Below are 45,940 nucleotides of genomic sequence, written 5' to 3'. Positions count from 1 at the left end.
ATTAAATCGAACTTTCAACTGCCTAATTTAAATAGTGGACTTTTTCAGTGCCCTCCCGTGTATGGTGGGTGTTTTTTGTGGTTGGGCAATTGCTTTAAATCGGGTGTAGGGGAGAACTGCTCGGGTGCGGGGAAACGCTCGGGTGCGAGGGGGAGTCGCTCGGGTATCGTGACGAATTGCTCAGGTTCAAGTGAAAACCGCTCGGGTATGCCGAAAAAGTGATCGTGTAACGCCCCAAATCGCTCGGGTATGCTAAAAAAGTGATCAGGTAGCACCTAAAACTGCTCGGGTAAGGAGAAAAAGTGATCAGGTAACGCCCCGAACCGCTCGGGTATGCCGAAAAAGTGATCGTGTAACGCCCCAAACCGCTCGGGTATACCGAAAAAGTGATCAGGTAACGCCCCGAATCGCTCGGGTAAGCCGAAAAAGTGATCGGGTAGCCCCTCGAACCGCTCGGGTATCATGAAGAATCGCGCAGGTCCGAGAAGAAACCCCCCTCAGCTCCAAGATCTACAAAAAACAACAGCTGATATGAGCGTATCAGCTGTTGTTTCGTAAGTGTAAGAGATTTAATTAAGGGTTCATCAAAAATATGATGAGGGGTGTCAATATTAGTACGTGTGGGGCACGTATATGACTATTACAGAATAGGCAAATGCTTATAGGTGGTTACATTTTTCACAAGTGTTGCTGTAGCATTCACTTTGTTCTTCAATTTTTTCACCGCATTCTGTGCATTGCTTTGCAGGTAGATTCTTGAAAAATTCAACTACGTTTTCTAACATTGTGGACTCCTCCTTTAAGTTCATCTGTACTATTACTGTTTTGATATTTTCTAGTGTATTATAACAGATGCTTTTCGTCAACACTAAATGCCTAATTTACGTTAAAATAAATATGGATATTTTGTGAAGGAGGAGACGTATTATGATATTCGTTGATAATAAAGGGATTCATGATCCACGCATTAATCTTGCCATTGAGGAGTATTTATTAAAAACGATGGATGTTGAGAAGGAGCCAGTGCTACTTTTTTACATTAATCAGCCTTCGATCATCATTGGTAAAAATCAAAATACTATCGAAGAGATTAATACAGATTATGTGGAGGATAATGGCATTATCGTTGTACGACGTCTTTCTGGTGGAGGCGCAGTGTATCATGATTTAGGGAACCTTAACTACAGTTTTATCACTAAAGACGATGGCGAAAGCTTTATGAATTATAAAAAGTTTACACAGCCTGTTGTTGAAGCACTTGCAAAAATGGGCGTTCATGCTGAGCTTTCAGGACGCAACGACATTTTAGCGGAAGGACGTAAAGTTTCTGGGAACGCACAGTTTTCGACAAAGGGTCGTATGTATAGCCACGGTACTTTAATGTTTGATACAGAAATTGATGCTGTTGTATCTGCTTTAAAGGTAAAGAAAGATAAAATTGAATCAAAGGGTATTAAATCAATTCGTTCGCGAGTGGCTAATATTTCTGAGTTCTTGAAGGAAAAGATGACGGTTGAAGAATTCCGCTTAGAAATTTTAAAATCGATTTTCGATGGTGAGGAAAATATTCGCTACTACGAGCTAACGGAAGAAGATTGGACAAATATACACAAGCTATCTGCTGAGCGTTATCAAACATGGGAGTGGAACTATGGCAAATCACCACGCTTCAATATTCAAAAAACGCATCGTTTCCCAACAGGAGGCATTGATATTCGCTTAGAAGTGAATCACGGAATTATTGAAGATGCGCATATTTTTGGTGATTTCTTTGGCGTGGGCGACATGGTAGATGTTGAACAACGATTAGTTGGGACAAACTATGATCGAACTGCAATCGCTGAGGCGTTAGCGGATATTGATATTCCAACATACTTTGGTGGAATTACGACAGAAGAGTTTCTACAATTAATTTATTAAGAGAATCTTGTGTTCAAAAGTAGAAGATTACTTTGTTAAAACGTGTGCTTTGAGTAAAGGTGATTGGAGTGGAGGCTAGGCGACTCCTTGGGGATCAGCGTCACAGATGAGACCCTGGAGCGAGCAGGCAGAGGAACGAAGGCTAAAAACATCACGTCCTGTGATAACGCCTTCGTGACCTACATCGTGTAGGCCCAAGCGGCTCATCGGACGCCCCAGGAAGCTCTGCTCTGTGCGAAAGCGAAGCGTCAGCAAATGTTTTATCTGTGCGAAAGCGAAGCGACAGCAACAACAAAGCGCCTAGCCGGAACGGAAATCACCCCTACGTTATGAGATGCCCCTTATTAAGGCAGAGGTATTTTGTAACAAATATCTTTAGCTAATGATTCGTGTTAACTTTTGCTACAAATGGTTCGCTGACAGTTATGTCAGTGGGCCTTTTTTGATACAATATAAGATAGAAAGGAGTGTTGGTATGGAGAAGCATCGAATATTTATTGTCGAAGATGATGTGAAGATTGCATCATTGCTCGCAGAAACGCTTAGAAAATATCAATACGAAGTTGAAACGATCCAAGAATTTGATCATCTTATTGATGAATTTACAGCATTTAATCCACATATGGTGTTGCTTGATATAAATTTACCTTCGTATGATGGCTATTATTGGTGTCGCCAACTACGTCAACATACAACTTGTCCTATTATTTTTATTTCGGCTCGATCTGGGGAAATGGATCAAATTTTCGCGCTTGAAAATGGGGGCGACGATTTTATTACGAAGCCATTTAATTATGAGATTGTACTGGCTAAAATCCGTAGTCACTTGCGTCGTACATATGGTGAATATGCAGCAAGACAAGAGGAACGGACAATTAAACAAGGACAGCTTATTCTTCATTTAGAAAGAATGGAGCTTCATAAAAATGATTTAGAGATTCCTCTTCAGAAAAAAGAATGTATCATTTTAGAACTATTAATGGGGAATGCGCCAAAAGTAGTGACGCGTGAGCAACTTTTAGAAGAGCTTTGGGACGATCAGGCATTTGTTGATGAAAATACATTGAACGTCAATATGACACGAGTACGTAAAAAGCTAGCGGATTATCATATTTCGTCATCAATTGAAACGGTACGCGGGGCAGGATATCGCTTTATATTAAGTGCAGGTGAGTTATAGTGGACTGGAAATTATTTTTACGTGATTACGCATCGTTCATCATTTTCCAGTTCTTTTTAGTCGGTTTCATCATGGTTCTATACTGGCTGGACGGCTTTCGAAATGTCGATACGGCTATTTATTCCTTCTGTATTAGTTTAGTGTTATTAGCCTCTTTTTTACTTATCCGCTATTTAATGCGCCAACGTTTTTTATTAAAAATATCGCACCTTCCTAAAAATATGGAGGATGTGTTACAAAAAAATGCTAAAACACCTGTGGCGATACAGTCCGAGAAATATATGCATGAACTATATCGACTATACCAGCATGAGCTGCATTCGTTATATGCAAGTCAAAAACGACATGATCAGTTTATGAATCAGTGGGTTCATCAAATGAAAACACCTATTTCCGTAATTGAGCTCTTATTACAGGATGAACGACCTCTTGATAAAAAGAATGTACAGGAGGAAATCGACCGCTTGCGTAGAGGCTTGGATATGGTGCTTGTAAATGCTCGATTAGAAAATTTTGAAGAGGATATGCAAGTAGAACAGGTTGCTTTAAAAACGATTGTTACTGCAACTGTTAATGAAAATAAACGTTTATTTATTACAAAGCGAGTTTTCCCGGAAATTCATATTGAGGATGACATAATTGTAGCGAGTGATTCAAAATGGCTTCGTTTTATTATCGGGCAATTCGTAACCAATGCGGTTAAATATACATTTGAAGCAAATAAAAAAATAGTGATTTCGGCCATTAAAAAGGATGACTGCGTACAGTTAGCCATTTGTGATGAAGGTATTGGAATTCCAGCTTCCGATCTATCCCGTGTCACTAAAGCCTTTTTTACTGGTGAGAATGGACGTAAAACCGGGGAATCCACAGGGATGGGCTTATATTTGGCTAAAGAAATCTGTGAAAAACTCGGTCATGAATTAAACATTACATCAGAGGTAGGAAAAGGAACTATTGTTACAGTGACATTTACGAAATAGGGGTGCAGAGATGGAAGAAGTACGCTTTGACGAGTGGGTTTTAAATATTGAAACTGAAAAAACAACGGCATTATACGAATCGCATAACGATGTTTGTGTGTGTTTATCCTGCCAAAATTTCCGTAAGGCTAGTCTTTTGCTTAATGGAGAAGTTATGCATTTTTCGAATAAGCTTGGGCTAGACTTACATAAACCAACTTTACTTAACGCTTTTCCTGTAGAAGGTGAACAAGTGATGTACAGTGGGCATTATACGATTTGTGGAGAAATAATCGAAGGTGAAATCGATGCCTGGGATGTAATTGTTGGAGAGCATTGCTTTAGTCTAGTGGAAGAGGATGGCAATGAGTCAGCCGTATTATTAACAGAGCCACATTTTCAAATTGGCTTTGAGGTAGTTTTGCAATGGCTTTTACCAGAATCCATGGAATTAATGAAGAAATAAGGTGAACAAGGTATGCCTATTTTACAAATAAAAGACGTGACGAAGGTCTATGAAGGCAAAGTAACTCATCGTGCCCTCAATCAACTAAGCTTTGATGTGGAGGAAGGTGAGTTTTTAGCAGTCATGGGTCCATCAGGAAGTGGAAAAACAACATTATTGAATATCATTTCTACGATTGATGAACCAACTAGTGGAGAAATCATTTTAGATGGCATGAATCCTCATATGCTGAATGCGACTGAGCTTGCCTATTTTAGAAGAAGACAACTTGGTTTCGTTTTTCAGGATTTTAATCTTTTGCATATGCTGACAGTGGAAGAGAATATTGTGCTGCCACTAACATTAGATCAACAGCCATTAGAAGTAATGGAAGAGCGTCTTGCAAGTATCGTGGAAAAACTTGATTTAACTTCTTTTTTGCATAAACGCCCAAATGAAATATCAGGTGGACAGGCACAAAGAACGGCAATTGGTCGAGCGCTTATTCATAATCCAAGTCTCATTTTAGCAGATGAGCCGACCGGCAATTTGGATTCGAATTCTTCGCGTGATGTACTTGAACTTTTAACGAAAATTAATCAAGATAAGCAAACGACGATTGTGATGGTAACACATGATCCAATTGCAGCTAGCTACTGTGATCGCGTGTTATTTATTAAAGATGGAGAATTTTTCAATGAAATTTACAAAGATGACCGTCGTCAAATGTTTTTCCAACGAATATTAAATGTTTTGAGCTTACTAGGAGGAGGACAAGTAGGTGACCTTTCGACAATTCGCTTACCGTAATGTCGTACGGAACAGCCGTATATACGGTGCCTTTTTCATGGCAAGCTTTTTTTCTGTGGCTGTGTTTTTTATCTATTCAATGCTCATGTTTCATCCGGATATTGAACGAGGGATTTTAGGAGAGACATCGTTAATTGGGATGGTCGGTGCGGAAATCGTACTCGTTCTTTTTACATTATTCTTTTTATATTATTCGATGAGTGCCTTTTTAGAGGCTAGATCACATGAGTTTGCGATTTTATTACATCTAGGAATGGAAAGACGCCAGATGAATAAGCTTGTCTTTTTGGAGACAATGATTATTGGATCGGGCTCTATTATTGTTGGAATTATATTTGGTTTCTCATTCTCGAAATTCTTTTTCATGATTGTCCGAGAAATTTTACATTTAGATAAATTGCCCATGTATGTTTCGTGGGAGCCATTTTTACTAACAATCGGTGTCTTTACAAGTGCTTTTGTAGTTATTTCCTTTATCAGTGTGTATTTTACACGTGAAAGAAAATTACGCGACCTTATTAAGGGAAGTGATTATTTAAATAGTGATTCAACTTATTCGAAAATCCGTGCAGTATATGGCATTGCCCTCATTTTATCAACATACGTACTAGCATTTATCGTGTCGAATACATCATTAATTGGATTAACATTATTAATCCCCCTGTCAGCAACCTTTGGAACATATTATTTTTTCAGTGATTCTGTACCTTGCTTTTTAGATAAAGCTCGGGGTAAACGAGAATATCATTGGCAACGCTATCGTCTCCTTTCGTTAGCTGAGCAAACACATATTATGAAGGATAATGTGAAAATGTTTTTTGTTGTAACGATGGTGTCAACAATGGCATTTTTATCGGTCGGTGTTTTAGCAACGATGTCTTCGTATACAACACAGTATGACCGTTTAAATCCTCTAGGGCTCGTTTATAAGGGAGATGTCGACAATCCGTATGAACGAAATCATATCGACTCTTTACGTATTCAATTAGAGGAGAAAGGTCTGTCCTACCATTTATCTCGCTTTGTTGTTGTAAAGCAAACGTCTTCTTTTACTCATAATGAGGTTGAAGTCTTTAGAGAATCGGATATGAATGTATTGCTGTCGTCCTTTAGTTATCCATTACTTGACTTGTCTGCCGGAGAAGCAGTGTTTATACCCTATTCAGAAGAATCCTTGAAAAAACTAAAAAATAAAGTTGTGCATACTGTGTTGGAGGAAAATTCTATTCCGTTAACTATTGATAGCGTATATCCTAAAATAGTATTCCCAGGCTCTATTGTTAGTGTCAATTCAATTGTGATAAGCGACGAGGATTTTGCAAGACTCATCAAGCCGCTTGCCAATAAAAATGTTTTGCAGCCAACCTATCATTTATTTACATTCTATATTCCTCAGTGGATGGAATCGAAAGATATCGGCCAGGACATAGACGAGTTAGCAGCATCTCAAGATATTAATAAGAAGGGTAAATTTAGCCCATTTTACTTTGAAAATGCAGGATTAAATTATTCTTATGTAATAGCTACTTACTCATTATTTACATTAGTTGGTGTCTTAGTAGCATCGGTATTTTTATTAGCAGCAGGTAGCTTCGTTTACTTTAAATTGCATGCCTCTCTTGAAAGAGAAAAGCGTAAATTCGATGTCTTAAAGCGAATGGGCTTAACAGATACGGAGCTCAAAAAGCTTGTGAATCGTCATTTATTCCCACAATTTTTCTTGCCGTGGGGTGTTGCAATGATGCATAGTGCTTTTGCTTTTCTTATGGTTCAAGGCATCTTAAAGGATATTGCTAATATTTCCATTGTAAAAGAAGTTTTCTTTGCTTTTGGTTTTTTTGTTTTAATACAAATAGTCTATTTTTACTTGATTCGTTGGCGATACATCTCGCATATTCGTTCGTGATAAAAACGCGCGAAAGAGAAAAAAATGAGTTATTTGACGTAATTTCTGACATGAAATAAAAAGTTTCGTTGTCTTTTAGATATATTTCTTATATAATATTACTGAATAACGATTCATTTTATCTTCGTTCAGTAGAAGACTCTCACCTCTTAGTTGGTGAGATGAATGCGGATGGGGGTTCCTTTTCGGAGGGTGTCCGAACAACTACTGAATGAAGATAAAGCCTCCGGCGAATGTCACGGATTTTCAAAGGAATGAATTGTGCGAGCACAATTCAAAATCCGGACTCAATTACGCCAAGGCGAAATTGATACGATAAAGGGGATGGTGTAATTGAATTTAGTTTCAAGTGTTCGTCAACAAGCAGTAGAGCAGCCAGATAAAATTGCGTATCATTTTATGGGGAAAGATACGACATTCGGTGAGTTTGAGCACACTGTTGGTCGCTTTGCTAAGGGGTTACAAGAATTAGGGGTTGAAAAAGGGGACCATGTGGCGTTTTTACTCGGCAATACACCACATTATTTAATTGCGTTATATGCAACAATGCGTATAGGGGCAACGGCAATTCCGATTAATCCAATTTATACGCCGGATGAAATTTCGTATATTTTGCATAATGGTGATGTAAAAGCTGTTATTGCACTTGATGCACTTCTTCCGTTAGTAGAAATGGGTGTACAAGCTTTTCCACAAATAAAAACATTTGTTGTTTGTGAAACAACAGCAGATGTTGCTGAAAAAGTAGCTACTTTATCCGAAGAGGCACAGGCAAAAACTCATTTATTTTTACAAGTTATAGCTAGTGCATCGGAATCTTTACAACCAATAGAAGTAGCAGACGATGATAATGCAATTATTTTATATACTTCAGGTACAACAGGTACTCCGAAGGGCGCAATGCTGACACATGGAAATGTCTATTCAAATGCACGAGATGTTGCGGATTATCTAGGCTATAAATCAGATGATCGTATTATTGCTACATTACCAGTTTTCCATGTATTTGCGTTAACTGTTGTCGTCAACGCACCTTTATTGAGTGGAGCAACAGTTTTACTTGTACCACGTTTTAGTCCAACTGAAGTTTTTAAAATAACGAAGGAACAAAAAGCAACAGTCTTTGCTGGTGTACCAACTATGTATAACTTCCTGTATCAATTACCAGAAGGCAACCCTGAAGATTTCTCAACAATACGCCTAGCGATTTCAGGTGGTGCGTCTTTACCGGTAGCACTATTACATAATTTCGAGAAGAAATTTAATGTGCGTGTTTCGGAAGGCTATGGCTTATCAGAAGCTTCACCGGTAACATGCTTTAATCCATTGGATCGTGATCGTAAAGCAGGTTCTATCGGTACATCCATTTCCAATGTTAAAAATAAGGTAGTGGATACTAACGGTCAAGAAGTGCCTGTTGGTGAAGTAGGAGAACTAATTGTTCAAGGACCTAACGTTATGAAGGGCTATTATAAATTGCCTGAAGAAACAGCGATGGTTTTACGCGATGGCTGGCTATATACAGGTGACTTAGCTAAAGTTGACGAAGAAGGGTATATTTTCATCGTTGACCGTAAAAAAGATATGATTATTGTAGGGGGATATAATGTATATCCAAGAGAGGTTGAAGAAGTACTCTTTGCTCATAATAATATCGTTGAAGCGGCAGTTGTAGGCTACCCAGATCCTAATTTAGGTGAGGCTGTTCATGCATATGTTGTCTTAAAAGACGTAGCGGCAACTTCAACAGACGACCTTCTTGCATACTGTGCAAAACATATGGTGAAATACAAGGTCCCTAAAGTAATTGAAATTATAGATGAATTACCGAAAAATACGACAGGGAAAATTTTACGTCGTTCATTAAAAGATAACAAAGTAGAGGCTAGAACATAACAGCCCAAAACTATAAAAAGCGCGAGAAATCAATTTTAGAAACGTTGATTTCTCGCGCTTTTCTGATGTGAAATTTTTTAACTTCTTTTGGTAAGTGTCTTTTGTAACGAAAGTGAAACGGCAGTTACAGAAGTCTCAAACCTCTATTCCTTGGGGATTAGCGTCACAGATGAGACCCTTCAGCGAGCTACGGAGTGAAGCGGCTCATCGGACGCCCCCAGGAAGCTTTGCTCTGTGAGAAAGCGAAGCGTCAGCAACAAATGTTTTCTGTAGCGAAAGCGAAGCGTCAGCTCCAAAGCGCCCAGTTGGAACGGAAATCAACTAATATATCTATATGTTTTTTATAGTTATGTTGATGCTTTTTAATATACGCATGCAGTTGATCTTCACTTAATCCAAAAGATTGACGAATGTTATTTAATTCTTTTGCGGTCTGCTTCAATTCTTTTGTATCATTAGATTTTTTCGCTTTTTGGTAGCAACGTAATTGTTTAAAGGTAGTGTTTTGATTCTTGCATGAAAGTATATTGTTTTACTGCATAAGACAAAGTCGTATTATAGAGTGTACGGGCAATTTCAAAACGTTTTAATAGGATATCCTTTTGCCATGTATCTATAAGTAACTTGAGTTCTATAATAAAACAATCTTTCTTCCATTTCGTCATTACCCGTCACTCCTTTATTTTAGGAATGAAGCTCAATTCTGTGATAAAATCAAACTTGTGAAAACTACATACTTTTTAAAGGCTTGTCATATAGTGAGGGAGTAGTAACACCACAGACGGTAAACAAGAGTGGAACCCTTTAGTGTCTAGCTACGTCAAAGCTTTTAGAAAATTTAATTGAAAGAGAGCATACAAAAAAATGATAGATATCATCAAGGAATTAATTAGTTTTATTATGCATATCGATGTGCATTTAGAAGAAATCATTCGTGATTTTGGTAATTGGAGTTATCTCATTTTATTTGCAATTGTTTTTGTTGAAACAGGTGTCGTAATTTTCCCGTTCCTTCCAGGTGATTCATTGCTTTTTGCAAGTGGTACATTTGCAGCAGCAATGGGTGCATTTGATATGTGGATCTTAATTCCAGTGTTTTTAGCAGCAGCAATTTTAGGGGATACGATGAACTATCATATTGGTCATAAAGTAGGGACATCTATTCCACCAAAGAGCTTCCTCGGTAGAGTTGTTAAAAAAGAACGTATGGAGGCTGCAGAAAAATTCTTTAATAAGCACGGTGGAAAAACAATTGTCATCGCGCGCTTTATGCCATTCATCCGTACATTCATACCATTTATTGCCGGAGCAAGTAAAATGAAGTATAGCTACTTCATCATGTATAACGTTGTAGGTGCAGTGTTATGGGTATGTAGCTGTACATTCCTAGGTTATTTCTTTGGTAATATTCCGATTATTAAAGATAACTTCTCAACGGTTCTTATCTTAATTATCTTTCTTTCAGTTGTACCAGCGGTTATTGGTGCTATTAAATCAAAAGCAAGTGGAAAATAAAAAGGACAGTCCAAATGTGATAAAAAATCACTTTGGACTGTCTTTATTTTTTTACTACCTTATAAATAGTACAAGACCTTGGGAATCTTCAAGAACCGTGCTACGTGGTATGTCGATAATTAAAACATTTGAATAGGAAAAGTTCATTGCGTAAGGTTCTTGTCTAGCTCATGATTAAGTCACAGATGAGACCCTGGAGCAAGCCAAGCGAGTGAAGCGGCTCATTGGACACCCACAGGAAGCTTTGTGCGAAAGCGAAGCGTCAGCTACAAAGCGCCCAATCGGAACAGAAATCAACCACACATTATGGTGATAATCCATTTTCTTGTAAAGGATGTTAGTTAATGCAAGGAGACTTTTAGACAATTACTTGAATGATAAGCAGATAGTAATTAAAAATGCTATAATATAAAATACTAGAAAATGGAGAAATGGGGGGCAGCGAAATGGAAGTATTTATTGGCAGACAGCCTATTTTTAATCTTCATGAACAAGTCGTTGCATATGAATTATTATATCGTAGCAAAAATGCGAATGCTTTTCCGATGGTCGATTCAGATGCTGCAACAATTGACGTAATAGTAAACTCATTTCTTTCAATTGGCATTGAAGAGGTAACAAAAGGTAAGCCTAGTTTTGTTAATTTTACAGAAAACTTGCTGATGAGTTCGATAAACGAGTCCTTAAATCCATCGCAAGTTGTTATTGAGATTTTAGAGGACGTTCCTCTTACACCTCAGTTAGTAGAGAGAGTCATTGAGTTGAAATCATTTGGGTTTAAAATCGCATTAGATGATTTTATTTTGGATGATGAGGTAAAAGTTTATGATGAGTTATTTGCTTATATCGATTATATAAAAGTTGATTTTTTATTGTCCCCATTACTGGAGCGAATGGAAATTGAAAATAAAGTGAAAGAAAATTTCCCTCACATAAAATTGCTCGCTGAAAAGGTCGAGACACGTAATCAATTTGAAGTTGCAAAGCATTCTGGCTATGAATTATTTCAAGGCTATTTTTTTGAACAGCCGCAAATAATTACAACAACCGATATACCAGCTAATACTATTCAATATTTATATATTATTACGCTATTAAAAGAAGAGGAACCTAATGTCCAGTTATTAACTGATAATATTGAACGTGATATTTCATTGACATATAAATTATTGCAAATGATTAATAATTCAGAGAAGCGTTATAAATCCAAGGTTCGTTCGATAAAACAAGCGATTGTATTACTCGGCGTTTCAGATTTACGAAAGTGGATTTATTTATTGGCGATGCGAGAAATTGATAAGAATGCTGATAATGATATTTTTAAAGAAGTCATGCGTACATCGTTATTTAGAGCAAAAGTTTGTGAGAAATTAGCCAAACTTTCCTATAAGAAGAACTTCTCTGAATATTTTTTAGTTGGAATGTTTTCACTGATAGATACTTTGCTGCAAAGACCGATGAATGTTATTTTACAGCAGCTACCTTTTTCAGAAGACATATCAGAAACGATTTTAGGTAATCAAACTGAAATGGCACCATATCTTGAATTCAGTATTGCGTTAAGCAAATTAGATTGGCCTACCTTAGAAAAATTAGCTTCTCAGCTCAACATCGATTTATCAAACATTGATCAGTTATACCATGAAGCTATGGAGTGGGCAGAAAAATCTTCTTTATAAAAACAAGAGCCAATCAACTAATCCACATGAATATCATCTATAACTTTCAATGATGAACTAGAGAATAGAAATAAGCTATCTAAAATTTGCTCTTTAAGGTAGCTTATTTTTTGTGTTTTTAAATTAATGGTCATAAGTGTAATACATAATGCAAATTATAAAAATACATGTTTCCTTCATCAAGTCGAAGTTCTCAATACATGAACTATTTGCTATAATCATTTCGTCTTGAAAAAATTCTGATAGTTGAAGTGGACGTGGAAGAAATGAATCTAACAAATGATGTAAGGGAAAGCGTTATAGAATATGTGTACGTCATTGTTGGTGCGGCGATTATTGCCATTGGCTTTAATGTATTTTTACTGCCAAATCAAGTGGCCTCTGGCGGTGTAAGCGGGATTAGTACAATTTTACACGGTTTATTTGGCTGGAATCCTGGTTATGTACAGTATGCATTTAATATTCCATTATTTATAGCAGGTGTATTATTTCTTGGAAAAAAGTTTGGAATAAAATCATTTGTTGGAACAGTGACATTACCGCTTATTGTTTTACTAACGAATAGTTGGGAGCCTTGGACTGATAATCCTTTACTTGGTGCACTTTTTGGGGGAATTGTTGTCGGTTTAGGAATAGGGCTTGTCTTTAAGGGGAATGCTTCTACTGGTGGCACTGATTTATTAGCGCAAATTATTACAAAGTATACCGGAATATCGCTTGGTACAAGTGTACTATTAATTGATGGGATTATCGCAATTAGTGCAGCAATTGTTTTTGACTTAGAGAAAGGTTTGTATGCCCTGATTGGACTTTATGTCACTACTAAAACCATCGATATTATTCAGCTAGGCTTTAGTCAATCAAAAATGGTTTATATAATTACGTTAAAGCAAGATGAGGTGCGTGATGCCATTTATGCTGAAATTAATCGTGGAGTAACAAAGTTGCCTGCAATCGGTGGCTATACAGGGGAAGCACGACCAGTACTTATGGTTGTTGTTTACCAAACAGAGTTCACAAAGCTGAAACAACTCATTAAAAGCGTTGACCCATCAGCGTTTGTCATTGTTTCTGATGCATATGAGGTGTTAGGGAAAGGTTTCAAACGTGCATAAATTTGGTATAATATTTTGGAAAGATTTTTATTAATTTAAGGAGGGGTACTAATGAAAAAAGTAATGTTAACATTAGTGTTCGGATCTGCAATCTTTTTAGCTGCTTGTGGCGGCGGAGAAAAAGCAACAAAAGAAAGTGCAAAAACAACTACTCCAGATGGAGAAGCAATCGCTATGAAATCTTGTATTACTTGCCACGGTGGTGAACTACAAGGTCAAGGGAATGCACCAGCAATTAAAGATGTAGGTTCTCGTTTATCAGAAAAAGAAATTTTAGATGTTATTAACAATGGTAAAGGTGCAATGCCTGCTGGTGTAGTTAAAGGTGCAGATGCAGAAGCAGTTGCCAAATGGTTAGCTACTCAAAAATAAAGCAATATAGAAACTAGCGGATTTGGAGAACCGCTAGTTTTTTATGTTTTGTGGAGTATTTTTCTGTCAGCGAATAGAGAGTAAATTCATTTCTTTTATACATAGACATGCTAAAATAAAGTGAAACTGCAATCAGTGGAGCTGATTGCTAGTTAAACCAATCGGGAGATCTACAGCGAATGGGGGCTACTAATATTGGTCGTAGTATTAACAAGAGACGTAATGGAGAAATTTAAGTTAGAACTATTAGCTGGTGAGGAAGGAATAGGAAGGACGATTGTCACTAGTGATATTTCAAGACCGGGGCTTGAGATGGCGGGGTATTTTACGCACTATCCTGCGAATCGAGTACAATTACTTGGGAAAACAGAACTTTCCTTTTTTGAAATGTTACCTGCTGATGTGAAACTGGAGCGTATGCGTTTACTGTGTTCGCAGGATACGCCTGCGATTATTATTTCTCGTGATTTAGAGGTACCTACGGAGCTTCTACAGGCGTCCAATGAAAAACATGTACCTGTCTTTAAAACACATATGACAACGACGAAGTTTTCGAGTAGGCTGACAAACTATTTAGAGGGTTGTTTTGCACCAATGACTGCTGCTCACGGAGTTTTAGTCGATGTGTACGGCATCGGTGTGCTAATTATCGGAAAAAGTGGTGTAGGGAAAAGTGAGACAGCACTTGAACTTGTTAAGAAGGGGCACCGCTTAGTGGCCGATGATTGTGTGGAAATTCGTCAAGAATCAGAGAATTTTTTAATTGGTAGTCCACCACCTCTTTTAGAACATTTATTAGAAATTAGAGGGATTGGCATTATCGATATTATGACGCTTTTTGGTGCGAGTGCGGTGCGACCATACAAACGTATTACGTTAATTATTGAACTAGAAATTTGGGACCCGGAAAAGGTATACGATCGCTTAGGTCTAGAAGAAGAGAAAATGAAAATCATCGATACAGAACTGACGAAATTAACGATTCCTGTAAGACCTGGGCGCAATGTGTCTGTTATTATTGAAGTAGCTGCCATGAATTACCGTTTGAAAAAGATGGGGGTTAATGCGGCTGAGGAGTTTTCAAGGCGACTTGATGAAGTAATTTCTTCAACAGATGAGTTAGATGATTAATGGTTATCTTCATTCACTAAATGTTTAGTGTAGCGACAGTTATAGGAGACTCTCACCTCTGAAGATAGTGAGAGGAATGAGGATGTGATTCTTAATTACGCCAAAGAAATTAGGATACAATAACCTAAGTAATAGAAGGATAATGAGAGGAGCATAAGATGGATTTATTACTATTAGAAATTGATCCGATTGCGTTTCATTTAGGACCTATCGAAGTTCGTTGGTATGGGTTGCTAATCGTATCGGGTATTATTTTAGCTTATTTTGTAGGACAAAGAGAGGCTATGAAACGAGGCTTACCGGAGGAGTTTCTTGCGGATTTATTACTTTGGGCTGTTCCTATATCCATAGTATGCGCACGTATTTACTATGTATCGATGCGTTGGGATTATTATGGTCAAAACCCAGAGAAGATTATTGAGATTTGGAATGGTGGTATCGCTATTCACGGAGCTCTTATTGGGGCATTTGTGACAGCTTACATATTCACTCGTAGAAGAAATATAAGCTTTTTACGAGTAGCGGATATTGCGGCACCAAGTATTTTAATTGGACAAATAATTGGTCGATGGGGAAATTTTATGAACCAAGAGGCTTATGGTGGTCCAGTATCACGTGAATTTTTAGAAAATCTAAGGCTGCCTGATTGGATTATTAATCAAATGTATATTGAAGAATTAGGAACGTATGTACATCCTACATTCTTATATGAATCCTTATGGAATTTCGTTGGGCTAATCATTTTATTAGTATTACGCAAAGTAAATTTAAATCGTGGGGAAATTTTCTTCGGCTATATAATTTGGTATTCAATTGGTCGTTTCTATATAGAGGGCATGCGTACAGATAGCCTATATTTAGTAGGAGATTTACGCTCAGCACAGGTTGTTTCAATAATTGGTATTGTTGTAGGTCTTGTGGCAATTATTTACAGACGTATAACAGTAAAGCCACCAGTAAAGTATTTGGATGATAAATAGGGGGGCAAGGGCATGGCTGTAAAGGCATTACTATTTGACTTTGATGGTACATTACTCAATACAAATGATTTAATCATTCAAACATTTATGCATGTTTTAAACGAGCGATTTCCCGGGCAATATTCGCCAAAAGATTGCCTAAAATTCCTTGGGCCGTCCTTGAAACAGACAATGAGTGACATTGCTCCTGGTGAAGAGGATGCAATGATTGCTAAATACCGCAAATATAATGAATTACATCACGATGAGCTTGTCACTCAATATCCTGATGTTGTATCAACTTTAGAGCAATTAAAGGCTATGGGTATCAAGTTAGCGATTGTGTCTACAAAGCGTAATGGGATGATTGACCGTGGTCTATCTGTGCTAGGTGCAAGTCATTTATTTGACATCCGTATTGGCACGGATGATGTGAAAAATGTAAAGCCTGACCCAGAACCAGTTTTGCTTGCCCTTGAACGCCTTGGTGTAAACAAGGAAGAGGCCATGATGATTGGCGACAATTCACACGATATTGAAGCAGGACACAACGCTGGAATTAGAGCGGCTGGTGTCGCATGGGCTTTTAAAGGTGAGGAATACTTACAGCAGTTCAAGCCAGAATATATGTTGCATCATATGACGGATTTACTTGAAATTGTGAAAGAGGGGTAAGTAAATGGCACGTAAAACAGAACGCTACCGTGTCGAAGGAGCAAATTCGCTTTGGAATATTTATGATACGGTGTCCTTTTGGAAGGTGATGAAGTGTTTCGTTGTCATTCAAATTGGACGCTTCACACCATTTTTACGTGTGAAAAACTGGTTGTATCGAACTTTTTTAAAGATGGAAATTGGAGAAAAAACTTCATTAGCTCTTATGGTTATGCCAGATACAATGTTTCCAGAACGAATTCACATCGGTGACAATACGGTTATAGGTTTCAGTACAACTATTTTGGCGCATGAGTATTTAATAGAGGAGTATCGTCTGGGAGATGTTTATATTGGCAATGAAGTAATGGTTGGTGCCAATTCAACGATACTACCAGGTGTTACGATAGGTGACGGTGCGATTGTTTCAGCTGCAACCCTTGTCCATAAGGATGTGCCAGCTGGCTGTCTTGCAGGCGGTAATCCTATGCAAATTATTTATACAGCTGAACAAATGGCGGAGCGTAAACGCAATGAAGTAGTGGAATGGAGCACGCCAAAAAAATAATAATATCTACACTGTGCATGCTTTACTGTGCACAGTTTTTTGCTGTTGAAAAACTATTGTAACAACGAAATTAAATTTATAAAGGTTCTTGATTGGAGTGGAAGGCTACTCGACTCCCGTGGGAAAGCGAGACAGGCGAGACCCTGCACGGAGCGGAAGCGGAGGAAGCGGCTCGACGCTCGCCCACTGGAAGCCTTGCTTTGCGCGAAAGCGAAGCGTCAGCGACAAAGCGAGTAGCCTGGAACGGAAATCACTCGCCAAAAAATTCATATAGATTTCCTTGACGATTTTATTTTCAACACCTTAAACTGTGCAAGCCACACTACGCACAATTTTTTGTCTAAAGATTTACTTGTTTAAGGAGAAATAAGCTTACACAGTTGAATAAAGTTTCAATTTTTTTATTTTTACGTATAATTAACAGAATAATCAGTAATGAAATTATTCGATAATTCATAAGGAGTTGCATTGACGGAAAGGAAGAAATAAGTTAGAATTCTTTCATAATCTAATTCTCTAATACTCTAGTGAATTAAAGTGAAACGTGAGGAAGTGTCAAAATGTCGTCGATTAAAATGTTTGAGAAACCACTTGGAATGCGCGATACATTTCCGCAAATATACGAAAAGGTAGAGGCCGTAAGAAATACTGGGCGAGACTTTTTATGCAGTAGGGGCTTTGCATTTATTAAGACACCTGCAGTAGAGTATTTTGATACAGTCGGTAAAGCATCAGCAATAGCCGATGCGCATTTATTTAAGTTAGTAGATAGCCAAGGAAACACGTTAGTACTACGACCTGATATGACAACACCGATTGCTCGTGTTGCAACATCAAAATTATTAAAAGAGATGATTCCATTACGCCTTGCTTATTTTGCTAGTGTCTTTCGTGCACAAGAGGCAGAAGGTGGACGACCAGCAGAATTTGATCAGATGGGGATCGAGTTAATTGGAGACAATTCTGTGTTTGCTGATGCTGAAGTTATTGTTACGGCAATGGAGTTATTACAGCAATTTGGATTAGCGAAATTTAAAGTTACTATCGGCCATGCAGGGATATTAAATTGCATTTTACAAGATTATACAGAAAGCCTTGAACAACAAAATATACTTCGAACACTTCTAGTGCAGCGCAATTATGTAGGGTTTGAAGAAGCAGTGGAATCATTTGATTTACCTAAAACGAAATCTGATGCATTACTACAATTTATTGAAGAAGCTATGAATGTGAAAGAAATCCAAGATATTGAAAAATATGTGCGGAAAAATGACGCATTAGAATATATGCAACAGCTCGCTAAACTACTTGAAGTAGCAGATTTAGCGGATTATGTGGCCTTTGATTTTACACTTTCTAGTCATATGAGCTATTACACAGGCATGTTATTTGAAGTGTTTGCAACAGGCAGTGGCTTTCCATTAGGTAATGGTGGGCGTTATGACGGATTGCTTGAGGTGTTTGGCTCAAAAGTAGGCGCAACAGGATTTAGTATTCGTGTTGATCGCTTACTAGAAACACTTCATGGGCAATCTGATAAACGACAAGAGGCTACAGTGGTGCTATTTGAGGAACAACAATTTGAAGCGGCTCTTGCAAAGGTACAGACGCTTCGAGCTGCTGGTAAACAGGCTACCTTACAGTTAAGAAATAGCCTAGTTGATGAAGAAGCTTTTTTAGCACACTTTACAGAAGTAGTTGTTGTGGGACAGGAGGACGTTAGCGGTGAATGAATTAACGATTGCTATGCCAAAGGGACGTATTTTTGATGAGGCATACCAAATGCTATTAGAAGCTGGCTTTAATTTACCAGAAGAAGTCGAAATGTCCCGTAAATTAATGCTTGAAATTCCAGAAGAGAAAATTCGTTTTATACTAGCAAAGCCAATGGATGTTCCTGTTTATGTAGAGCACGGTGTAGCGGATATTGGGATCGCTGGGAAGGATGTTTTGTTAGAACAGCAACGACAAGTACATGAATTACTTGATTTAAAAATAAGTGCATGTTATATCGCATCAGCAGGTTTACCTAATACTACGATGAATGAAATCGCCCCAAGAATCGCAACAAAATATCCTAATATTGCAATGAAATATTATAAGGGCATTGGGGAGCAAGTTGAAATTATTGAGTTAAATGGATCAATTGAATTGGCGCCTATGATTGGCTTAGCAGATCGCATTGTCGATATTGTATCAACAGGACGGACGCTGAAGGAAAATGGTTTAGTGGAATATGAATTTATTACGGATGTGTCATCGAGGTTAATTGCTAATCCAGTAAGCTATCGTATGAAGGGAGAACGCATTATCGACCTTGTGAAACGTTTAAAGAAATGTGTTAAATAAATCATGCTCACTGTAGGAATAGCCGCAGGTGGAAGCTCATAGTCATCGATCATACATGATACCTAGAATTAAAGGAGATTTTCCTATGAAAATAACAAAGCTAGCAAAAGGTATTTCCTTAAAACGACCACTTGAAGGTGGCAATGAAGAACAATTAAAGGTTGTACGTCAAGTATTGGCAGATGTTCGTGCACAAGGTGATACAGCCATACGTTTGTATACAGAAAAATGGGATGGTTTTGCCCCTGATCATTTACGTGTAACGAAGGAAGAGATAGAAGAGGGCGCAAATAGTATTGATCAACAGCTTTATGCTGATTTAACAGAAGCTGCCCAAAATATTCGCTTTTATCATGAGCAGCAGAAGCGTTCAGGTTATCGCTTAGAGCTAGGTGATGGGTCGTGGCTTGGGCAACGAATTACTGCTCTTGATGCAGTAGGACTTTATGTTCCTGGCGGTACAGCAGCGTACCCTTCGTCAGTCTTGATGAACGTTATTCCTGCACAAGTTGCTGGTGTTAAACGCATTGTTATGACATCTCCAGCAGGTCGCGATGGAAAATTACCTCCAGGTGTACTTGCTGTGGCGCATATTTTAGGGGTAGAGGAAATATATAAAATCGGTGGAGCACAGGCGATTGCGGCTCTTGCATATGGCACGGAAACAATTACACCTGTTGATAAAATTACAGGTCCAGGAAATATTTTTGTAGCATTAGCCAAACGTGAGGTATTTGGTGAGGTAGCGATTGATATGATTGCAGGTCCAAGTGAAATTGCAGTGTTAGCAGACGACACGGCATTTGCTGATGAAATCGCTGCGGATCTTTTATCACAGGCTGAGCATGATAAATTGGCTTGTGCCATTTTGGTGACAACTTCTGAGCATATGGCTAAAAAAGTGGCTGATGAAGTGGAGAAGCAATTAACTACTTTACCGCGTGAAGAGGTAGCACGAGCATCTATTGAAAACTTTGGTGCCATTTATGTGGCTGAAACGATGGCAGATGCCATTGATGCCATTAATTCGCTAGCACCTGAGCATTTAGAAATTGTCACAAAAAATGCTGAGGCTGTAGCTGAACAGGTAAGGCATGCAGGAGGTATTTTCATCGGTCGTTATAGCTCTGAACCAGTAGGTGATTATTTTGCGGGGACAAATCATGTACTGCCAACGAATAGCACTGCACGCTTTGCAAGTGGTTTAAACGTCGATGATTTTGTGAAAAAATCGAGCGTTGTCTTTTATAGTGAAAAAACTTGGGCAGAGAATGCACCGAAAATTGCACGTCTAGCACGTATGGAAGGCTTAGAGGGCCATGCTCGTGCAGTCGAATCACGCGGATGGGAAAAGGAGTAGCACAATGACTGAAAAGAAACGATATGCAAAAGTTGAACGGACAACAAATGAAACTCAAATTTCAGTAGCAATCGATTTAGATGGTGAAGGAAAGGCTGATATTAAAACGGGTGTTGGCTTTATGGACCACATGCTAGACTTATTTATCAAACATGGGCTTTTTGATGGGACGATACAAGCAAATGGTGATACTTATATAGACGATCATCATACAACTGAAGACCTTGGAATTGTATTAGGTCAAGCAATTCGTGAAGCACTCGGTGATAAAAAAGGAATCAAGCGCTACGGTACAGCATTTGTGCCAATGGATGATGCACTTGCACAAGTAGTTGTAGATTGCTCAAATCGTCCGCATTTAGAATATCGTGTACCACAGTTGAAGGAGAAAGTTGGAAGTTTCGATACGGAATTAGTACATGAATTTTTGTGGAAATTTGCACTTGAGGCTCGGATGAATGTTCATGTCATTGTACCGTATGGACATAATACACATCATATTATTGAAGCTATTTTTAAGGCGTTAGCACGTGCCATTGACGCAGCAGTAGAAATTGATCCACGTGTTAAAGGTGTACCGTCGACTAAGGGGCTGTTAACGTGAAAATAGGTGTTATTGATTATGGTATGGGGAATTTATTTAGTGTCGAACAGGCATTAAAACGACTTGGCTGTGAAGTTGTTGTCACGGCTGACGAAAAAGTGCTAGATGCAACAGATGCACTGTTGCTCCCTGGTGTTGGGGCATTTCCCGACGCCATCAAACGTTTAGCTGAAACGAATTTAGATCGATATTTGCACAAGGTGAAAGCTGAAAATCGACCACTTCTCGGAATTTGCTTAGGAATGCAATTATTATTTGAGCAAAGTGAAGAGGTGTCACCGACGAAAGGTTTGGGCTTTTTTAAAGGAAGCATTAAACGATTTAGTGGAGACAACGGTGAGCGGAAGTACCGAGTACCACATATGGGATGGAATGAGCTTGTCGTGACAAAGCGGCCTTCATGGTTGAAGGGTGAAGTAGCGGCAAAGCATGTGTATTTTGTCCACTCATTTTATGCAACAGATATAGACGAAACAGAGCTTGTCGCTTATGCGGATTATCATGGCATTAAAGTTCCAGGCATTGTTGTAAATGGTTCTATTACTGGAATGCAGTTTCACCCTGAAAAATCAGGTGAACTAGGTGTCTATTTATTAGAACAATGGTTGAAGGGGGTGGCTTCATGTTAACAAAGCGCATTATTCCATGTCTTGATGTGAAAGAGGGGCGTGTTGTAAAAGGTGTACAGTTTGTGTCATTACGTGATGCGGGTGACCCAGTAGAGCTTGCCAAGTTTTATGATGAACAAGGGGCAGATGAACTTGTGTTTCTAGACATTTCGGCATCACATGAAGGTCGTGAAACAATGGTTGATGTAGTGCGACAAACTGCAGCTACATTAGCCATTCCGTTTACAGTAGGTGGTGGAATTCGGACTTTAGATGATATGAAACGCATTTTACGTGCAGGTGCCGATAAAGTATCAGTGAATACTTCTGCTTTAGAACGACCAGAGCTTATTAAAGAAGGTTCGGACTTTTTTGGCGCACAGTGTATTGTTGTAGCCATCGATGCACGCTATAGTGAAGAAGATGCTACCTGGATGGTTTATACGCATGGAGGCCGAAACAAAACAACATGGCAAGCAACAGAGTGGGCCAAGGAAGCGGTTCGTTTAGGGGCTGGTGAAATTTTATTAACGAGTATGAATCAGGACGGAGAGAAATCAGGTTTTGATTTAGCATTAACAAAAGCCGTGAGAGAGGCTGTGACAGTTCCTGTTATTGCAAGCGGCGGTGCAGGGAATGCCGACCATTTTTACGAGGTATTAGCTGAAGATGTCGATGCAGATGCAGCACTTGCCGCATCCATCTTCCATTATAAAGAAACAAGCGTAGCGCAAGTAAAAGAATACTTACGTGAAAAAGGAGTGGCAGTAAGATGATTGACAACATTAAATTTGATGATAAAGGTCTTGTCACTGCAGTAGTACAAGATGCTAATACAAAAGAAGTATTAACTGTAGCATATATGAATAAAGAATCATTGGAGAAAACGCTTGAATCAGGAGAAACATGGTTCTTCTCACGTTCACGTCAAGAGCTTTGGCATAAAGGAGCAACAAGTGGTCATACACAAAAAGTTGTGTCTATAAAAGCGGACTGTGATGGTGACGCATTAGTCGTGGAAGTAATTCCTGCTGGCCCAGCTTGCCATAATGGTACAATTTCTTGCTTTACGGAGATCATTCAGCAAAATGCCAAGGTCGGCTCTGTTGAGATTATTTCTAGACTTGTAAATGTCATTGAAAAGCGTGAGCAAGAAATGCCAGAAGGAGCGTATACTACATATTTATTCGATAAAGGAATCGATAAAATTTGTAAAAAAGTCGGCGAAGAAGCAACAGAGGTTGTTATCGGTGCAAAAAATCGTGATGCTGAAGAAGTGAAATGGGAGGCTGCCGATTTAATATATCACCTACTAGTGTTACTACAAGAACAAAAAGTAAGTGTTTATGATGTGCTACATGTGTTGGAAAAACGTCACGAAGAGAAATAACGGCATATTGCTTATTGTATGGTATAATAGAAGTTACTGTGTAAAGGAACGTGTGATACGTTCCTTATTTCTTGTTTCGGAGGAAATATTTTGGAAAAGAAACGTCAAAAAGAAAATCAATCGAATATAGTGTCGTTCATTCCCACAGGCGACTATTATTATAAAAAATCCATTCAAGCAATGAATAGCGGACAAATGAATAAGGCGTATAAATATTTACAGCGAGCAGTTGATTTAAGTCCTGATGATCCAATGATTTTATTGCAATTAGCGATTATAGAGTTAGAGGGTCAACGTTTTGAGGAATCGTATGATCTTCTTCATCGTGCCTATCAGATAGATCCAGATAATCCAGAAATTATTTTTTACATGGCAGAGGTATCTGGATGCGTTGGTATTATGCATGATGCTAAACGCTTTGCAGAGCAATATTTACAAATAGAGCCAGAGGGTGCTTATGCAGTTGAAGCGGCTGAAATATTAGAGTTTGTTGCCTTTGAGCAAGATGATTTTGAGGAGCTTGAAGGTTCTGGTGAAGATTTATATCGGCAGGAACAGGCGAGGCGCTGTATGGAAAAGGGCGATTTCCCAGAAGCTATTACTATTCTAGAAGACTTAATTGAAGATAGACCAGATTTTTGGTCGGCCTATAACAACTTAGCTCTTGCCTATTTTTATGTTGGTGAAGCAGAACAGGCGAAGGCTCTTCTAAACAAGGTACTACGTGAAAATAAAGGGAATTTACATGCACTTTGTAATTTAACTGTGATTGCGTATTATGAAAAAAATGAAGAGGATTTAAAGGGTCTTTTAGAAGTACTTATGAAAATTCAGCCATACACATGGGAACATCGTTATAAGCTGGGTGCAACATTAGCTCTTGTTGGACAGTATGATTTAGCATTTAAATGGTTGCGTAGCATGCAAAAACGTGGCTATGCGGGAGATGCTGGCTTTTACTTCTGGTTATCCCACGCAGCGTATTTTTCTGAACATGAAGAGATTTCAAAGAGTGCATGGGAACAGCTACTTGAGCTAGATCCAGAAAAAGAAGGCTTTGAACCTTGGCGCCAAGAGGAAAATGTATATGCGCTTGATGCATTAGAGCATGATTGTGATTATATTGTGGAAAAGCTGGAGAGCGATTATACAAGTGAACGCATATTTGGTTTATTTTTACTAAGCTGCACCGCGCATAAACAGGAAATTATTGCGCATCCCAAATGGATAGACGTTGAGCAATTTAATGCGTATGAAAAGCTATTCCTCGCTTATGCTTTAGGACATCAATTTGATATGAAAAACAAAGTAGAGGCTAGCTTTATACGAGCAGTAAGTGTACCAGAAATTTTACTAGAACAGTATGGTAAACTAACGACATTAATTGCACCAATGTTCCAAATGTGGTTTGTGCTTTGTGAGCAAGCATTGATTAACAATTATCGTTTCACAAATCCAGCGGCTATTGCAGGAGCAAATGACTATTTATTCCGCTCTTCGCGTAATCTCAAGGTGACAAAAAAAGAGATAGCTCAGCAATACGGAGTATCCGTGTCAACATTATCGAAGTATATTGATGAAATTTTAATGTTTTTACCAAGTACGAATAATTAGACTGTGAGCAACATAGTTGAATAACTTTTTACTTTCACATACGATGAACATACTGTAGTTATTATTAATGGAGTCTTGGCTGCGTCCGAGGCATTATCTTCATTGCACATATGGAATGAAGATAAAAAAGTATTTGTTTAGGGGGAAGTATTTATGTCAGAAGAAAAAATTTATGATGTTGTAATAATTGGTGCAGGTCCGGCTGGTATGACTGCGGCTGTTTATACATCACGTGCCAACCTTTCAACTTTAATGATTGAACGTGGGATCCCTGGCGGACAAATGGCAAATACAGAAGAAGTAGAAAACTATCCTGGATTTGATACAATTTTAGGGCCTGAGCTATCGACAAAAATGTTCGACCATGCTAAAAAATTTGGTGCAGAATATGCGTATGGCGATGTAACTGAAATTATTGATGGTGAGGAATATAAAACAATAAAATCAGGTGCTAAAGAATATAAAACACGAGCAATTATTCTTTCTACAGGTGCGGAATATAAAAAAATGGGTGTGCCTGGCGAGAAAGAACTTGGAGGTCGTGGTGTCAGCTATTGTGCAGTATGTGATGGTGCATTCTTCAAGCAAAAAAATCTTGTTGTCGTAGGTGGCGGAGATTCTGCTGTTGAAGAAGGTGTTTACTTAACTCGCTTTGCTGATAAAGTAACAATCGTGCACCGTCGTGATAAATTACGTGCACAAAAAATTCTTCAAGATCGTGCCTTTGCTAACGAAAAAATTGATTTCATTTGGAATGCAACTGTTAAAGAAATTAATGAGGCAGATGGTAAAGTTGGAAGTGTAACATTACAATCAACTGTAGATGGTACAGAATCTGATTTTGCTGCTGATGGCGTATTTGTTTACATTGGTATGCTACCTTTAACTAAACCATTTGAGTCTTTAGGGATTTTAAATGAAGCTGGTTATATTGTGACAAATGAAAATATGGAAACAACGATACCAGGAATCTTCGCAGCAGGAGATGTACGTGAAAAATCACTACGTCAAATCGTTACAGCGACAGGTGACGGAAGTATTGCAGCACAAGCAGTACAACATTATGTGGAAGAATTATTAGAAAAAATTAATGCTTAAAGTGAATCAAGAGATTGGCTCATCACCAGAAGTTGTGGATGACATTTCGCCCAGTCGGAACGGAAATCCCCCACATTATGGGTATGATCCTCTTGATTTAATTTTAAGGAAAAAAATACAATTTTAATACGGTCTTAATATAGTTGTAACTTGAATGACATATAAAAGGTGTAATATATAAAGTGTAATTAGCAATCCCCCTTTTATTTTGTTGAGTAGGTTGTTTCCGCCTAAATAGGTGGAGCAACCTATTTTTGTTGTTAAAGAAACTATAAATTTTCAGGCGTGTTGATTAGGGAAAAATAGGTTTAATATTGTACGATAAATGGATTTTTTTGTTACTATTTTTCTGATATATTTCCATTTTAACTGATTGTAGCGTAGGGCTACTCGACTCCCGCGGGAAAGCGAGACAGACGAGACCCTGCACGGAGCGAATGTTTTCTGTGCGAAAGCGAAGCGACAGCAACGAAGCGGAGGAAGCGGCTCGGCGCTCGCCCGCAGGAAGCCTTGCTCTGCGCGAAAGCGAAGCGTCAGCGACAAAGCGAGTAGCCCGTAGCGGAAATCAGCCTCTTTGAATGTATAAAAATGGTTAATTAACACATCTGATAAATTTTTAATTATGGATAACCAGTCATTCTCGGGCTAAAGTGGTGGACCGTTTACTTTTATTTCGAGCTCTCCAGCGCTCGCTTAGCGCATTTGATCTGTGCATAAAATTTTTGATTTTTTATTGCGTTGTTTCATATGTTTAAGTAGTAGTTAAAAACATGGTTCCTGTAAGTATTAGTGAAGTTAAAATTGCAATGCTCCTAAAATTCTGAATTGAGGACAAACCTTGTTTGGTCTTGGTATAATAAAAGGTAGAATGCAAAAGTGATTAGAGGTGTGCCTATGCAAAGAATTGCAAATTTAATAGCCGTGAAAGACGGTCAAGTATTATTACTTCAGAAGCCAAGACGTGGCTGGTACGTAGCTCCTGGCGGTAAAATGGAGAGCGGTGAGTCAATTTATGAGGCTGCTGTACGTGAGTTTCAAGAAGAAACAAATGTCACACCATTAAATGCTCATTTAAAGGGTGTTTATACGATGATTATTAAAGAAAATAATGAGGTAGTTGACGAATGGATGCTTTATACATTTGTTGCAAAGGATATAGAAGGTGTACCGTTTGAAGAAACTAGAGAAGGCAAACTTGCATGGCACCCAGTAGAGGATTTGAAACATTTGCCAATGGCTGAAGGTGATCGAACAAATTTACAATTTGCTATCTCACAATCAGGCATTCAGTACGGTACGTTTGAATATACGACGGATTTTGAATTACTTCATGAGAAAATACAAATATCAATAGAACAATAAAGGAGCTGCATGATAGTGGTGGTTGAAGGCCAAAAAAATACACATGAATTGGTTATTATTACAGGGATGTCTGGAGCTGGGAAAACAGTAGCTATTCAAAGCTTTGAGGATTTAGGGTATTACTGTATTGATAATTTACCACCAGCGTTGCTCACGACATTTTTAACCTTACTCAGGGATTCGGGTAAAAATATTTCACGTATTGCAGCTGTCATGGATATGCGTGGTGGCGACTTTTTTGATTCTCTTATTGGAGCCCTCGACCATATACTTAAAGAAGGCGATACTGTTGCACGAATTTTATTTTTAGATGCAGATGATGCAACTTTAGTTAGACGCTATAAGGAAACAAGACGTGCACATCCATTAGCTGTAAATGGGTTACCGTTAGATGGTATTAAACAGGAACGAAAGCTCTTATCGGAAGTGAAGGGTCGAGCTAAATTTGTCTATAATACATCTAATATGAAGCCCAAAGAGCTACGCGAAAAAATCGTTAAAGAATTTGCCAGTGATGCTGATAATACTTTCTCAGTCAATATCATGTCTTTTGGATTTAAGCATGGTATGCCGATAGATGCAGACTTAGTGTTTGACGTTCGTTTTTTAAAAAATCCATATTATGTAGAAGAGTTACGACATAAAACGGGTTTACAAACTGAGGTATCTTCTTATGTTTTGGCACTTGAAGATACGCAAACACTCATTCAAAAACTAACGGATTTGTTTGAATTTATGATTCCTCTCTATAGACAAGAGGGCAAATCACAACTTGTTATTGCTTTTGGTTGTACTGGAGGACAGCATCGTTCAGTGACATTAACAGAATATTTCGGGGCATATTTAGCTAGTAAGGAAAATACTGTTATCACGCATCGTGACATCAATCGTAGAAAGGATTGAGTGAATGGGAAAGAAGCGAACAAAGCTTGTTGTAATAGGTGGTGGTACAGGGCTTTCTACTTTATTACGAGGGCTCAAGCACCACCCATTTGAAATTACTGCAATTGTGACAGTAGCTGATGACGGTGGTTCTTCAGGACGCTTACGGGATGACTATGATATCCCACCACCTGGTGATGTTCGTAATGTTATCGCAGCTTTATCGGATGTTGAACCGCTTGTAGAGCAAATGTTTCAATATCGATTTTCAGCATCAGAAGATTTAAGTGGGCATTCATTAGGTAATTTAATGCTGACTGCTTTAACAGACATTACTGGGGATTTTAACCATGCTATTAGTGAAATGGGAAAGGTTTTAAAGGTCCATGGTCGCGTTATACCAGCAGCTAATAAAAAGATAAATTTACATGCAGAGCTTGAGGACGGTTCAGTAATTGAAGGTGAATCTAAAATTCCGATGGCTACAAAACGAGTTAGTCGTGTTTTTTTAGTACCTGAAAACGTGAAACCGTTACCAGAGGCTATTCGAGCAATCTATCGTGCTGACTATATTTTAATTGGTCCGGGAAGTTTATATACAAGTATTATTCCAAACCTTCTTGTAAAAGGAATTGGGGAGGCTGTTGTAAAAGCTAAGGGAAGAAAAATATACGTTTGTAATTTAATGACTCAAAAAGGTGAAACTATTTCCTATACAGCAGGTGACCATGTTAAAGCTTTATACAAGCATGTTGGAGATTCCTTTATAGATTCTATTTTGGTGAATGATGTAAAACTACCTCATCCTGTAAAAGAGCTTTATAAGGAAGAATGTGCGGAGCCAGTGACATTTGACGTTGCAAAGCTTGAAAGTATGGGATTAGAGGTTATTAAACGAGATATTGCTACGATTCGTTCAGACGGAACGGTTCGTCATAATGCAGCAAACGTTGCAAAATGGCTTGTAGATTACGCAAATATCTATAAGCAAACAGAAAGTGAACCAATAATAGAATCATAAAGCGCTATTTGTATATGATAAGATGGACATATACATAGAACTAAAGGTTGAAAGGAGGGCGTGATATGTCTTTTGCTTCTGAAACCAAAAAGGAATTAACCCAAATAGAAGCGGACAATCATTGTATGAAAGCAGAAGTATCTGCCCTAATTCGTATGAATGGTTCATTATCCTTTGCTAATAAACAGTTAAGCTTAGACGTACAAACTGAAAACGCTGCAATCGCAAGAAGACTTTATACGATTATGAAAAAGATGTATCCATATAATGTAGAGTTACTTGTTCGAAAAAAAATGCGTTTGAAAAAAAATAACGTATACATTTGCCGTGTAAGAGAAGGTGCGCGTGAGCTACTAATTGATTTAGAAATCATCTCAGACGACTTTCAATTTAATCATACTATTTCTCGAAAGCTCATTGAAAAGAGTGGCCAAAAAAGAGCGTATTTACGAGGCGCATTTTTAGCAGGTGGCTCTGTCAACAATCCAGAAACATCAGCCTACCATTTAGAAATTTATTCATTATATAAAGAGCATGGCGAAGCTTTAATGGATTTGATGAACGAATTTGAGTTGAATGCAAAAACAATTGAACGAAAAAAAGGCTTTGTTACCTATTTAAAAGAAGCGGAAAAAATTTCTGATTTTCTTAATATTGTTGGCGCTCATCAAGCCATGATGAAATTTGAAGACGTTCGTATATTGCGAGACATGAGAAATAGTGTTAATCGCATTGTCAACTGTGAAACTGCAAACTTAAATAAAACAATAGGTGCAGCATTACGTCAGGTAGAGAATATTCGTTTTATTGAAAACTCAATAGGCCTAGATCAATTGCCTGAAAAACTTCGTGAAATTGCACGATTACGAGTAGAATATCAAGATGTAACGCTAAAAGAACTTGGTGAAATGGTATCAAGTGGAACGGTTAGTAAATCAGGTGTCAATCATCGATTACGGAAAATCGATGAAATTGCCGATGCTTTAAGACGTGGTGAAAAAATTGGTGGTTAAATTTTCATACTTTTCAGGTATGAATGTCATGCGTAATCACGTATTGTTCTTTAGCTAGTAAGTGAGGTAAGATAAAACTAATAAAATGAACGGTAGTAAAGGGGAGTTTTGAGAATGACCGAGAGAAGAGTCCATGTAAAATTAAAATTAGGACTACAAGCTAGACAAGCAGCGCTATTTGTACAAGAAGCAAATCGTTTTAGCGCAGATATCTTTCTTGAGAAAGACGAGAAAAAAGTAAATGCTAAATCCATTATGGGTGTTATGAGCTTAGCCATCGCAAAAGGAACAGAGGTTGTTCTAAGCAGTGATGGTAACGACGCTGAGCAAGCGGTTACAGCATTGGCAGCACTAATCGAAGAAGAAGATTAAAAAACATATAATGCAAAGAGACTGTCCAAGACGTAAAACTTACATCTTGGGCAGTCTTTTTGCTCTTCCACATTGAAAAAACAGGTCCCATCCTATTTGTACAATCTAAAATGAAGGTCAATGCTATGCAATTTCAATCGTCGAAGTGATGGATAGAAAGGGGAAAGTTGCGGATAGAAGAGTTGAAGCGACGACGGGTAGAACAATCGAAGCGAAGGAAAGAAAAGGCCGGAAAAGGCAAGGCGAAGGAAAGAAAAGGCAAGGCGAAGGAAAGAAAAGGCAAAGCGAAGGAAAAAAAAGGCAAAGTGAAGGAAAGAAAAGGCCGGAAAAGGCAAGGCGAAGGAAAGAAAAGGCAAAGTGAAGGAAAGAAAAGGCCGCGGTGGATAGAAGAGTCGAAATGATGGATAGAAAGGGAAAAAACGTGGATAGAAGGGCCAAAATCGTGGATAGAAGGGCCAAAATCGTGGATAGAAAAGCCGAAATGCCGGATAGAAGGGCCAAAGTGAAGGAAAGAAAAGGCCGCGGCGGATAGAAGGGCCGAAATCGTGGATAGAAAGGCAAAAAACGTGGATAGAAGGGCCAAAAACGTGGATAGAAAAGCCGACGTGACGGATAGAAAAGGCCGCGGCGGATAGAAGGGTCGAAATGATGGATAGAAAGGGAAAAATCGTGGATAGAAGAGCCGAAGTGACGGATAGAAGGGCCAAAGCGAGGGAAAGAAAAGGCTCGAAGCGATGGAAAGAGCCAACAGAGTGACGGAAAGAAATCCAAGCGACGGAAAGAATCATCCAAGCGACGGATAGAACTATCGGAGCGACGGAAAGAGCCGCCAGAGCGACGGATAGAAATTAAAGTGACGGAAAGAACTATCCAAGTGACGGAAAGAACTATCCAAGCGACGGAAAGAGCCGCCAGAGCGACGGATAGAAATTAAAGCGACGGAAAGAACTATCCAAGCGACGGAAAGAATCATCAAAGTGACGGATAGAACAATCGCAACGACGGAAAGAGCCGCCAGAGTGACGGATAGAAATCAAAGCGACGGAAAGAAATCCAAGCGACGGAAAGAATCATCCAAGCGACGGATAGAACTATCGGAGCGACGGAAAGAGCCGCCAGAGCGACGGATAGAAATTAAAGTGATGGAAAGAACTATCCAAGCGACGGAAAGAATCATCAAAGCGACGGAAAGAATCATCCAAGCGACGGATAGAACTATCAAAGCGACGGAAAGAGCTATCGGAGCGACGGAAAGAGCTGCCAGAGCGACGGAAAGAACTATCCAAGCGACGGAAAGAATCATCAAAGTGACGGATAGAACTATCAAAGCGACGGAAAGAGCCGCCAGAGCGACGGATAGAAATTAAAGTGACGGATAGAACAATCGCAACGACGGAAAGAACCTCCAGAGTGACGGATAGAAATTAAAGTGACGGAAAGAGCTGCCAGAGCGACGGATAGAACTATCCAAGCGACGGATAGACCTATCGCAACGACGGATAAAACATCCCAACATTATATGTAGAACCAAAAAAGACATCTCAGAAATAATAAATCTGAGATGTCCTAATTTTTATTTACGGTCGCTACGATCCATAATATGGTCGATTAAGCCGTATTCTTTTGCGCGCTCAGCAGTCATGAAGTTATCGCGATCTGTATCTCTTGAAATAACTTCAAGCGGTTGACCCGTGCGTTCTGATAAAATACCATTTAATTTTTCACGTAAGAATAAAATACGTTTTGCAGCGATTTCGATTTCAGTTGCTTGACCTTGTGCTCCGCCAAGAGGTTGGTGAATCATTACTTCAGCATTCGGTAATGCGAAGCGTTTACCAGGTTCACCAGCAGCAAGTAGGAAAGCACCCATAGATGCTGCCATACCAATACAAATTGTTTGTACTTTTGGCTTGATGATTTGCATTGTGTCATAAATTGCCATACCAGCAGTGATAGATCCACCTGGTGAGTTAATGTAAAGAGAGATATCTTTATCTGGATCTTCTGCTTGTAGGAATAGAAGTTGAGCAACAATTGAGTTAGCAACATTGTCGTCAATCGCACTTCCTAATAGGATAATACGGTCTTTTAGTAGTCGTGAATAGATGTCATATGCACGTTCACCACGACTTGTTTGTTCAATAACTGTAGGAATTAAATTCATGTTAAATCCTCCTTAAAAAACTAAATTCGAATACTTTTGCTGAAAAACATCCGTTGTGTTTCAGCTGTATCCTTATCATACACATTATAGTCAGGGAAGGTCAAATATTAACCCTGCTAAAGTGAAATTAATTAAATAAAAAATGGATCGATGCAAAAATCTGATCTTGCTTAAAAAGTATTGCGAAGTACGGGCGACGAGAAGGCTCAGGCAACGTCTGCGTAAAGCGTCCGGTCGTAGTCATGCGCAGTCAACTACATATTTTGGTGAAGAGCCTAAAAAAAATTAAAATCTTTTGCATTCTATAGTTGAATTATGAGCAATAGGTTTGTATAATTGATAAGGTCATAAGTTAAAGTACAGTACACTATTTTGCAGGTATGCTTCAAATGAGGATTATCTACATCATGCTTTTCATAAAGCCTAGAGTGAGTACTTTTTTTTTGTGGTCTTAATTGCCCTCGTGGTGTAATGGATAACACGTAAGATTCCGGTTCTTGCACTGGGGGTTCGATTCCCTCCGAGGGCGCCATTTTACTGATTAATTGATTTACTTTTATAGCTCATTCTCCTAATAAGTAGTTTAGCAGCCTGCTTAGTGGAGAAAGAGGGGAAATAATGGGAATACTATCTATTAGCATTATTCCCGTATGTGTTCCTTTCAAACCTTCAAAAAAAGCAACAACTCCAAATTATTTTTTAGTGAACATACTGTACGTGAAGACTAGTGTACTAGTCGGAAAAAAGAATCCTATCTGAGGGGATTCTTTTTTTTTTGCAAAATAGATCCACTGCCTATAAATGTATAAATATTCATCAGCTTGCACTATTTTCATTTATTCAAACCATTATATTCTAAAAAACCCAGACGAAATAAATTTTTATGAAAAAATAATTACTTTTATACAGAATGTTATTGTCTAAAGAGAATAATGTCACTATAATTGACCTAATAGTCTAAAGTTTCCGAATTGACTAAAATATTAAGTGTGTTTCGGAAAACAATCGAATTAGGGGGAGTAGCTATGAAAAAAAGTTTATCTATGTTACTTGTGGTCGTCGCAGCATTTGCAATAGTTTTAGCAGGTTGTGGCGCAAAAGAAAAGACATCATCTGGTAGCGAGCCATCCGAAGGTGAAAGTGGTAAAAAAGTTTATAAGGTAGGAACAGAAGCTACTTTTGCACCATTCGAATCGCTTGATGATAAAGGTAATGTTGTAGGAATTGATGTCGATATTTTAAAGGCGATTGCTGATGAAATGGGATTTGAAGTGGAATGGCAAAATATTGGTTGGGAGCCTGTATTCCAAACAATTAAGAATGGTGAAACAGATATCGGTGCATCTGGGATAACTATTAATAAAAAGCGTAAAGAGTCATTTGACTTTACTGAGCCATATTATGAATCTCAATTAGTAATCGTTGTAAAGGAAGATTCAAAGATTAAATCTTTAGATGATTTAAAAGATAAAAAGATTTCGGTACAAATTAATGCTACTGGTCATGAAGCTGCTAAAAAGCTTCAAGGTGAATCAAGTACAAATATTATGGCATTTGAAACCCAACCAATTGCTATTCAAGAGATGCTAAATGGAAACGTAGACGCAACAATTGGTGATAATGCGGTAGTTTATGAATATATTAAGGCACATCCAAAAGAAAAGCTTAAAGTAGTTAAAGATGACGCATTTGAAAAAGAATATTATGGATTTATGGTTCAAAAAGGGAATAAAGAGCTGTTAAACCTATTAAATGAAGGTCTGAAAAAAATTAAAGAAAACGGTAAATTAAAAGAAATTACAGGAACAGAATTTAAGTAATAATAAATACATGATGCCACTAGTATAGTTATGCTAGCGGCTCATTTATTTTCATATAGCAAAATGTTATTGTAGCGAAAGCAAATCGGCAGCTACAGCTACAAATGTTCTCTGTTGCGAAAGCAAAGCGACAGCTACAAATGTTCTCTGTTGCGAAAGCAAAGCGACAGCAACAATTACGCCAATGCGAAATTGATTTTTGATGGAATTAAAAGGGGAAGTGGGGTTTTCGGATGGACATCTTTGACTTACGCTGGGACATAGTCTGGAACTACCGTGATATGTTTATACGTGGTATTGGTGTGACGCTAATTTTAACGCTCAGTGGTTATTTTGGCGGAATTCTTTTAGGGCTATTTTTAGGACTTGGAAAATTATCGACTAGAAAATGGATTTATTGGCCATGTAAACTGTACGTAGATTTATTTCGTGGGACACCGATGCTTGTACAAATTTTATTAATTCACTTAGCGGTGATACCGACTATTTTTGGACATTCATTAGGCTATATGGTGTCAGGGATTACGGCGCTTATTTTAAACTGTGCGGCATACAATGCAGAGATTTTCCGTGCGGGAATTCAAAGTATTGCTAAAGGACAAATGGAGGCAGCTCGTTCTCTTGGCTTAACACATAACCAAGCGATGCGAAAAGTCATTTTACCACAAGCTTTTAGACGAATGATTCCGCCGTTAGGTAATGAGTTTATTGCTTTATTAAAAGACTCATCTTTAGTAACCGTTATTGCGGCTCCAGATATTTTATATGCAAGTAAAGTAGTAGCAGGAGCGAGCTTCCGTTTCTGGGAACCATATATTGTTGCAGCAGTATTATATTTAATTTTAACGTATGGTGTAACAAAGATTGTAGCATTTATTGAAAAGCGATTTAGTAATAGCTATGTCCCTCGTAAGACAGAAGGGCGGGAAGCACGATGATTAAAATTGAAAATTTACACAAATATTTCGGCAAATTGGAAGTATTAAAAGGTATTGATTATGAAATTCAAGAAAAGGAAGTTGTTTGTGTAATTGGCCCTTCAGGTTCGGGGAAAAGTACATTTTTACGTTGCATTAATATGTTAGAAGAAGTAACAGATGGTGCCATTTATATCGAGAATGTGAAGATTAATGATCCGAAAACAAATATTAATGCGATACGAGCTGAAGTGGGTATGGTGTTTCAACAATTTAATTTATTCCCACACATGACAGTTATAGATAATGTGACGATGGCTCCGATGCAAATCCGTAAAATGGGTAGGGCAGAAGCGGAAGCACTTGGACATGAGTTGTTGAAAAAGGTCGGTCTTGATAGTAAGGCTTATAACTACCCTGAGCAGCTTTCTGGTGGTCAGCAGCAACGTGTTGCCATTGCTCGTGCTTTAGCGATGAAACCAAAGGCCATGTTATTTGATGAACCTACTTCGGCACTTGATCCCGAAATGGTAAAAGAGGTACTAGATGTTATGAAAAATCTAGCCGCTGAAGGAATGACGATGATTGTTGTGACACATGAAATGGGCTTTGCTCGTGAAGTTGGAGATCGTGTTGTCTTTATGGATGGTGGCTATATTGTTGAAGAGGGAACACCTAAGGAACTTTTTGGTAATCCTCAAAACGAACGAACGAAAGCATTTTTAGGGAAAGTTTTATAGTTCATTAAACAAGAGCAGTCTCTTTGTGATAGACATCACAGTAGAGACTGCTCTTGTTTTTATAATTAATGAAGGGGATTTGTTGTAGTGTCGTATGCACTAAGCATCGTTTGCATATCCTGTTGAGAATATTGTGGTACTTGATAGTAGCCGTGCATATTTTGGTAAATAGATAATTCGTATGCCATTTCGATGCAGTTGGGAATACTATCTGCAACAACGCGTCGAACTACAGGGTTTGTAGTTTCCGTTGCCGCTGCGGTCATACATTTTGCTGCCCCTTTTTGAGCCCCTAATAGGAAGCCAGAAATTGCTTCATCGTTGAGTTCACTTGCATTTTGCATCGGTTTTTTAGGCTGGCCAGGATTTAATCCAAATTTAAAATTATTGCCTGTCTCCATTTGATAGCGACCTGTAGGAACAGAAGGATCATGACCTGTTTTAAATGATTCCACAATAGTATTGTACATACCTAATGTGAAATTATATTGACGATCCAAAATGCTAAGTAATTCAGGGTCCTTAATATGTGGACGTAAAACAATGGATTGATTCATACCAGCAATGATTTCGCCAATTGTTTCATGCATGTCCATTAGTTCATGCCCACCATGATTTAGGCTTTGTTGTTGGTTGAATGATGATGTTTGGTTTGATGATTCGTTATGAAACGATTGTGACAAAAAAAGCGCCTCCTCAATATCATAGTTTGTTACAGTACTAAGTATGGCATTTTAGACAAATTTCATACGGCAATAAAGTATTTGCATATATGTAGAATAAAGATGTTTTTTACTGTTGGTATAGAAAAGAAGACGAAGGAGGTTGTAAATTGAAAAAAATATTTGGACCTATAGGGATTATCGTTATTATTCTTGTTGTATTGGCCTTACTATTTATTCCAAAATACAATAGCCTTGTAACAGCCGAAGAAAGTGTTGATTCAAAATGGGCTCAAGTCGAAAATCAGCTACAACGTCGCTATGATTTGATTCCGAATATAGTAGAATCTGTTAAAGGATACGCTAATCATGAGAAGGAAGTTATTACTAGCATTACAGAGGCACGTGCACAAATGGGGAGTGCACGTAGTCCAGAGGAACAGGCGGTAGCCAATGATGCATTGAACGGGGCACTTAGTCGATTGCTAGTAGTCGTTGAAAATTATCCAAATTTAAAGGCAGATGCGAATTTCCGTCAATTAATGGATGAATTAGCTGGAACAGAAAACCGCTTAGCTGTTGCTCGAGAAGACTACAACAATGAAGTGCAGACTTTTAATAAATCGGTCAAACGTTTCCCAGGAAATCTAATTGCAGGAATGTTTGGCTTTGAAAAGAAAGAATACTTCAAAGCAGCTGCGGGAGCTGAAAAGGCACCATCTATAGATTTTAGCAATTCAGGTAAACAATAATGAAACGTTTTATCGCACGATTTATAATCATTTGTTCCATGTGTATTTTATCTATAAAGGTTGCCAATGCAGCAATGCCTGCACCGATGAAAAATACGTATATTCATGATTTTGCTAATGTTTTGTCTGCTTCGGTGAAGAAAGAGCTTGATCGTTTTTCAGAGCAGCTAGACAAAGGCACCGGTGCTGAAATTATGATCGTAACTGTAGATAACATGAATGGCCAAGAACCAAAAATGTATGCTACAAAAATGATTCGTTCGTGGGGCATTGGTGATAAAGAAAAAAATAATGGTGTCTTAATATTAGCAACATTTGGGCAAGGTGAAGGCAATAATGATGTCGTCATTGCTGTAGGTCAAGGTCTCGAAGGAGCATTACCAGATGGCAAGCTGGGACGCATTTTAGATACAGCATTTTATCCAAATGCAAGTGCTGGAAATATTGATAAGGCATTTAAAGCAACGTATGCTGAAGTATTTCAAACTGTCGCACAAGAATACAATTGGGATGGAGAGCTACCTGAAAAGAATGTTGACGATGAAGAAATGCCGACGTGGATGTTTATTTTACTCGTTATTATAGTACTTATTATTTATACATTTATGTCAAATGGTAGGGGAAGAGGACCTCGTTCAGGTGGACGTGGCGGTTTTCCTGGTGGTTTTGGTGGCGGTTCTGGAGGTAGTGGCTTTGGTGGATTCGGAGGAGGCTCATCTGCTGGTGGTGGTGCAAGTCGGAAATTTTAATGAATTCTTTGTATCTAAAGTGAGCTGTTTATTTCAGTTCGCTTTTTTTATAGGATTAAAAGAGAAATTTTATGGCACATCATCAAAAGTTGTGAATGATATTTGTTAAAAAGTATGCCATGAGCCAATTTTAATTAAATATAATCAGGTGTATTGATTGGCAAAAAAATAGGTTTATTGACGATAAAGGATTTTTTTGTTGCTATTTTGCTAATATATTCCCATTTTTAACTGATTGTAGCGTAGGGCTACTCAGAGGGAATTAGCCCTTATCCGTCTCATCACTAATAGTTGTGGATGACATTTTTAAGAATATACGCTCGTATATTAGTTGATTGGAGTGGAGACTGGGCGACTCCTTGGGGATTAGCGTCACAGATGAGACCCTGGAGCGAGCAACGCGAGTGAAGCGGCTCATCGGACGCCCCCAGGAAAGCGCCCAGTCGGAACGGAAATCAACCACACGCTATGGTGATGAGTCAATTTTATTTAAATACTATCAATTATTGACAAAAGGACTAAAATTGTTATAATTTCATTGTATCGACAAACGATATAACGTGTACTGATATAAGGAGGAAACATTTTGAAAAAAAGATTTTTATCAGCATCATTAGCAATTATTTTAACATCATCTGTAGTTATTCCTGTATCTATGCAGGAAGTGCGCGCTGCCAATGAAACTAGCAGTCAAGTAGAAGTAAAAGCGGAACAACTATCTGCAAAGGAGTTTCTAGATTTAGCTGTCACAACTCTAACATTCCAGCATGGCTCAGAGACAATGCGTAAACAAATCATTGATCAGTGGGTAAAAGGCGAAGAATTAAAAGATTTAGGTGCGAATATTAAACGTGATGAAGCGGCACGTATTTTAGTAAGAGCCTTAGATAAAGAGGAAAAAGAAACAACACTTGCTGAGTATCAAGAAAAAGCAAATAAGCTTGGTTTATTTAACGGTCTTTCAAATAGTGAAACAATTACTAAGCAAGACGCAGTTAAAATTTTGAATAATGCAAAAAAAGTGAAAAATGGTGTAAGTAATGAAGGCGTGAAAGAAATTTCTGTAGAAGATTTCATGAAAAATCCAGGTAACTTCGGTTATGAACTTTCACCAGATGGTAATTACATTACGTTCACCGCTCCATGGGAAAATCGTTCAAATGTTTTCGTAAAGAAAATGAATGACGATAGCGAGCCAGTACGTGTATCTAGCTCAAAAGATCGTGATATCGCCGGATCGTTCTGGAAAGATGATAATTTACTATATGTAAAGGATAAAGGTGGCGACGAAAACTTCCACATTTATTCAACATCATTTAACGGTAATGAGGAAAAAGATTTAACTCCTTATCCAAATGTAACAGTTGGGTTATTAAGTGGTTTAAAGGGCGTTAAAGACGAAATCCTTATTATGATGAATAAAGAAGATGCAAAAGTCTTTGATGTGTACAAGCTGAATGTGAAGACTGGTAAAACAACACATGTTGCTAAAAACCCAGGCAATATTGTTAGCTGGTTAGCAGATCGTGATGGCAATGTACGTATGGCAGTTGCTTCAGACGGTGTAGAAGGCACTGTTCTTTATCGTGATTCAGAAAAAGATGAATTCAAGCCATTTATTGAATTTAAAGCAGGGGAACAAGTAATGCCACTTGCCTTCTCTAAAGACAATAAACATATTTACGCAACTTCTAATAAAGGAAGAGACAAAGTAGAAGTAGTTAAATATGATTTAGAAGGTAAAGAAGAAGTAATTATGTCCAACCCAGACGTGGATGTAGCAGGTGTATTATATAGTGCTGATAAAGATAAATTATTATACGGTACCTATGTAACAGATAAGCTGCATTATCAATTCTTTGACGAGGACTTTGAAAAATTATTCCGTAAACTTCAAAACAAATTAGGTGTTTCTGAAAGTGAATTAGGCATCAATGATTACAACAAAGAAATGACAAAATTCATTGTTAGTGTTGCTAGTGACACTGTTTTCGGAAAATTCTATTACTACGATTCAACAACAGATGAATTAAAAGAATTGGCAACGTTAAGCCCTTGGTTAAACTCAGAGGAGCTTGCGGAAATGCATCCAATTTCCTATAAGAGTAGAGATGGCTTGACAATTAACGGTTATTTAACTTTACCTAAAAACAAAGAGGCTAAAAACCTACCTCTTATCGTCAATCCACACGGTGGACCATGGGCTCGAGACATGTGGGGCTTTAATCCAGAAGTACAACTACTAGCAAACCGTGGTTATGCGGTATTACAAGTGAATTTCCGTTCTTCAACAGGTTACGGAAAAGAGTTTTTAGAGGCTGGTAATAAACAATGGGGTCTAAAAATCCAAGATGATATTACAGATGGTGTACAATGGGCAATCGACCAAGGTATTGCAGACCCTAAACGCATCGGAATTTACGGTGCATCATTTGGAGGCTATGCAACGTTAGCTGGTATCACTACTACACCAGATCTATATGCAGCAGCAGTTGATTATGTAGGTGTATCGAATATCTTTACATTATTAAATACAATTCCTCCATATTGGGAAACAGTGCGTAACCAATTTTATGAACGTGTAGGGCATCCAGAGAAGGATAAAGAGCTATTAACAGCAGCTTCACCTGTCTTCCATGTTGATAAAATTAAAACACCGTTATTTGTAGCTCAAGGTGCAAATGATCCGCGTGTAAATCAGGCTGAATCTGATCAAATTGTTAAAGCATTACGTGAAAGAGGCGTAGATGTGGAATATATGCTGAAAGATAATGAAGGCCATGGTTTCCAAAACGAAGAAAACAAAATTGAATTCTATAATGCAATGCTAAAATTCTTAGATAGTCATTTAAAAAAATAATATAAGAAGACTGTGCAGGATATATCTTGCACAGTTTTTTCTATGGATTCAATAATTTTTGTTAACTAGACAAATCAAAAGAGGAGTCTTCGCTTTGCTATTCATGTACTAGATCGTTTTCATCTTGCTCAATTGTATAACTAATGATTGACAAAAATACTAAAATTGTTATGATTTTGTTGTATCGACAAATGACATTACGCGATTGATTAAAGGAGGAATCATTTTGAAAAAAAGATTTTTATCTGCATCATTAGCTGTTATTTTAACGACATCTGTAGTCATTCCTGTATCTATGCAGGAAGTCCGCGCTGCCAATGAAACTAGCAGTCAAGTAGAAGTAAAAGAGGAAAGTTTATCTGCTAAGGAATTTTTAGATTTAACTGTCACAGCTCTAACATTCCAACATGGATCAGAGACAATGCGTCAGCAAATTATTGATCAGTGGGTAAAAGGCGAAGAATTAAAAGATTTAAGCGCGAATATTAAACGTGATGAAGCAGCACGTATTTTAGTAAGAGCTTTAAATAAAGAGGAAAAAGAAAAAACACTTGCTGAATATCAAGAAAAAGCCAATAAGCTTGGTTTATTTAACGGTCTTTCAAATAGTGAAACAATTTCTAAACAAGATGCAATTAAAATTCTGAATAATACGAAAAAAGTGAAAAGCGGTGAAAGTAATGAAGGCGTGAAAGAAATTTCCGTCGAAGATTTCATGAAAAATCCAGGAAGCTTTGGCTATTCACTTTCACCAGATGGTAATTATATTACGTATAATGCTGAATGGGAAAATCGTTCAAATGTTTTCGTGAAAAAAATGAACGATGATAGCGAGCCGGTACGTGTATCTAGCTCAACGGATCGTGATATCGCTGGATCGCTCTGGAAAGATGATAATCTACTATATATAAAGGATAAAGGTGGCGACGAAAACTTCCACATTTATTCGACAACATTTAATGGCAATGAGGAGAAGGATTTAACACCTTATCCAAATGTAACAGTTAGATTCTTAAGTGATTTACAGGGTGTTCAAGACGAAATCCTTATTTTGATGAATAAAGAAGATGCGAAAGTCTTTGATGTGTACAAGCTGAATGTCAAGACTGGTAAGACAACACATGTTGCTAAAAATCCAGGTAATATTAGTAGCTGGTTAGCAGATTCGAATGGCAATGTTCGAATGGCAGTAGTTTCAGACGGTGTAGTAGGAACGATCCTTTATCGTGATTCAGAAAAAGATGAATTCAAGCCATTTATTGAAATAGAAGCAGGGGATGAAATAAACCCTTTTAGTTTCTCAAAAGACAATAAACATATTTACGCAACTTCTAATAAAGGAAGAGATAAAGTAGAAGTAGTTAAATATGATTTAGAAGGTAAAGAAGAAGTAATTATGTCGAACCCAGAAGTGGATGTATCGGGTGTATTATATAACGATGAGAAAGATAAAGTATTATATGGAGCGTATGTAACAGATAAAGTACATTATCAATTCTTTGACGAGGACTTTGAAAAACTATTCCGTAAAATTCAAAACAAATTAGGTGTTCAAGAAAGTGAATTAGGCATCAATGACTACAACAAAGATATGACAAAATTTATTGTTAGCGTTTCTAGTGACACTGTTTACGGGAAATATTATTACTATGATTCAACAACAGATGAATTGACAGAAATGGCTACATTAAGCCCTTGGTTAAAACCAGAGGAGCTTGCGGAAATGCATCCAATCTCCTACAAGAGTCGAGATGGCTTAACAATTAACGGCTATTTAACTTTACCGAAAAACAAAGAGGCTAAAAACTTACCACTTATCGTCAATCCACATGGTGGTCCATGGGCGCGTGATATGTGGGGCTTTAATCCAGAAGTACAATTACTAGCAAACCGTGGTTATGCCGTGCTACAAGTGAATTTCCGTTCTTCTTCGGGTTACGGAAAAGAGTTTTTAGAAGCGGGTAATAAACAATGGGGTCTGAAAATTCAAGATGATATTACAGACGGTGTACAATGGGCAATCGACCAAGGCATTGCTGACCCTAAACGCATCGGAATTTACGGTGCATCATTTGGAGGCTATGCAACTTTAGCTGGTATCACTACTACACCAGATCTATATGCAGCAGCAGTTGACTATGTAGGAATATCGAATATCTTTACATTATTAAATACAATCCCTCCATATTGGGAAACAATGCGTAACCAACTTTATGAACGTGTAGGGCATCCAGAGAAGGATAAAGAACTATTAACAGCTGCTTCGCCTATCTTCCATGTGGATAAAATTAAAACGCCATTATTTGTAGCTCAAGGTGCAAATGATCCACGTGTAAATAAAGCTGAATCTGATCAAATCGTTGAGGCATTACGTGCAAAAGGCGTTGAAGTGGAGTACATGTTGAAAGAAAATGAAGGTCATGTCTTCCAAAATGAAGAAAACCGCATTGAATTCTATAATGCAATGCTAAAATTCTTAGATAGTCATTTGAAAAAATAATTCGAGAAAAAACTGTGCAGGAAGTAAGTTGCTTGCACAGTTTTTTTTCTAGTTAGAGGACTTATTATAAGGGCTTAATACTAATAAGTTAAGTAGAAGGAGTCATGCTAGCACGAGAATGAGAGAGTTGGCAAGTAATGGGGATTACAGTATCTTACTTATAGATAGCTGTTTCGTTTTATAATTACTTTATGGAGGTGCTGTAATTGAACGTGAAATTTTTTAGTCGAGCTAATTGTGGATTATGTGTAGAGGGACTGCATACATTAAAGCTTGTACAGGAGGATATACATTTCGATATTGAAATTATTGATATTGAAGAAGATGAGAGCATACATGAAAAATATATGTTAATGATTCCGGTAGTAGAAAAAGATGGGCAAGTTATACAATACGGCAATTTGGATTACGCCACACTGATGGAGAATTTATGTAGTGAATAACAAAGGGGGAATTTGCTGATGTTCATACCAGCGGCTTTTAAAATAAAAGATATTTCTGAGATGATAGAAGTTATTCAGGAGAACAGTTTTGCGACACTTTTTTCAACCCATGAAGGAATACCTTATGCAACACATCTTCCATTATTGTTCAATGACAAAAAAGACTGTTTAATTGGACATTTTGCAAAAGGTAACCCTCAATGGAGGGGTATTGAAAACCAAAAAGTTTTAGCAGTGTTTCACGGACCGCATTGCTACATATCTCCATCATGGTATGAAACAAATCAAGCTGTCCCAACATGGAATTATGTAGCAGTACATGTTTATGGTGAAATAGAGCTTATTGACCACAATGATGAACTAATAAAATCATTTAACAACATGATTGAAAAATATGAACACAGTAACAGCACATATAGCCTAACTCAGGTAGATGAACAACGTGTAAGCAATCTAAACAAAGGGGTTCAAGGTTTTAAATTAAAAATCTCAAGTATGGAAGGTAAGAAGAAGTTAAGCCAGGACCATTCTAATGATAGACAGAAATTAGTGATTCAAAAATTAGAAGAAATCGAACAGACAAATGAGCAGCAAATCGCTCATTTAATGAAGCAAAACATTAAGTGAATGAAATCTACACTAAAAATTCTGCATTTCTCCTGCTATATAAGTGGCAGTGAAGAAAGAGCAGAATTTTTTATCTTATTTCAGCAGTTTTTTGGATATCCATTCGCTGAAATAGAGGAACTCAGCCTAAAAATATCAGTTACTGTCGCTTCATTTATACTACGCTTTCACGCAAAAAATATTTGTTGCTGTCGCTACGTTAGCACTGTGCTTTCGCACATAAAACATTTGTTGCTGCCGCTACGTTAGCACTACGCTTTCGCACATAAAACACTGTTGGCCCACGGATTATGCTTTACCCAAATCTTAAGAGGTAATATCCACAATTCACAAATTGTTCAATGAAAGCGTTATGAATTTGAACAGTTTGTGAAGACCTTCACATTAGGCTTTATTTTTTAAAAAATCGGAGTAGAATAGGAATCAAGTAAGAGGTTGTTATAAAACAGTTTGCAAAAGTATCACGATTTTTAGTGGTTGTTATATTACAAAAACATAAACATATTTGAAGGGAGATTTTACAATGTGGGTTATTACAGTATTTGAGAAAAAGGACGTTCGTATTTTTGAATACACAAATAAAAATGAAGCAACAAAAGCTTTAGGCGGATTTAAGAAAAACGCAATATTATCTTTCACAAAATAAGCTAACTAAAAACTCGTAGCCATGTCAAATTGGTTACGAGTTTTTCATTGTGTTGAAAAACAAAATAATCAAGGATTTTACTAATAAGAGGTACTCTCCTATTAGATTAAACTTTATTACAAAGTCCGATCATTTAAATTAAAGTGTGGACTAAATTAGACATTTAATGATAATGGGATCATCACTAAAAGTTGTGGATGACATTTTTTAAAATATATGCGCTGTATATTAGTTGATTGGAGTGGAGGCTGGGCGACTCCTTGGGGATCAGCGTC

The 45,940-nt window shown here is 37.8% G+C and carries 51 protein-coding genes and 1 tRNA gene; 44 read left to right on the top strand and 8 right to left on the bottom strand.

Annotated features, from left to right (window positions below; genetic code table 11):
* Positions 1-659: 659 nt before the first annotated feature.
* The gene (gene yhfH / locus QRN68_RS15900; protein ID WP_012292204.1) at positions 660-785 is read right to left on the bottom strand and encodes a protein YhfH; all 126 of its coding nucleotides are present in this window, start codon (positions 783-785) and stop codon (positions 660-662) included.
* A gap of 142 nt (positions 786-927) precedes the next feature.
* On the opposite strand from yhfH, the gene lplA reads away from it, so the two are divergent.
* The 8 genes from lplA to QRN68_RS15860 all read left to right on the top strand — a co-directional run bounded on the left by lplA (position 928) and on the right by QRN68_RS15860 (position 9,466).
* Positions 928-1,920, top strand: a complete 993-nt coding sequence (gene lplA / locus QRN68_RS15895; protein ID WP_285397876.1) for a lipoate--protein ligase — start codon at positions 928-930, stop codon at positions 1,918-1,920.
* A 475-nt stretch (positions 1,921-2,395) separates the two neighbouring features.
* Positions 2,396-3,100 (top strand): response regulator transcription factor, encoded by a 705-nt coding sequence (locus QRN68_RS15890; RefSeq protein ID WP_285397875.1) that lies wholly within the window; start codon positions 2,396-2,398, stop codon positions 3,098-3,100.
* Positions 3,100-4,083 carry a sensor histidine kinase gene (locus QRN68_RS15885; protein ID WP_285397874.1) on the top strand — a complete coding sequence of 328 codons (984 nt, stop codon included), beginning with the start codon at positions 3,100-3,102 and terminating at the stop codon, positions 4,081-4,083. Before QRN68_RS15890 ends, QRN68_RS15885 begins: the two co-directional genes overlap by 1 nt.
* A gap of 10 nt (positions 4,084-4,093) precedes the next feature.
* The gene (locus tag QRN68_RS15880; RefSeq protein WP_285397873.1) at positions 4,094-4,528 is read left to right on the top strand and encodes a hypothetical protein; all 435 of its coding nucleotides are present in this window, start codon (positions 4,094-4,096) and stop codon (positions 4,526-4,528) included.
* Positions 4,529-4,540: 12 nt separating this feature from the next.
* Entirely contained in the window at positions 4,541-5,317 is a 777-nt protein-coding gene (locus QRN68_RS15875; protein ID WP_285397871.1) for an ABC transporter ATP-binding protein, read from the top strand.
* Positions 5,289-7,223 carry an FtsX-like permease family protein gene (locus QRN68_RS15870; protein WP_285397870.1) on the top strand — a complete coding sequence of 645 codons (1,935 nt, stop codon included), beginning with the start codon at positions 5,289-5,291 and terminating at the stop codon, positions 7,221-7,223. Before QRN68_RS15875 ends, QRN68_RS15870 begins: the two co-directional genes overlap by 29 nt.
* Before the next feature lie 333 nt (positions 7,224-7,556).
* Positions 7,557-9,119: a fatty acid--CoA ligase family protein gene (locus tag QRN68_RS15865; RefSeq protein WP_285397869.1), complete on the top strand. Its 1,563-nt coding sequence runs from the start codon at positions 7,557-7,559 to the stop codon at positions 9,117-9,119.
* Between the two features lie 194 nt (positions 9,120-9,313).
* The gene (locus QRN68_RS15860) at positions 9,314-9,466 is read left to right on the top strand and encodes a hypothetical protein (RefSeq protein WP_285397868.1); all 153 of its coding nucleotides are present in this window, start codon (positions 9,314-9,316) and stop codon (positions 9,464-9,466) included.
* Between the two features lie 144 nt (positions 9,467-9,610).
* Here QRN68_RS15860 and QRN68_RS15855 read toward each other — a convergent pair whose 3' ends face one another.
* A complete protein-coding gene (locus QRN68_RS15855) occupies positions 9,611-9,784 on the bottom strand; it encodes a hypothetical protein (RefSeq protein ID WP_285397867.1) in 174 nt (57 codons plus the stop codon).
* 202 nt (positions 9,785-9,986) lie between these two features.
* Here QRN68_RS15855 and QRN68_RS15850 point away from each other — a divergent pair, with 202 nt between their 5' ends.
* The 24 genes from QRN68_RS15850 to QRN68_RS15735 all read left to right on the top strand — a co-directional run bounded on the left by QRN68_RS15850 (position 9,987) and on the right by QRN68_RS15735 (position 30,785).
* The gene (locus QRN68_RS15850) at positions 9,987-10,634 is read left to right on the top strand and encodes a VTT domain-containing protein (protein WP_285397877.1); all 648 of its coding nucleotides are present in this window, start codon (positions 9,987-9,989) and stop codon (positions 10,632-10,634) included.
* 446 nt (positions 10,635-11,080) lie between these two features.
* On the top strand, positions 11,081-12,313 hold the full coding sequence (locus tag QRN68_RS15845; protein ID WP_285397866.1) for an EAL and HDOD domain-containing protein: 1,233 nt from the start codon (positions 11,081-11,083) through the stop codon (positions 12,311-12,313).
* A 266-nt stretch (positions 12,314-12,579) separates the two neighbouring features.
* A complete protein-coding gene (locus tag QRN68_RS15840) occupies positions 12,580-13,428 on the top strand; it encodes a YitT family protein (RefSeq protein WP_285397865.1) in 849 nt (282 codons plus the stop codon).
* Positions 13,429-13,479: 51 nt separating this feature from the next.
* The gene (gene cccB / locus QRN68_RS15835; RefSeq protein WP_285397864.1) at positions 13,480-13,800 is read left to right on the top strand and encodes a cytochrome c551; all 321 of its coding nucleotides are present in this window, start codon (positions 13,480-13,482) and stop codon (positions 13,798-13,800) included.
* Between the two features lie 195 nt (positions 13,801-13,995).
* Complete coding sequence (hprK, locus tag QRN68_RS15830; RefSeq protein ID WP_285397863.1) at positions 13,996-14,931, top strand: HPr(Ser) kinase/phosphatase; 936 nt, start codon at positions 13,996-13,998, stop codon at positions 14,929-14,931.
* Positions 14,932-15,089: 158 nt separating this feature from the next.
* The gene (gene lgt, locus QRN68_RS15825) at positions 15,090-15,911 is read left to right on the top strand and encodes a prolipoprotein diacylglyceryl transferase (protein ID WP_285397862.1); all 822 of its coding nucleotides are present in this window, start codon (positions 15,090-15,092) and stop codon (positions 15,909-15,911) included.
* Between the two features lie 12 nt (positions 15,912-15,923).
* A complete protein-coding gene (ppaX, locus tag QRN68_RS15820) occupies positions 15,924-16,565 on the top strand; it encodes a pyrophosphatase PpaX (protein ID WP_285397861.1) in 642 nt (213 codons plus the stop codon).
* A 4-nt stretch (positions 16,566-16,569) separates the two neighbouring features.
* Positions 16,570-17,112 (top strand): acyltransferase, encoded by a 543-nt coding sequence (locus QRN68_RS15815; protein WP_285397860.1) that lies wholly within the window; start codon positions 16,570-16,572, stop codon positions 17,110-17,112.
* 92 nt (positions 17,113-17,204) lie between these two features.
* Positions 17,205-17,396, top strand: coding sequence for a hypothetical protein (locus QRN68_RS15810; protein WP_285397859.1), 192 nt, complete (start codon positions 17,205-17,207; stop codon positions 17,394-17,396).
* Between the two features lie 276 nt (positions 17,397-17,672).
* Positions 17,673-18,845 (top strand): ATP phosphoribosyltransferase regulatory subunit, encoded by a 1,173-nt coding sequence (locus QRN68_RS15805; RefSeq protein WP_285397858.1) that lies wholly within the window; start codon positions 17,673-17,675, stop codon positions 18,843-18,845.
* The gene (gene hisG / locus QRN68_RS15800; protein WP_285397857.1) at positions 18,838-19,461 is read left to right on the top strand and encodes an ATP phosphoribosyltransferase; all 624 of its coding nucleotides are present in this window, start codon (positions 18,838-18,840) and stop codon (positions 19,459-19,461) included. Before QRN68_RS15805 ends, hisG begins: the two co-directional genes overlap by 8 nt.
* 85 nt (positions 19,462-19,546) lie before the next feature.
* Positions 19,547-20,821, top strand: a complete 1,275-nt coding sequence (gene hisD / locus QRN68_RS15795; RefSeq protein ID WP_285397856.1) for a histidinol dehydrogenase — start codon at positions 19,547-19,549, stop codon at positions 20,819-20,821.
* A gap of 4 nt (positions 20,822-20,825) precedes the next feature.
* The gene (gene hisB, locus QRN68_RS15790; protein WP_053485806.1) at positions 20,826-21,425 is read left to right on the top strand and encodes an imidazoleglycerol-phosphate dehydratase HisB; all 600 of its coding nucleotides are present in this window, start codon (positions 20,826-20,828) and stop codon (positions 21,423-21,425) included.
* Complete coding sequence (hisH, locus tag QRN68_RS15785; RefSeq protein WP_285397855.1) at positions 21,422-22,054, top strand: imidazole glycerol phosphate synthase subunit HisH; 633 nt, start codon at positions 21,422-21,424, stop codon at positions 22,052-22,054. The genes hisB and hisH overlap by 4 nt, the downstream gene beginning before the upstream one ends.
* On the top strand, positions 22,048-22,809 hold the full coding sequence (gene hisF, locus QRN68_RS15780) for an imidazole glycerol phosphate synthase subunit HisF (RefSeq protein WP_285397854.1): 762 nt from the start codon (positions 22,048-22,050) through the stop codon (positions 22,807-22,809). The genes hisH and hisF overlap by 7 nt, the downstream gene beginning before the upstream one ends.
* On the top strand, positions 22,806-23,423 hold the full coding sequence (gene hisIE / locus QRN68_RS15775; RefSeq protein ID WP_285397853.1) for a bifunctional phosphoribosyl-AMP cyclohydrolase/phosphoribosyl-ATP diphosphatase HisIE: 618 nt from the start codon (positions 22,806-22,808) through the stop codon (positions 23,421-23,423). Before hisF ends, hisIE begins: the two co-directional genes overlap by 4 nt.
* 90 nt (positions 23,424-23,513) lie before the next feature.
* Entirely contained in the window at positions 23,514-25,037 is a 1,524-nt protein-coding gene (locus QRN68_RS15770; protein ID WP_285397852.1) for a tetratricopeptide repeat protein, read from the top strand.
* Between the two features lie 153 nt (positions 25,038-25,190).
* Complete coding sequence (gene trxB / locus QRN68_RS15765; RefSeq protein WP_285397851.1) at positions 25,191-26,135, top strand: thioredoxin-disulfide reductase; 945 nt, start codon at positions 25,191-25,193, stop codon at positions 26,133-26,135.
* Between the two features lie 446 nt (positions 26,136-26,581).
* Complete coding sequence (locus tag QRN68_RS15760) at positions 26,582-26,713, top strand: hypothetical protein (protein ID WP_285397850.1); 132 nt, start codon at positions 26,582-26,584, stop codon at positions 26,711-26,713.
* Positions 26,714-27,029: 316 nt separating this feature from the next.
* Complete coding sequence (locus QRN68_RS15755) at positions 27,030-27,497, top strand: NUDIX domain-containing protein (protein WP_285397849.1); 468 nt, start codon at positions 27,030-27,032, stop codon at positions 27,495-27,497.
* A gap of 9 nt (positions 27,498-27,506) precedes the next feature.
* Positions 27,507-28,400: an RNase adapter RapZ gene (gene rapZ / locus QRN68_RS15750; protein WP_285397847.1), complete on the top strand. Its 894-nt coding sequence runs from the start codon at positions 27,507-27,509 to the stop codon at positions 28,398-28,400.
* 4 nt (positions 28,401-28,404) lie between these two features.
* Positions 28,405-29,400, top strand: a complete 996-nt coding sequence (locus QRN68_RS15745) for a gluconeogenesis factor YvcK family protein (protein ID WP_285397846.1) — start codon at positions 28,405-28,407, stop codon at positions 29,398-29,400.
* A 65-nt stretch (positions 29,401-29,465) separates the two neighbouring features.
* Positions 29,466-30,413, top strand: a complete 948-nt coding sequence (whiA, locus tag QRN68_RS15740; RefSeq protein WP_285397845.1) for a DNA-binding protein WhiA — start codon at positions 29,466-29,468, stop codon at positions 30,411-30,413.
* Between the two features lie 114 nt (positions 30,414-30,527).
* The gene (locus QRN68_RS15735; RefSeq protein ID WP_285397844.1) at positions 30,528-30,785 is read left to right on the top strand and encodes an HPr family phosphocarrier protein; all 258 of its coding nucleotides are present in this window, start codon (positions 30,528-30,530) and stop codon (positions 30,783-30,785) included.
* 92 nt (positions 30,786-30,877) lie between these two features.
* On the opposite strand, the gene QRN68_RS15730 is transcribed toward QRN68_RS15735, so the two are convergent.
* Genes QRN68_RS15730 through clpP form a run of 5 tightly spaced genes read right to left on the bottom strand, consistent with a single transcriptional unit; the run spans position 30,878 to position 32,949 of the window.
* On the bottom strand, positions 30,878-31,573 hold the full coding sequence (locus tag QRN68_RS15730; RefSeq protein ID WP_285397843.1) for a hypothetical protein: 696 nt from the start codon (positions 31,571-31,573) through the stop codon (positions 30,878-30,880).
* 17 nt (positions 31,574-31,590) lie between these two features.
* Complete coding sequence (locus QRN68_RS15725) at positions 31,591-31,758, bottom strand: hypothetical protein (protein ID WP_285397842.1); 168 nt, start codon at positions 31,756-31,758, stop codon at positions 31,591-31,593.
* 60 nt (positions 31,759-31,818) lie between these two features.
* Positions 31,819-32,112 (bottom strand): hypothetical protein, encoded by a 294-nt coding sequence (locus tag QRN68_RS15720; RefSeq protein ID WP_285397841.1) that lies wholly within the window; start codon positions 32,110-32,112, stop codon positions 31,819-31,821.
* 36 nt (positions 32,113-32,148) lie between these two features.
* Positions 32,149-32,316, bottom strand: a complete 168-nt coding sequence (locus tag QRN68_RS15715) for a hypothetical protein (RefSeq protein WP_285397840.1) — start codon at positions 32,314-32,316, stop codon at positions 32,149-32,151.
* A gap of 42 nt (positions 32,317-32,358) precedes the next feature.
* On the bottom strand, positions 32,359-32,949 hold the full coding sequence (clpP, locus tag QRN68_RS15710; protein ID WP_285397839.1) for an ATP-dependent Clp endopeptidase proteolytic subunit ClpP: 591 nt from the start codon (positions 32,947-32,949) through the stop codon (positions 32,359-32,361).
* Positions 32,950-33,406: 457 nt separating this feature from the next.
* On the opposite strand from clpP, the gene QRN68_RS15705 reads away from it, so the two are divergent.
* The 4 genes from QRN68_RS15705 (at position 33,407) to QRN68_RS15690 (ending at position 36,426) form a co-directional block, all read left to right on the top strand.
* Positions 33,407-33,481, top strand: a tRNA-Arg gene (locus QRN68_RS15705).
* A gap of 493 nt (positions 33,482-33,974) precedes the next feature.
* Positions 33,975-34,769 (top strand): basic amino acid ABC transporter substrate-binding protein, encoded by a 795-nt coding sequence (locus QRN68_RS15700; protein WP_285397838.1) that lies wholly within the window; start codon positions 33,975-33,977, stop codon positions 34,767-34,769.
* A gap of 233 nt (positions 34,770-35,002) precedes the next feature.
* Positions 35,003-35,707, top strand: coding sequence for an amino acid ABC transporter permease (locus QRN68_RS15695; RefSeq protein ID WP_285397837.1), 705 nt, complete (start codon positions 35,003-35,005; stop codon positions 35,705-35,707).
* The gene (locus QRN68_RS15690; protein WP_285397836.1) at positions 35,704-36,426 is read left to right on the top strand and encodes an amino acid ABC transporter ATP-binding protein; all 723 of its coding nucleotides are present in this window, start codon (positions 35,704-35,706) and stop codon (positions 36,424-36,426) included. Before QRN68_RS15695 ends, QRN68_RS15690 begins: the two co-directional genes overlap by 4 nt.
* 65 nt (positions 36,427-36,491) lie before the next feature.
* Here QRN68_RS15690 and QRN68_RS15685 read toward each other — a convergent pair whose 3' ends face one another.
* Positions 36,492-37,109: a spore coat protein gene (locus QRN68_RS15685; protein WP_285397835.1), complete on the bottom strand. Its 618-nt coding sequence runs from the start codon at positions 37,107-37,109 to the stop codon at positions 36,492-36,494.
* Between the two features lie 149 nt (positions 37,110-37,258).
* On the opposite strand from QRN68_RS15685, the gene QRN68_RS15680 reads away from it, so the two are divergent.
* The 8 genes from QRN68_RS15680 (at position 37,259) to QRN68_RS15645 (ending at position 45,665) form a co-directional block, all read left to right on the top strand.
* Positions 37,259-37,840: a LemA family protein gene (locus QRN68_RS15680; protein WP_285397834.1), complete on the top strand. Its 582-nt coding sequence runs from the start codon at positions 37,259-37,261 to the stop codon at positions 37,838-37,840.
* Positions 37,840-38,589: a TPM domain-containing protein gene (locus QRN68_RS15675; protein WP_285397833.1), complete on the top strand. Its 750-nt coding sequence runs from the start codon at positions 37,840-37,842 to the stop codon at positions 38,587-38,589. The genes QRN68_RS15680 and QRN68_RS15675 overlap by 1 nt, the downstream gene beginning before the upstream one ends.
* Positions 38,590-38,948: 359 nt before the next feature.
* Positions 38,949-39,122, top strand: a complete 174-nt coding sequence (locus QRN68_RS15670; protein WP_285397832.1) for a hypothetical protein — start codon at positions 38,949-38,951, stop codon at positions 39,120-39,122.
* Between the two features lie 53 nt (positions 39,123-39,175).
* A complete protein-coding gene (locus QRN68_RS15665; protein ID WP_285397831.1) occupies positions 39,176-41,449 on the top strand; it encodes a S9 family peptidase in 2,274 nt (757 codons plus the stop codon).
* A 226-nt stretch (positions 41,450-41,675) separates the two neighbouring features.
* On the top strand, positions 41,676-43,949 hold the full coding sequence (locus QRN68_RS15660) for a S9 family peptidase (RefSeq protein ID WP_285397830.1): 2,274 nt from the start codon (positions 41,676-41,678) through the stop codon (positions 43,947-43,949).
* Between the two features lie 206 nt (positions 43,950-44,155).
* Positions 44,156-44,392: a glutaredoxin family protein gene (locus QRN68_RS15655; protein WP_285397829.1), complete on the top strand. Its 237-nt coding sequence runs from the start codon at positions 44,156-44,158 to the stop codon at positions 44,390-44,392.
* Between the two features lie 18 nt (positions 44,393-44,410).
* Positions 44,411-45,019, top strand: a complete 609-nt coding sequence (locus tag QRN68_RS15650; RefSeq protein ID WP_285397828.1) for an FMN-binding negative transcriptional regulator — start codon at positions 44,411-44,413, stop codon at positions 45,017-45,019.
* Between the two features lie 523 nt (positions 45,020-45,542).
* Positions 45,543-45,665 (top strand): hypothetical protein, encoded by a 123-nt coding sequence (locus QRN68_RS15645; protein ID WP_263297453.1) that lies wholly within the window; start codon positions 45,543-45,545, stop codon positions 45,663-45,665.
* Positions 45,666-45,940: the final 275 nt, after the last annotated feature.

Origin of the sequence: Lysinibacillus sp. fls2-241-R2A-57 (assembly GCF_030209535.1) — a bacterium.
Classification (GTDB): domain Bacteria; phylum Bacillota; class Bacilli; order Bacillales_A; family Planococcaceae; genus Lysinibacillus.
Note: the sequence above shows the minus strand (reverse complement) of the source record. Positions and strands in the feature narration are given on the sequence as shown.

Bases quoted from the DNA above. Each gene is read 5' to 3' on its own strand.
- QRN68_RS15890 (WP_285397875.1), top strand. From the start codon at position 2,396: ATGGAGAAGCATCGAATATTTATTGTCGAAGATGATGTGAAGATTGCA.
- trxB (WP_285397851.1), top strand. From the start codon at position 25,191: ATGTCAGAAGAAAAAATTTATGATGTTGTAATAATTGGTGCAGGTCCG.
- lgt (WP_285397862.1), top strand. From the start codon at position 15,090: ATGGATTTATTACTATTAGAAATTGATCCGATTGCGTTTCATTTAGGA.
- QRN68_RS15645 (WP_263297453.1), top strand. From the start codon at position 45,543: ATGTGGGTTATTACAGTATTTGAGAAAAAGGACGTTCGTATTTTTGAA.
- cccB (WP_285397864.1), top strand. From the start codon at position 13,480: ATGAAAAAAGTAATGTTAACATTAGTGTTCGGATCTGCAATCTTTTTA.
- QRN68_RS15815 (WP_285397860.1), top strand. From the start codon at position 16,570: ATGGCACGTAAAACAGAACGCTACCGTGTCGAAGGAGCAAATTCGCTT.
- QRN68_RS15675 (WP_285397833.1), top strand. From the start codon at position 37,840: ATGAAACGTTTTATCGCACGATTTATAATCATTTGTTCCATGTGTATT.
- QRN68_RS15805 (WP_285397858.1), top strand. From the start codon at position 17,673: ATGTCGTCGATTAAAATGTTTGAGAAACCACTTGGAATGCGCGATACA.
- clpP (WP_285397839.1), bottom strand. From the start codon at position 32,949: ATGAATTTAATTCCTACAGTTATTGAACAAACAAGTCGTGGTGAACGT.
- ppaX (WP_285397861.1), top strand. From the start codon at position 15,924: ATGGCTGTAAAGGCATTACTATTTGACTTTGATGGTACATTACTCAAT.
- QRN68_RS15880 (WP_285397873.1), top strand. From the start codon at position 4,094: ATGGAAGAAGTACGCTTTGACGAGTGGGTTTTAAATATTGAAACTGAA.
- QRN68_RS15735 (WP_285397844.1), top strand. From the start codon at position 30,528: ATGACCGAGAGAAGAGTCCATGTAAAATTAAAATTAGGACTACAAGCT.
- QRN68_RS15725 (WP_285397842.1), bottom strand. From the start codon at position 31,758: ATGATTCTTTCCGTCGCTTGGATAGTTCTTTCCGTCGCTTTAATTTCT.
- hisB (WP_053485806.1), top strand. From the start codon at position 20,826: ATGACTGAAAAGAAACGATATGCAAAAGTTGAACGGACAACAAATGAA.
- yhfH (WP_012292204.1), bottom strand. From the start codon at position 785: ATGTTAGAAAACGTAGTTGAATTTTTCAAGAATCTACCTGCAAAGCAA.
- QRN68_RS15730 (WP_285397843.1), bottom strand. From the start codon at position 31,573: ATGATTCTTTCCGTCGCTTGGATTTCTTTCCGTCACTCTGTTGGCTCT.
- hisD (WP_285397856.1), top strand. From the start codon at position 19,547: ATGAAAATAACAAAGCTAGCAAAAGGTATTTCCTTAAAACGACCACTT.
- QRN68_RS15855 (WP_285397867.1), bottom strand. From the start codon at position 9,784: ATGACGAAATGGAAGAAAGATTGTTTTATTATAGAACTCAAGTTACTT.
- rapZ (WP_285397847.1), top strand. From the start codon at position 27,507: ATGATAGTGGTGGTTGAAGGCCAAAAAAATACACATGAATTGGTTATT.
- QRN68_RS15700 (WP_285397838.1), top strand. From the start codon at position 33,975: ATGAAAAAAAGTTTATCTATGTTACTTGTGGTCGTCGCAGCATTTGCA.
- QRN68_RS15755 (WP_285397849.1), top strand. From the start codon at position 27,030: ATGCAAAGAATTGCAAATTTAATAGCCGTGAAAGACGGTCAAGTATTA.
- QRN68_RS15690 (WP_285397836.1), top strand. From the start codon at position 35,704: ATGATTAAAATTGAAAATTTACACAAATATTTCGGCAAATTGGAAGTA.
- QRN68_RS15875 (WP_285397871.1), top strand. From the start codon at position 4,541: ATGCCTATTTTACAAATAAAAGACGTGACGAAGGTCTATGAAGGCAAA.
- QRN68_RS15650 (WP_285397828.1), top strand. From the start codon at position 44,411: ATGTTCATACCAGCGGCTTTTAAAATAAAAGATATTTCTGAGATGATA.
- QRN68_RS15695 (WP_285397837.1), top strand. From the start codon at position 35,003: ATGGACATCTTTGACTTACGCTGGGACATAGTCTGGAACTACCGTGAT.
- hisF (WP_285397854.1), top strand. From the start codon at position 22,048: ATGTTAACAAAGCGCATTATTCCATGTCTTGATGTGAAAGAGGGGCGT.
- whiA (WP_285397845.1), top strand. From the start codon at position 29,466: ATGTCTTTTGCTTCTGAAACCAAAAAGGAATTAACCCAAATAGAAGCG.
- QRN68_RS15745 (WP_285397846.1), top strand. From the start codon at position 28,405: ATGGGAAAGAAGCGAACAAAGCTTGTTGTAATAGGTGGTGGTACAGGG.
- QRN68_RS15840 (WP_285397865.1), top strand. From the start codon at position 12,580: ATGAATCTAACAAATGATGTAAGGGAAAGCGTTATAGAATATGTGTAC.
- QRN68_RS15845 (WP_285397866.1), top strand. From the start codon at position 11,081: ATGGAAGTATTTATTGGCAGACAGCCTATTTTTAATCTTCATGAACAA.
- hisIE (WP_285397853.1), top strand. From the start codon at position 22,806: ATGATTGACAACATTAAATTTGATGATAAAGGTCTTGTCACTGCAGTA.
- lplA (WP_285397876.1), top strand. From the start codon at position 928: ATGATATTCGTTGATAATAAAGGGATTCATGATCCACGCATTAATCTT.